Here is a 57,671-nt window from a genome sequence, read left to right on the forward strand (position 1 = left end):
ACCAATGACCAATGACCAATGACCAATGACCAATGACCAATGACCAATGACCAATGACCAATGACCAATGACCAATGACCAATGACCAATGACTACTTAATCAAATACTTCAGCAGTTCTCAAAGATTTACCAGCTTGGTCTTTAGCTGATAAAATCGGTGGCCTACTCAGGGGCCAATCTATCGCTAAATCTGGATCGTTCCATAGAATTGTGCGATCGCTTCGGGGCGCGTAGTAATCTGTAGTTTTGTACAGAACTTCGGCTATTTCTGAAACTGCAAGAAAGCCGTGAGCAAAGCCTGGTGGTATCCACAGTAGGCGTTTGTTTTGAGCACTGAGTTCATAACTTACCCACTTACCAAAGGTAGGCGAACTTTTTCTAATATCTACGGCTACGTCAAAAATTGTGCCAACAATAGCACGAATGAGTTTACCTTGGGGTTGTTGGATTTGATAGTGCAATCCACGTAGGACGTTTTGTTTGGAGCAAGAGTGGTTATCTTGGACGAAGTTCGTAACAATCCCTATCTCTTGACCAAATCTTTGGTAGTTGTAAGCTTCAAAAAAGAAACCGCGATCGTCTCCAAATACTTGGGGTTCGAGTTGGATAACTTCGGGAATTTTGGTATGTACAATGCTCATTAATATTATAAGTAATGTGCCACAGTCTTAATTTTGAGAGTAATTTAATATTTGTATTTTACAGGTATTAGAATTAAGATTTTGCCTGTGGTTTTTTTATTGTGAATAAGTAAATCACGTTAGTTCAATTTGACAGTCATCGCCAATCATAAATCGTAACGCTTTAGGGCGACGAGGTGCAAGACTCAATTGTGCCCTTTGTCCAATTACGCTATCAATAATGCGCTGATGGATTCCGGCAATTTTAGCACCTTCTAAAATAACGCTGTGTTCTAAATCAGTATCAATGAGTGTGACATTGTTAGCGATACTACTATAAGGCCCAATAAAGCAGTTTTCTAAATGACAATTGCTACCAATGACTACTGGCCCCCGAATTGTGCAGTTAATTACTTTAGATTTTACCCCAATTTGGACTCGTCCAATAATCTGACTTTGGGCATCAATTTCGCCCACAACTGATGCTGTCAGATAGGTATCGAGAATCAATCTATTAGCTTCTAATAAATCATCTTTTTTACCAGTATCTAACCACCAGCCTTGGAGATTGTGGGCTAAGACCTGCTTTTGCTGATTAATGAGGTATTGAATGGCATCAGTGATTTCCAACTCGCCTCTGGTGGAAGGTTGGATATTTGCGATCGCATCATAAATGAGGTGAGAAAAGAAATAAACCCCTACTAATGCCAGATTTGAAGGAGGGACTTTGGGTTTTTCAATTAACTGTAATACCCGTCCTGTTTCATCCACCTGAGCCACACCAAAGGCACTAGGGTTAGCAACTGAACGTAAGAGAATCAAAGCATCTGGCTGTTGTTGGCGAAATTGTTGCAGAAAGTAACGTAACTCACCTAGTTGAATCAGGTTATCGCCCAAGTACATGACAAAGGGAGAATCTCCCAAAAAGGGACGAGCGACTTGGACGGCGTGAGCAAGTCCAAGTGGCTGATCTTGTACGATGTAGGTGATGTTCGCTCCAAAGTTTTCTCCATTTCCGGTTTTCCCTTGGACTTCTGCCCCGGTTTCTGGACTGATGATGATGCCAATATCAGTAATACCAGCCGCGGCCATTTCTTCAATGCCATACCATAAAACAGGTTTATTAGCAACTGGTACAAGTTGTTTTGCTCCGCTGTAGGTAAGGGGACGTAAGCGTGTACCTTTACCGCCAGAAAGAATTAGTGCTTTCATAGTGCTTTCATCAGGATTTAGGATTAATTACAAGTCATTAGTCAAGATAATCTGAAAACTTGACAAAATCCTAAATCATTGCATTTAAATTATGGTGTCAGTATGATGTTAGTTTGGATGTACCCTAATTTAGTTGAAAGGATTAACAGAATTTGAGCAGTTTAGACGCCTTGCGTCTGGCAATAATTAGCAATCCCCGATCGGGTAATACTTGGCTACGAAAAATGCTGGCAGCCAGTTATGAAATGGCTGAACTGGCTGTGCACCATCCAAATGACATTTCCTGGCACTTGCTACCAGCAAGATTAGTGCTTCAGATTCATTGGCACAGAAGTGATGATTTAGTTTCATTGCTAGCCGAGCAAGGATTTCGTGTGGTAGTTCTTGCCCGCCATCCCTTGGATGTATTGATTTCTATTCTGCATTTTGCCAACTACGAACCGGATACTGCCAGCTGGCTAAAAGGTGAAGGGGGAACTGAGATTTCCATCCTTGAGAAAACGCCACTTAGCCCAGAGTTTATTAACTATGCCACTGGGAGTAGAGCAGCAGCACTTCTCTCGATTAGCTCGGAATGGTGGAGGCGAGAAGACACGTTGAAAGTTCGTTACGAAAATCTGGTGAATGATGCGGTCAAGGAACTTTCCCAATTTAATGAACAACTGGATCTGACCCCAGTCAAGCCTATATTAGATGTGGTTTCGTTGCATTCCATCGATCGCCTCCGCACCATGAGTACAAACAATCACTTCTGGCAGGGAAAGTATGCTCTCTGGAAGAAACTTCTTACAGCACCCGTTGCTCAAGAGATTGCTCTTGCTCATCAAAGCGTGTTAGCTAAACTTGAGTATGTGTGTAATGCTGACCCGACTCTGACCGAAGAGCAGGCGATCGCTAACTGGAATGCTATTGCAGTAAAGAACTAAGCTTACCCCGCAGTGCTTCTATTTTCTAAAAATCAGCGATTATAGGTACTGCTTGATAACTTCAGCGGTAGCAAGTCCTGTTTTTGCCCAGCTGAACTGACTGGCGCGGTTGAGGCCAAGGGTACGTAGACGCGATCGCAATTCTGAATTAGTTGCGATCGCCTGCATTGCCTCTGTAATTTCTCCGGTGTTGTAGGGATTGACTAGAATCGCCGCATCGCCAGCCACTTCCGGTAAGGAGGAAAGATTGGAGGTAATGACAGGAGTCCCACAAGCCATTGCTTCGAGGACAGGTAAACCAAAACCTTCCCAGAGACTGGGGAAAACCAAAGCGATCGCTTGATTAATTATTTTTGGTAATTCGCTGTAAGGTACATAGTCAAGAAACTTTACCTGATTCGTTACACCCAATTCTGCAACTTGCACTTTTAAAGTCGGGGTGTAACGCGAATCAATTGGCCCTACTAACCATAGTTCATAATCTTTGCAGTTAGGTAACGCCGCAAAAGCACTGATGAGTCGCTGGATGTTTTTGTATGGATCTTGGCGACCAATGTAGAGAAAGTAGTTACTGGTGGGGAGATTGAGAGGAAGGAAGTGAGTGCGATCGTGCGCTAAAGGAATCGGAGTAATTTTACTGGCGGGAATTTGGTAAAAATCAGTGATATCTTTAGCCGTAGTCTGGGAGATGCAAATAATGTGTTGTGCTTGCTTAAGGACTTGGGGAGTATAGTGGCGGTGGTAGGCTGTGAGTGGTGAGAAGCGTTTAGCAAAGCGCAACGGTATCATATCAAAAGATGTGACAACAAAACGACAATTGCTATAAAGGGGTGCTTCTGGTAGCGGGGAGAATAAAAGACTTGATTTGAGGTTTTTATAAATTTGTGGTAGTTGAAATTGTGTCCAGAGGAGGCGGTTAAAATGACCTTTAGTGCCGTGGTTTGGGGTTAAGTTTGACGGTATTGGATAACAGTCAAAATCGGGATATTTTTGCGCTACTAATAGAGCGGGTTCCAAAGATTTTAAATAAGGAAAAATGTTTTGAGCATAGTTGCCTATACCTGTTGGTTGAGACAAGAGAATAGATAAGTTAATAATTAATTGTTTGGCAGAGATATTATCTACTATTTTCATTAACTAATGGTTCTGTAAGCGTTTAATGTTTCTTTTGCCGTTCTTTCCCAAGAAAATAATTTTGCTCTGGCTTTACCTTTATTAATTAATTCTTGTCGCAACTGGGAATCACTGATTACTTTCAGGATAGCTTCGGCTAGTTGAACAGGATCGCTGGGGTCAATTAATATAGCAGCATCTCCTGAAACTTCTGGTATTGACGAAGTATTAGAAGTAACGACTGGAGCGCCTAACGTCATTGCTTCCAATACGGGTAAACCAAACCCTTCGTAGTGAGATGGATAAACAAAGACATCAGCTTTTGAATAAAATAATGCTACTAATTCATCAGATAAGTAGTCAAGATGATGAATTTGGCTTTTCCAAGGTGAACTTTCAATGTCAGCAAATATTGGATCGTAATTCCAACCTTTTTTACCAATTAATATTAATTGATGCTCAATTTTGTATTTTTTCTTTAATAAATTAAAAGCATAGATAATAGCATTAATATTTTTCCTCGGTTCTATTGTACTAACAAAAAGTAGATACGGGTTTGAAAAATCGTAATTAACCTGCTTTTCTAAAGCCGCAATATTTTTTTTATCAGATAAATAATTAGGACTGTAGCGACTAGCTAAAGGAGTAACATATACTTTTTTGGGATCTACTTGTAAATACTCAATAATGTCTTTTCTAGAACTTTCTGAAATTGTCAAAATTAGGTCTGTCCATTGTAAACATCGTTTAACTCTTTCTGCATATCTTTTTACAACTGAATCTATATAATTTGGATATTTAATAAAAGTTAAATCATATATATTCATTACCTTTAGACTATTATTACAAGGATAAATAGAGTAATTTGTTCCATGTAATATATTTGGGTAATCAAAACATTGTTCAAAATATGTTTGAAAATAATATAGAAATAAATTTGAAACTTGAGTTGATGTCAATAATAAATTCGAGACTCTGACAGGTATAGGCAGTAAATAAATATGAGAATATTCATTTAAACAATTAGGTACAGTTACTTTGCCTAGAAGCCAATTTTTGAAGCCTGGTTGATAGGCAATACCCAATTGAAACTCTTCTTGAAACTGTAAAGCATTAAGTGAGCGAATTAGATTAGCAACATAAAAGCCAACTCCACTAGGTTTTGGAAATACTGGAGTGGCATCAACTACAATTTTTAGCATCAGAATATTTAAGCTCCGTTTTTGCTCATTTTTTCAGGTCATAATCAACCATAACCTCAACCAATTGCTCAAATGAGTACTGAGGCTGCCAACCTAACTCCGTCTTAATTTTATTAATGGAACCAACTAACTGGACTGATTCATCAGGACGATAAAAAGCAGGATCAACTAAGACATAATCTTGCCAGTTTAAACCAACGCAGTTAAAAGCACACTCAACGAGTTCTTTGACAGAGTGAGTTTCACCACTGGCGATGATATAGTCATCAGGATGTTCTTGCTGCAACATCAGCCACATAGCGTAAACAGCATCCTTGGCATAGCACCAGTCACGACAGGCATCTAGGTTGCCTAATTTTAGTTCATTTGCCAAACCCAGTTTAATTTGAGCAGCTGCGTGCGTGATTTTGCGAAATACAAATTCTGTTCCACGTCGAGGCGATTCATGAGTATAAGTAATACCACAGCAGTTGTAAAGGTTGTATTTCTGCCGATAGTTGACAGTCATCCAGTGAGCGTATGCTTTGGCAACACCGTAAGGGTTGCGCGGACGAAAAGCAGTACGTTCGGTTTGGGGTGATTCGTCAGGCTGACCAAAGACTTCACTACTGGATGCTTGATAAAATCTGGCATCTGGTTTGCAACGACGAATGGATTCTAAGAGGCGAGAGACGCCGAGGGCCGTATATTCAGCAGTGAGAGCAGGTTGTGTCCAAGACAGAGGAACGTAGCTTTGAGAGGCGAGATTATAAATTTCATCAGGTTGAGCTTCAGTAATCACATCCATTAATGATGACTGATCTAAAAGATCGCCAGGAAGGATTTGGATATCGCCAGAAAGGTGATTGATGCGCTCAAGATTACTGGAACTTGAGCGGCGGACTAAGCCGAAGACTTGATAGCCTTTGGTTAGTAGTAGTTCAGCAAGATAAGAGCCGTCTTGTCCAGTTAGTCCAGTAATGAGGGCTTTTCTAGATGTCATGATTTGAACGCCCAACGAGAATTAAGCATAAAATTACTGATTGGAATAATGATAATTGATACTATTTGACCAAACGTATACCATAAATGCAAAAAATTGACTGTTATGAGCATAATAACTGTATTTAAACGAAGCCAATTAAACAAACTGTAATATAGCGAACTAAGGACTTGAGATGTTGAGTTTTGGCTTGAAAAGTCCAGTGGTAGTTAAGGTAGTAATAAATTATAATTATTAATTACTAAATATCAACTTCTTTATAAGGGATACCAGCATTACATATTATACAGCGTATTGCAGGTTGATGAGGTGTAGTAGCAGCAATTTAATCTTTAAAATCAAACGATTTCCCGGTAATTTCGTGAATAAAATTATTAGCGATCGCCTGCCAATCAAACTTTTCTTCGACATATCGTCTAGCAGACTCAACACGCATCTGCCTAGTTGCTAAATCTTCACATTTTATGTGAGCGATCGCCTCAGAGAATTTTTCTAGCTCCACAACTACACAGTGTTTACCATCCTCAATTCCTAGCCCTCTTGCACCAATTGGTGTAGAAATGACAGGAATTCCAGATGCAAAGTACTCTAACATTTTTAAATTAGTTCCTGAGCCAAAAGTGACTGGGTTAAGTGCTACATCTACTAATTCAAAAGCAGTATCTTTCGTTTCTTCATCTACTGCTCCCATAAAGCCAACATTTGCAGGTCGTTGTTCATCCCGAAACGCCAAACCCACACTACCAATCACCAGGAAATTAACATTGGGAAGTTCCTGAGCCATTTTAAAAATGTGCCGCACCGCCTCTAAATTAGGACTGTGCCAACTGCCTAAAAATATTGCAGTAAAACTTCCAGCTAAACCTGACTTTTGTTTATTTAAATAACGTTTTTCCATCTCGACATAATTAACTTTTTCTAAATCTACGCCGTTAGGAACTTCAATAATTTTGCTTAAATCTACACCATACATTTGATGGAGGGCTTTACCATCATCGATAGAGCAAACCATGATTAGTTGACTTAGAAAACAACATTCATTTTCAACCTTGCGAGTTATCTCTAGTAACTCATACCCCATCGTATTATTTGGCAGGATACCTTTTTTTAGTTCCACTTCTACATCTTGAGCTTCATACCAAATTGGTTTATTAGTTAATGCTTGAATTGCAGGCAAAAGGTAAGGATGGCAAGCAACCACAAAGTCTGAAGATTCTACAGATGCTTTTAAAGCTTCCATATATGCAGGAGTTAAATGGTACAGTTGTGGCATAATTACATCTGTAACTGGTACTCCAACCTTTTGTTCAATTAGCCATTCTTGCTCTTGATGTTTCTGTGACTTGGGAATTCGCGTTTCATATAAGTTAGGAGCAATTTCACCTCTAAATACATCTTGATCGGCATTTGTAAATGTTACTAGCTCAACATCAAACTGACTAGCTAGATGCGCATACAGATGAAATACTCTGCTTTGTCCACCTCCTCTGGGAGGAAAAACAGCAAAGGTCAAAGCCACTGTAATTTTTTTGCGTTTTTTGACAACTGGATTAGATAAAGATGTAGATATAAATGACTTAGTTTCACCCAACAACTGAGCAACTGTATTTTGCCAGTTAATTTCTGCAACTAGCTTTCGACCTGTCAGACCCATCTGCTGTGCTTCATCTCGATGTTCGCACAGATAATCAATCCGTTCAGCCAGTGCTTGTGGGTCAGGTAGGACTGAATATCCTGTCTCACCATTGATGACAAACTCATTAGGTCCACCAGCATCTGTTGTAGTCAGCACTGGTTTACCGCTCATCATCGCTTCTATGGTCACTAGCCCATAATCTTCATCGTAGGGAACGTAAGGAACAGCTAAGGAATCGGCATAAATATTTGTTATTTCTTGGTCATTAACAAACCCCAGAAAAACAATCCTTTCGTCTTCTCTTGCCATTTTTTTCAGATAGTCAGCATCAGGGCCTGTTCCAGCGATCTTCAATTGAATATTTGTTTTCACATACTTCATTGCTTGGATTAACAAGCTGATACGTTTAGCACTGTCTAAACGACCAACTGTGAATAGATAGTCACTACTACCTTTACGAAAAGATTGGATATTTGAGGGTGGATATATAACTTCTACAGCACTTCCTAAAGGAAAATAAGTTTCCCGTTTGACTACATTCTTAGAAATTGCAGCATACTTCTTAATTGCATCAGTTGCTAAACCTATCCCATCAAGAAAATGAACAAGCTCTCGTATTAAAGGCCCAGGAAACTGAAACGCATCTCCTGGGCAATTTGAGCTAAAGCGCAGCCGTTCTAATCTTTCAAAAAATTCTTTTAAGGCATTCCTATTTCCCTGATTGCTTCTTATAAACTGCTGTAAAGTAGTAATTTCTCGATTTTTTGAACTATAAATTTCTGAGTATCTAGTAAAATGATATGTATCATATAAGCCGCGTAATCGGTGCAGCATATAACAGATATGATTGGGATGCTGTACCATCCATCCCGGATACTTACCAGATATCACTAAATCAAAGTGAGTCAAATCTAAGTTGGAAAAACTTCTGTAGCTATCTATGAGTTCCCAGAAATTCATTTCTGGACTTGGCAATTTAATTAAATCTGCCTGATGAGGAGTATTTTGGTTTATAGATTTTAACAGTCCCCACCAAAGATTTTCAGCCCCACCAATGCAAAATGGAACAGGGCTAGGAGCAATAATGGCTATTTGCATGATTTTTACAGATTAGCTTTTTATTTCTTTTGTATCCAAAAACTACAGCCAGGCTTTTCAACATCTTGGAATTTGCTATAGGGCATTTTCTAGAACATTATCCCACGATATGTTTAGCGTTCGGTATCTTTCTAGTCCTGCCATCCCCATTGCAACAGCACTTTGTTGATGAAAGTATAAATCATCAATGGCTTGTGCGATCGCCTCTGGTTCTGGGTTAATAACAAAAGCTGTTTCTTGGTCAATTACAAACTCTACTGCTTCTCCTGAATCATTGCAAGTAATTACTGGTTTAACAGCTAAGATTACCTCTAACGTGACATAACCATAATCTTCCTCATAGGAACCAACAAAAACACCTAGACAATGAGCATAGAAGCCGATCGTTTCTGTGTCTGAAAGCCTTCCTATCAAACTTAATTCTCTATCAAATATTTTCAGCCCCACCAAGATAAAATGAAACAATGCTAGAAGCTATAATGACTATTTGGATATTGATTATAGAAATTATTTCTTTTGACAAGTCACTTCAAATAACCAATGGTCTTTTGTTTCAAACTTAATCTTGTTAAATCCAGCTTCTTCTAAATAATGCTCTAACAGAATCTGCGTGAAACCAGTCAAATGCCAATCGCCATTATAAGCTTGTGTTCCATACAAACATTGAACTAATACTTTTTGCTTTTCGATAGATTGGTTTGATTCCCAGGAAAAAAGCTTAAGTAAACCAATCAAGTCAGGAACCCTAAGTTTCAGAATCCCTCCAGACTTAAGTAATCTTGACCATTCAGCTAATGCAGGCTCAGTGTCTAATCGAGGGAAATGTTCAAGACAATCTTGAGCAATTATTTCTTCATAAAATTCTGACGGGAGCATATCTAGTTTTCTAATATCGGCTACCAAGTCTGGGTTATGAAAATCCTGGAAGTCAACATTTAAGTAAGCTGAACGAATATCAAATCCACACCCGAGATTTAATTTACGTGGATATTGCAAGTAATCAAATTCACTAAGATTTTTATACTCAATCTTGTCTACACTAGTTTTTGGTAAAGTGTTAGACTGATAAACCACCTTATTAATTCCGCTATTACTAGCATATAAGTTGGACAAGTTAGCAATAATCTTGGAAGTAAAAGACTTGAGATTGTTCATACCCTTTCGCTGCCTTAAGTGTTTTTAAACAATTATTTATCTAGAAGCTTGTTTATGACATTCTCCCAGGATATGTTTAGCGCTCGGTATCTTTCCAGTCCTGCCATCCCCATTGCAACAGCACTTTGTTGATGAAAGTATAAATCATCAATGGCTTGTGCGATCGCCTCTGGTTCTGGGTTAACAACAAAACCTGTTTCTTGGTCAATTACAAACTCTACTGCTTCTCCTGAATCATTGCAAGTGATTACTGGTTTAGCAGCCAACATTGCCTCTAACGTGACATAACCATAATCTTCGTCATAGGAACCAAAAAAAACCCCCAGACAATGAGCATAGAAGCCGATCATTTCTGCGTCTGAAAGCCTTCCTATCAGACGCACTCGCTGATTAATATCTAGTTGCTCAATCAGATTTTGAAAAGCCATCTTCTGTCCTCCATCTCCAGCCAGCAAGGCTACAACTGGAGATTTGACATACTTCATGGCTTTAATTAATAAATCTTGTCTTTTCAGTCCTTCTAACCTACTTGGAAAAAAAATGTACGGTTCTGCTGGCGCATTATAAAAATGAGTATCTAGCTTTGGTGGATGATAAAGAGTGATTGAACTAATTTTATTAAAATGCTGAAGACGCTTTGAAACTGTTTTTCCTATAGTAAAGAGTTTATGAAAACTTTTTAAGGCTTGGGTATCACGTTGAATAATATCTTGTCTAAGTGCCTTACCGTCAGATGTAGTTGATAAGCCTTCAGCAAAAGGAGTATCCCAAAGGTCATATACAGCCCGATGTTGATGAATAATCCAAGCAACTTTATTAGGGTGCTGCAAGTAAAAGGTGGGAAACTTGAGACAAATGACCAAATCCATAGTGTAGCCATTCATATACTCAAAGTTCTCACTAGCCCAAATATCCATGCTGCGCTTAACTTCACTTACTGGAGCGAAACGAAAAGGCATGGATATCTCTTCCACTTCATGACCTGCTTCACGAATGGCTTTTACCAAACCATTTGTTAATATTTCTGCACCACCACGTATAAAAGGTATTTGAACTGTAATAACTCCTATTCTCATTCTTAAAAGTTGTAACTCCTAGTTTTTATGCCTTATAAGCTATTAGTACCATGTCGCGGGAAACCTTAACATATTCATTTAAATCATTAAATTTTATTTGTAATGAATTAACAAGATGCATTATTCCATCAGTTTGTTCAAAAAAATATGATTTACTATTAATTAGCCCTCTTGACTCGGCTAAAAAACTAATTGTATCAGGATGAATCGGATTTTTATGTGTGGGATCTCTGTAAAAATCTCCTGAGCCTACTAATATATTTCTAGTATTTGGTGTCTCAAAAACTACTAATCCACCTGGCTTCAGTACCCTGACTGCTTCATCAAATAACTGAACTAGCGTTTCAAATGGGAGATGCTCAATAATATGAAACCCCGTTACAGCACCCAAACTGCTATCAGGTAAAGCTCGTAAATGGGCAATAACATCTGCTTCTATCACCTCAAGTCCTCTAGAGCGACACTGCTCCAGCATTACTCTGTTGATGTCTATACCCCTTGCTATGTATCCCGACTCTCGCAGCAACTCTAACCATTCACCTCGTCCACAACCCACATCTACAATTGGGGATTCAGATGTACCAATTTTAGCTTCCTTAATTAAAGGCAGATATACTTTTAAACTATTGAATATATCCTCACGACTACCTCGAAACTGATCTTCAAAAGCGACATAAAAGGCATCTAAAAAATGTTGGTTTTCATTGACAAAGGTTGCTAGATGGTCTTTACTAAAAGGTTCTGGCAAAGATTTTCGCGCTTCTTCCAGAAACATTGTTATTAAACGCTTCAGCTGGATTAGGTCATTTTTAAGGTAACTATCATTTCTAGTGTAAAGTTCATTTATTGTTTGGATACGAGTATCTGTAGTAATAAGGCGTTCATTCAGTCCTTCCATACGAGCCTCGACAGCACTCAGATGTTCATCTATTTCTTGTACTCCACTATTCATAGTATCCAAACGTTCTTGAATGCTATTTAAAAAGTTACTAATTAAAGCATCAATAGTATTAAAGCTGTCATCTATTTCTCGGACGCTGCTGTCCAAAGTATCTAGACGCTCATCCAAGTTTTGGAAGCGAGTATCTGCAACATCCAGGCGCTCATCCAAGTTTTGGAAGCGAGTATCTGCAATATCCAGGCGCTCATCCAAGTTTTGGAAGCGAGTATCTGCAACATCCAGGCGCTCATCCAAGTTTCGGAAGCGAGTATCTGCAACATCCAGGCGCTCATCCAAGCTTTGGAAGCGAGTATCTGCAACATCCAGGCGCTCATCAACTTGCGTCTTTACAGTTGTAATTTGTTCTATTATCTGACGATTAAGCGCTACGGACTCTTTTAAAGAATTAATTAAATTGAAATTGACTTCTCGCTGATCGTTAAATAAAAAACTGATGGCTTTCAGAAGCAGTTTTTTTAATTTAGGGCTGAAATTAAAAGGAAAGCGATTAAGTTTATCAGGCCATTTTGTACGAATAAATGCTCTAGACTCTGCATTTTTGAGCAAAGCTTCAATATAGCTAAGGTTTGACCTTATTCTTGATGTGTCTATATTAGTTTTTAAATCCACTGACTGTGAGCGAACTTGGCGTTTAGCTACCTCATTGCGAATCTTTTGCATTAATTCATCAACGTTAATTTCAGGATTGTTTGGTTCAATCATCATTTATATTTTTAAAATATATAAAATTTTCACTTTTACGGGATTATTTCTTTGACTATTTTTGCTGGAATCCCTGCTACGACCTGATAACTAGGAACATCGCATTTCACAACTGCGCCTGCCGCTACTACAGAATTCTTACCAATTTTACAAGGGCCAATTATAGTGGCATTGCTTGCTATCCAAGCCCCTTCCTCAACTACAATATCATTTCCTTCAGTTGGAAAATTGTTCATCCTCTCTAGCCCAAAATTTCTATAGTCGTGACTTCCAGTTATTACACTAACATTGTGCCCAAAAAAAACATATTCTCCTATTACTATACTTCCCGAAGATAAGTTAAATAATGCATTATTTACAACGCATGTTTGTGACAATTTTAGTCTTTGAGGTTCGCCAAAAACCAAGTATTGTTTTAAGCTTACATCTTTGATACGCTGATCAAAATAGCCTTGCGTTAGAGATTGCTTGAGGTAAATATCAAAATATAATCTAATCCAGGTTTCAAGCTTAGATTTAAAATAATTTTTAACTATTGTGTACATAGTGATTCCTCGTAGAGTCTGATCTTTCTGCCAGATACTTGAAAGACTCCTTCTACCAAATCATTTACTGCTGCTTGTATAACTATGGCATTCTGAATCCAATCCAGCATTTCTAAATTTTCGTGTGTTCCATCTCCAAATGCGATATCTAAGGCATAATTTCCACCAGCCAAGTGAGGCCAAATAAACTCAAAATCGACTGTTGCTCTTCCTATTTCTGATTTAGATAGCCAGTAGCTAGCAAAATTTTTATCTAAAAGTTCTGTACTCCATCCTGATAAAACAGTTCTCAATCTATCCAGTAGTGCTATGCCAACATTTGGTTTTCTAACTTTATCGTGTCTGAATGTAGTGATTCTAATTTTTAAAATATCTCCAGGATAAACCAACTTAATAGATTGCCCGTCACTATCTAACACAGAGATATGCTCAATTTCTGCACGTCCTGTACCAAATCTCTCAAATCCATAAAAAGCCATATACGGCTTTTTCGTAAACGGATTTAATTCTTTAATGGTGATTTTAGCCAAATCAATTTCTTCTTCATTGGCAGGAATATTCTCATTATTATTTGAATTCAAATTTATACTAGTTCTTTTATTTACTTCTTCATGCACCCATGCTTGATAGTGTTTACATACTTCAGCAGGTTGTCCAGCGTCTACAATAATCCCTTGATTAATCCACATAGCTTTTGAACACAGGCGTGAAATAGATCCTATATCATGAGATACAAATAATATTGTTCCTCCAGCATCTTGAAAATCTCTAATTTTGGCCATACAACGATGGACAAAGATACCATCGCCTACCGCTAAAGATTCATCTACAATTAAAACTTCTGGGTTAACGTTAATTGCTACTGAAAATGCTAAACGAACAAACATACCGCTAGAGTATGTTTTAACTGGCTGTTCCATGAAATCGCCAATTTCAGCGAAGGAAGCAATTTTATCAAACTTTGCTTCTATTTCTGCTCGGCTTAATCCTAAAATTTGCCCATTAAAAAATACATTTTGTCTGCCAGTAAATTCAGGATTAAAGCCGCTACCTAATTCGAGCAAAGCCGAAACCCGCCCTTTGACATATATTTCACCTGTTGTTGGTGTTAACGTACCTGCAATAATTTGCAGTAGAGTACTTTTGCCAGATCCGTTTTGACCAATAATTCCTAAAGTCTCACCTTTAGCAACCTCTAAACTAATATCCTGCAAGGCCCAAAATTCTTGTGAATGAATTTTGCCGGGTAGCAAAATTTCTTTAAGTCGATCTACCGGGCGAGCATACCGCTTGTAGCATTTTGATACATTATTCAGCAAAATTGAAATCTCCTCACCCATACCACTATATACTTACTATCAGGACATTCAAGACTTCACAACTTTATCAACAATACATAAATTATCAACTCAATCTATCAAGTATTCCATCCTTTGTTGAAGCATACATAGTTTATATTTCAAACTGCATCATTTACACTACCATTAGGTTGATTGATGGAGTTATTTACCAGTAGAACTGTGCTATAGTACGTCTGCAAAAGCGGGACGTAAATGCTTATATACTAAGAAACCAAAACAAAATATAATAGTTGCGATCGCAGAAGCAACTCCCCATTCCCCCCAGTGTTTTACCTCTCCAATTAAAACTATGTCACGATAAACTTCTGCGATCGCAGCTATTGGATTTAACCAGAAGACCAAACTCCGCCATTGCTCTGGAATTGCTGATGCTGGATAGACAAGCGGTGTTGCATAAAACCAAATATTTAAAATCACTCCTAAAGTCTGGGGGATATCTCGCAAAAATACCGTTAGTCCTGCTGCTAAATAGCCCAACCCTGCTGTTAGCAATAGCTGCGTTACCCAGACCAAGGGTAATAGCGCCAAAGTACTATGTAAAGTATGAGTATTTACCGCCACGAAAAAAATCAATGCCATTAAACCAAAGGAACTCTCAATAAATGTGGACAAAACTGGCACTAGAGGTAACAAAGCTAAAGGAAACACCACCTTCTTGACTAAATTCGGTTGTCCTAGTACCGAATTAGCAGATTGCGTTAGACCACCCGTAAAAGCGATCCAAGGAAGTAAGCCTGCAAATAGCCACAAACCAAAGGTGAAATCATTTGCTGGTAGACCTTTGAGAGTAGTCAGCTTCACCTTCAGTACGGTAGAAAACACATAAGTATAAATCAGTAATTGTGATAACTGATTTAGCAAAGGCCACAAGTTACCCAAAACAGAACCCTTGTAACGTGCCTCTAAATCCCGGCGTACTAGAGTTCTTAGTAAGTCGAACTTTACCCATAACTGTTCATCTATGGGCAAGATGCGCCTCCATCTCCCTACCTTACGTACAACTCCCTGCATTGTCGGCAACAATTTTTGCTTCCTCGCTTACTACTCACTATCCGCTCACCTAATTGCTCTCACTGAAGCCTATTATATTTATGAAAGTTCCTTTTTCAGGGACTTTCAAATAGAAAAAATATCCAACTACTTCTTGTGAGGTGCGTATCTTACCCGCCTTTGGTTAAACGTGGGTAGGCAGGATACCCACCTCATAAGATTGGATAATTTATTTGTTGGAAATCTCTTCAGTGCTTTTAGAATTTATCATCACTAGAAAATTGTATCCAAATTATCTTGGCGATTATACAATAAATAGGATATTGTCAAGTATATTTTTACTACAAATATAACGTCTGTTTGTTAGGCTTTTTCTTTGTTAAGGACGTGAGTTTTTGCTTAACTCAAGTTATCTGGATCAATTCCTTGCGATCGCTGTCGTTCTTGTTATAACCGTCATTGAATCTCAGAAGTCATAAGTCATTTACTATTCTCCTTCATCTCCCTCACTTCCCGATCTCCACTGAATTTATGAGAGCAGAGTCACGGATTCCGCTACACTGAGACGAAGGTTTATCTGAAATTGTAATCAGGCATGGAAATCGGACAAAAGGTTAAAGTCTTTCGTTTGCGCGATCGCGTTTCTCCCCCAGTGGTAAAAAAACTTGGGCAAGTGGGTATCATCCAAGGCTACAAAGTCACCGATGGTGCTGGGATCGGTGTAGTGGTTATGTTTGACGACAATACTTCCACTTGGTTTTTTGAAGATGAAATCAAACCTGTGTAGTAGTAAAGAACTCAGAACCGGGTTTTTCTTGGCATCTGAAATTTGCAGCACAGGCTGAGATTCTTTATTGAATGTTAAGTTGGAGTTGAAAAGCTCGGCGGTGAAAATAGGAATCAAGTAATGGCTCTAATATTGACATTTTTGGGCAAAGGCGGCACCGCTCGTACCAAAATTGCGATCGCCGCCGCCAAATTATTGGCAAGTCAAGGCAAGCGCGTACTCCTAGCAGGACAAGCAGAACCAACATTGCAAATCCTGCTGGGTACTCCCATTGCTGCCGATCCCCAGGAAATCGCTCCCAATTTACAAGTAGTCCAGTTTCAAGCATCTGTACTCCTAGAACGCAACTGGGATGAAGTGAAGAAACTTGAGGCGCAATATCTCCGCACACCGATCTTCAAAGACGTTTTTGGTCAAGAACTGGTAGTATTGCCGGGGATGGACAACGCCCTGGCACTGAATGCTATCCGCGAATATGATGCCAGTGGCAAATATGATGCGATCGTCTACGATGGCACGGGCGACTCTTTAACGCTGCGAACGTTAGGTTTGCCAGAATCTCTGAGTTGGTATGTCCGGCGATTTCGGCAATTGTTTGTCAACTCCGATTTGGGGAAGACGATTACTGAATCACCCTTGATTCAACCGCTGATTAGCAGTTTTTTCAATATCAACTGGACAGCAGATAACTTTGCAGGGCCCACTAACCAAGTCAATAATTTATTAGAAAAAGGGAGAGCCGCTCTTGCCGATCCCAAGCGTCTCGCTGCTTTCTTAGTGACTACAGCAGATCCGATTGAGGTAGCAAATGCTCGTTATTTATGGGGTAGCGCTCAACAAATCGGTTTAACTGTCGGTGGTGTTCTGCTTGTGTCTACCGAGACAAATGTCAATCTGTCAGAGGAATTTATACCCCTACCTGTGAGCGTCGTTCCCGACTCGTCAACAGGTGATTGGCAACCACTGATAGACGCTCTACCCAACTTTGAAGCACAAGCTTTACAGGCTCCCAAACCTATTGAAATAGACATCCACAATCGTCAAGTACGCTTGTTCTTGCCAGGATTTGACAAAAAGCAGGTCAAGCTTACCCAATATGGGCCAGAAGTCACGGTAGAAGCAGGAGATCAGCGGCGCAATATTCCCTTACCCCCGGCTCTGAGTGGCAGACCTGTTGCTGGAGCAAAGTTTCAGAATAATTATTTGATAATTTCGTTTTAATTTATGGGAGTGGGGAAGGGGGACTGGGGACTGGAGACTGGGTACTGGGGACGGGAAATAGGCAAGAAACTTAATTACCAATGCCCAATGACCCATGCCCAATCTCCAATGCCCAATTCCCAATGCCCAATACCCCATTAATTAGTAAAAATTATGTCAGAATCAACTCCCATTCCCCCAGACCCTAACCCATCTGAAGCACTAGACTTAGTGGTAAATAATGCCAATGAGCAAGCAACATCTGCCGATCGCAGTGCGAAAACTAGGCAGATGCTGGGGATGAAAGGTGCAGCGTCTGGGGAAACTTCAATTTGGAAAATTCGTTTGCAGCTCATGAAGCCGATCACCTGGATTCCCCTAATTTGGGGCGTAGTCTGTGGTGCGGCTTCTTCTGGTAACTATACCTGGACGCTGGAAAATGTGTTTAAGGTAGCAGCCTGTATGTTACTGGCTGGGCCATTGATGACAGGTTACACCCAAATCCTCAATGATTACTACGATCGCGAAATCGATGCCATCAATGAACCTTATCGCCCCATTCCCTCTGGGGCAATTCCCCTACCCCAAGTAATTATTCAGATTTGGGTATTGCTGATTGCTGGTATTGGTTTGGCATTTTTGCTGGATGTGTGGTCTGGTCATGAATTCCTGACAATTACAGCGATCGCGATTATCGGTTCTTTTATTGCCTACATTTATTCTGCACCTCCCCTGAAACTCAAGCAAAACGGCTGGCTAGGTAGCTACGCCTTGGGTGCAAGCTATATCACCCTACCTTGGTCTACAGGACACGCTTTGTTTGGCGAACTCAATTCCACAATTATAATTTTGACAATGTTCTACAGCTTGGCTGGATTAGGTATTGCCATTGTTAATGATTTTAAGAGTGTAGAAGGCGATCGCCAGTTAGGATTAAATTCACTACCCGTAATGTTTGGCATCACCACCGCAGCATGGATTTGTGTAGTAACGATTGATGTATTTCAAGGATTGATTGCAGCTTATCTCGTCAGCATCCATGAGAATTTGTATGCAACAATACTAATACTCTTAATCATTCCGCAAATCACTTTACAGGATATGTATTTCCTGCGCGACCCCGTGAAGAATGATGTTAAGTACCAAGCCAGCGCCCAACCTTTCCTGGTTCTAGGAATGCTCGTCACTGGTTTAGCGCTGGGTCATGCTGGCGTTTAATATACTTCTATAGTGAGAAGTTAGGAGTTAGGAGTTAGGAGTTAATATACTTTTAACTACTAATTTGTATCAGCAAATGCCGTGTTGCAACTAATATCTTTCCTCATTCATGGGATTCAACCTTTGTTAGTCCCAATTTGCTTTCTCATTGCTTGGACTGTAACTATTCTCGTTGTTTTGAGTCTCTGGACGGCGGCGCGAGATAGCGTAGCTACAGCCAAGCAAATGCATCAAATCCCCTGTACTGGTTGCCAATTTTTTACTGACAATTACCGTCTTAAATGCACTGTACGCCCATCTATTGCCAATACAGAAGAAGCGATCGATTGTCTTGACTATCAACCGAAGACGAATCCTTATCTGTATTAGTTAGGGGGTAGGTATTAGGGACTGGGGAGTGGCGAAAGACTGGTGAAAATAAGGCAGATGAGAGAGTAGGTGGCACAGAGGCAGAGGGAAAATGACAAATGACAAATCACAAATGACAAATGACAAATGACAAATCACAAATGACAAATGACAAATGACAAATCACAAATGACAAATGACAATTAACTAATCTCTAACAATATCTTTAAAACACCCCTACTCTGAGCGTGTTCAAAAGCCGCAAGCCCTTCAATAAGAGGGTAGGTGGCATGAATCAGAGGTTGCACGTCAATTTTTCCTGTGGCTAGTAACTGGAGGGCTGGAGCAAAGGGGCCACAACGGGAGCCGATGAGGGTGATTTCATCTACTACTAAAGAAGAAGCATCTAGGCTGAGGTTGCCAGCATAAGTACTTTTCAGTACAAGAGTACCACGGGGACGTAGGGCGCGGCGGGCGATCGCAAATCCTTCTGGGTTCCCAGTGCATTCTACTGAGATATCAAAATATCCATCTGTAACAGCGTCGGCCAAACTCGTTTTTATCCCCCGTGTCTCTAAGTTAGCCAGTTTATCTCGATGACGCCCCACAGCTAAGAGTTCACAGCTAGTTAGGGCTAGTGTCTGGGCTACCAACTGCCCTAGTTTGCCATCTCCAACCACTAGCACCCGATCGTTTGGATGCAATGGCACTTGCTGCTGAATTTCCAAAGCTGCTGCTAAAGGTTCAGTAAATGTTGCTACTTCTGTCGGCACATTATCAGGAACGGGATGCAAGTTCTCCACCGGCAAACAGAGATATTCACTAAAGGCTCCATTGCGGTTGACAATACCCAGAACTGTACGATTTTCGCAGTGAGTTGGTTGTCCACTACGACAAAACCGACAATGCCCACACACAGCATTGATTTCTCCAACTACACGTTGGTTAACTAAGTGTTCTGGCCCTCGTTCAACAATGCCGACAAATTCATGCCCCAAAATACCAGTGTAGGGATAGTAGCCTCTGAGTAGTTCCAGATCAGTATTACAGATACCTGCACGTAAGACGCGTACTAAGGCTTCTCCTAGTGGCGGTTCAGGAACGGGAATATCTGTGCGTAATTGCAACTGGTTGTTTTCGAGCCAAAGTCCTTTCATTTTTCTTCACGTCCTTTTGCCTAGTTATGCTGTCATACCACTTTGAAAAATGTTTACAAATATAGAGGTATACATCTGTACCTCCATACCCACACCTATGTCTCTGTAGAAGGTATTTCTTTAATTTTGGTTACATCAACTTTGCTCAACCAAGTAACTAAGTCGTCTGAGCCAAGTGCAATCTCACTTCCCAAGGTTTTGATATAGAGAAGTCCATCACTGATAATTAAATCTCTAATTGGATACCATGAATCTCGTGTTCTAATCAGAAGTTCTAACGGAATTCCTAGTCTGGAAGTATACTTGCGATATTTCCACCAGGCTCGCCATAGAATGACACATTTAGTACAGTGCATTTGATAGCCTTTGGGAACTTGACAGTATTGATACTGATAGAAACCCCGACTATCTACTTCTCCTTTGAGGATATAACTATATTCTGCTAATGCCTGATTTATCAATTCCCACTGGGTTGATTTTGGAGAAATCGAGAATTCAGATAGGGTGTGAGATATTTGAGCAGTCGCAATTACGCCTTCAGATTTTACTGTCAGTTGGTTGGTTTTATATACTGTTTGCGCTGTCAAAACAGGATTTGACAACAAAACGTCTTTTTTCTGGATAGAGTTTTGCACAAACTCTCGAATTAAATCTAGATTAGACAACATAAAATTTTTTATACTAAATTAACCAGTGTGATGAAAGCCACAACACTACTTAAATTAATAGCTACACTGGTCTGGCGCTTAAATCAGGATTCTTACCAGCTTTATTTATACTCAATTCTTTGTTTGACCAGGGTTTTGTTAAGTTTAATGTCGGGTATGCTATTGTCCACTAGGCTGGTTGAGAAAATCACTATTTACAGGTGGATGAGCTGCAAATTAAATTTTTATGCCTTCGAGAAAAGGTTGAAATACCGAAACTAATTCGGGACGACTAACTACAAGGGTGGGAAAAGAGCGATCGCTATAATCTTCTCCCGGTGACAAGGGAAATGGTTCTGATTTAAGCGATGACCAGACCCCACCAGCAGCCTGGACAATTACCCAAGCCCCGGCTAAATCCCAAACTTTTGGTGTCGCTTCAATACCACCTAATGTTGCTCCAGTAGCAACTGTCAAAAAGTTATAGCTAGCCACACCCAACATCCGAATTTTGCAGGGAAAGCCGTTCTGGATAACTGCGGTGCTGCGGGAACAGAGGTTAAAAAAGTGATTGTTGCTGGGACTATCTATACTAGTGTGGATGGGGTGGTTGTTGAGAAATGCTCCTGTTGGTGTTGCTAAACCAGATGAACCTGCCCAGAAACCATGAAAAGCTTGATTCAAGGTTGGTGCGTAAACATAACCAAAAATGGGTGTGCCTCGATACAGTAAACCCAGAGAAATTGTCCAGATGGGAATCCCGCGTGTGAAGTTGGTTGTACCATCTAAAGGGTCAATTACCCAGCACCACTCCGTACCGGGAAATGACTGATCGCTCTCTTCGCTCAAAATGCCGTAGCCAAGGAAACTAGAAGCGATCGCATCCCGAATTTCCCGATCTGCCCATTTATCTGCTTGCGTCACCAAACTACCATCAGCTTTTTGAGAAGCCTGTACTTGTCCAAAATCTTGCATTAGCTGCTTGCCTACTCTGGTAGTGGTAGTTTGGGCAAAATCAAGAATTGTTGTCCAAAAATCATTCATTGGTTATTAGTCATTTGTCATTTGTCATTTGTCATTTGTCCCATGCCCCATGCCCTATACAGTTTAATCTAAATCGTTTTCTAAAACAGATGCGATCGCAAGCTTTGTACTTGTTTTAAATTCTGTGATGTTCACCCGATTCAGAAACCAAATTGACAGCACCATTCCCACGGCTTCTAGAACGAATACTAGTCCATAAGCTAGTTCTAGGCTTGGTAGCAGCTTGCGTCCAATATCCAAAACTGTACCTCCGATTACCACCGCGATTCCTCTAGAGATGGACTGCGCTAATCCCCATGCCCCAATAAACGTACCTGCGGCTTCTGCTGCGGTGAGATCCAACATCAAGCTAATTGCTGCCGTAGTTAAGAAACCTGTGGCTAAACCGAATAAGACCAAAGCTAGTTTGAGAACTGCTGCATTAGCTGTGAATCCTGATATACCAAGCAAGATTGCACAGAATGCTACCAACATACAGCCAAAACGTGCAGTTCTGCGCTTACCTAAACGCGGGACAATATAAAAGCCCGTAACACCGTAGGCAATAAGTAGACCCGTTCCATAAAAAACATTTAATTTGGTACTTTCCGCTAGGGGCATTTTAAACACTTGACCCGCATAAGGTTCCAAAATCGGGTCTTGCATAAACAAACTGATGGTCATCACCAATAAAAAGGTGAAAAATATACCTGTTTGTGGGCTAGCTGTCAATATTTTCCAAGCATTGCCTAAAGTAATGCTATCTTCCCGGTTCACCAGTGTGGAACGGGTTAAGTATTGGGAATACTTTTTTTCTACGCCGAATGTCGCTGCGATCGCTAAACCAAATACAATTGCTGGGACGATAAAAAATAGCCTGTTGATTGCTGGCTGCAAGGTTGCTATGGAAACGCCTAGTGTTAATGGCTGTAGTAACTTGGAACTAATAATCGCCCCAACAATAATTCCCACCATCAGCATTGACCAAACCACACCTACCACTTTAGAACGGTTATCTTCTTCAGATATATCCACCAACAAAGCAGCAAAAGCAGTACCGCTAGCACAAATTCCTAGACCATATACAGCAAAAACTAAAGCCAGAAGCGCTGTCCAGCCGATTGCTTGGGTTGTCCATACCCAAGTACCTGAACTATTTCCAGCAATATTAAGTTGCCATATCACTTGTATAGCTAAAAATGCTGCGATTGCAAATATTGCCGCACCCACCCAAACATAAGCTGTGCGGTGGTATCCCCATAACGGCTTGGCATCGGAAATCTGGCCAAACCAGACACGCGAAGGAGCAACAAATAAGGGCAGTGCTAGAACTACTGATACCAGCATCGCCGGAATTGCTATTTCTTGAATCATGACTCTGTTGAGTACCCCCAGAGTCAAAATGGACATCATGCTCAACCCCATTTGAAATAAACCCAGCCGGAACATGGTTAGCAGGTTTACCCTTGGCACAGATAAAGATTTTTTTTCGGTATCAAATATTTCACCGCTTGCCATAGCTACTTTTTTGTATAGTTTATGGAATATAGTCTCTTTAATTAAATATAAACTGTTCAATATTCCAAAAAACTACTAATTTCGGGGCATCAATTTTTGGGTTTGGCGGTAGACACCGCAGCATAACGTACATAAAACTTTTTGGTTATTCAGGGCTTGTTGTGCAACCATAACTAGATTAAACGTGATTGAGCATTAATAGAGGCTAACTGAGATAGTTGCTTGCTTACCCCTGTCTTTTATCGCTAATACTAGTGTCATAGTTGGCGATCGCTATTTAGATGTAGCATTCACATCCAACTTTTTTCAACTTTACTAAGGTGATCAGGGATATGGAAGAAATATTAAACCAATACTGTAAACAAGATAATCTTGGGCTGCTTCTCCTGAGTATGGCAACTGGTTCGGGTAAAACATACATTGTTCTAAAGTTTATACATTCTAATTACAAGGAATTTGCCAAGCAAAAGAGAAAAATTCTGTTTATTACTAACCTGAATAAAAACCTACCTATTGACGAACTTAAAAAACGTTTTATCGCCAATGGAAATGAGGAAGATTTTGAAAAATATGTTCTTTTTATTGATTCTAATGTAGAGCCTGTTATCAATAACTTACTAAAGCTTGACCACCAAATCCCTGACAAATTTAAAAATAAAATATATTTACAACTAAAAAAATATATAGAAATGCTCCAAAATGAGCAATTACCTAGCGATTTTAAGGAAAACATTAAAACAGATATTCGTAAAAATATGGCTCTTCCGTACTTGTTATGCTAAACTAATAGTTAAAATGCCAATTTAATAAGCATCTTACTCGGAAGTTATCAAAGTTTCTAAACCCATAAGCCGAGCGCTTAATTAACTTGAGTTTGTTATTAATCCCTTCAACAGAACCACTAGTTGTACCGTTATCAAAATAAGCGATTATCTCATCAAACCAACGGATAAAAGTATTATTGCTGTTTGGGAAATATTTTTTAGCTTTAGATAACCACATACCTAGTTTAAAGACCGCTGTATACCAATGATATGTTTGATTAAAAATTGTTCTAATTTTCTCTTTGAATTCATACATTACTTTTAGAGTAGAAGATACAGCTTTAACTTGAATAAGTTTATTTTTTTGTTCCTGATTCAAATCTTCTTCATTTTTCAGTAAAACATATTTACTTTTTTTCAATCCTTCTAAGACTTTTTGATGCTCGGCTTTTTTTGATGATGTATTTGCTTTTTTGATTAACTCTTCTACGTTCCGTTTCTCTCGTTTTCTAGCTGTATCTAATTCTTTATTTATCTGAACCATAACGTGAAATCTATCTGCAACTACTTGAGCTTTAGGCATTAATTCCATAACTAAATTTTTATAACCAATACAAAAATCTATACTGACTTCCTCTATTCGCTCTAAAGCTTCAGTGCCCCATCCTACAAGAGTTTCTTTAATTGTTTTTTGTGTGCGACCGCCTAAAATTGCAATCAGTTTGGATGTATCCAAATCTACGAGTACTGCACAGTAATTACCCTTTCCTTTAATCAGAGCTATCTCATCAATTCCAAGTCTTTTTAAATTTAAAAATTTTAACTCAGATAATTTTTCAGATGCGTCTTTTAACATACGTTCTATCTCTTCTGTCGTCACTATTCCTTTTGAGGCTGTGCTGTGAATATCATTTTCTAAAACTTCTTGTATTATTTTGTGTGCAAGCCGCTTTGTATAATTCCTTTTCTTCTTTACAAAATCTAGGTCTTCGCTGAACGGTTTTTTACATTTTTCACACTTAAATTGTCGCCGATTAATTTCTAAAAATACTGGCTTTTCTCCGAAAGGTAAATCTTTAATGATATGTCGATGATTTTGATGCAATTTATGACTTTTTGTGCCGCAGTTAGGACAAATACTATATAATTTTTTCGATTCAGTTTGTAAAATTATTCCAATCCCAGTATGAAGACGATGTGATATGACTTTTACATTTTCCAAATCAAGAAGTTCTGTTAGAATTTTAATCCCTTTTTTATTAGCCACGACTGTGAATACATCCAAAAATATGATTTTTATATTTATAGTAAATAATAAAAATGCTTCAGATGTCAATTTTATTAGGAGTTTCAGCTAGAATGTTGACATATTTTACGACATAATATTGGATTGTATCGCTAATAATTTTGCATAACAAGTACTGAAGAACCTTATTAATTAACTCTCTAGGTTCATCACGATCTAAATTTAAACATTTGCATTTCTCAAATCTGACTGGAGCATTGCTTAAAGTCCCTTCATTGGCAAATAAGCTTTATGATGCGATTAGCGTTGCTGAAATAACTCTTAGTCGTGATGAGAGTCAAAACAATGAATTCTTATTGAACGTTAATGTAGCCTCTTATCGAAAAAAGGTTTCCATATTAAAAGAATATAAAGGCACGGGAGAATTAAAAAAAATTCTTAAAAGACCTGAATATGTGTTCCATAGTGGCACAGGAACGCTGAGAAGGTGGCTTCCATCTGACGGTAAAGATACAGATCCTACAAAGTCTTACATACAATGCGGTAAACCAGGTAAAAAGCTTCATACTAATTTCCTTGAGTTTGAAAGTATAGAGAAATTTGAGAAAAGCCGAGCAGGTATTTTGTTTCAAGTTTTCAATAGTATTTAAGAATATCTATCTGAATACATGAGTATTAATTTTTCAACTATTGAAATTGATCGCAGCATTAAACTCAAAAATACTTTGCTTAAAAGTCCAAAACAACTTCACTCAAAACTAGATGGTCAGGCAATACATATAGTTAATAGAGTTATTAATGATGAAGATTCTACTAATTTAGTAATTACACTGAAAGAATTTCTTCTTCCTTATATCACTGATGAAAAGCTAATCACCGTCGGTAAACGTGATAAAGAAAACACTCTAAATTTTAGAATTATACATGATGCCGAATTTTATGAAAAAAGCGGGCTAGTTCTCGAACATTGAACTTGTTTGATTGGGCTAAACTTCAACTCAAAGGGATTTGGACTTTTGCTGCTTGGGATGAAGATACAGACCACGTAATTTTTATGGAAATTCAACCAAATGGTAATTTTGAATTCTACGAAATGGATGGTCAAGATATATTATTTAACTGGCAAAAATTTGAGAAATATAGAAAATTCATGACAGAGGATAGCTCTGGAGATAAAATAAACACATTAGAAGGTCTTGTTATTTCTGATGCTGGTGATATAAATCAGATATTTATAACCGATGAAATTACTATTCCTGACCTTTCTAAAATTGAAAATATTCTCAAGGAAGTCGAAACTGAACTTCCTGAAAACAAGCGAAGTGGAGATGAGTTAGCTGATATAGTTGAAGAATTTTTACAAGAAGCATCTGACCTTGATATTGAAAAATTTGAATCATTCTCATCGGAATTTAGAAAAATTGGTAACCAACCTATATCGAAAGGAGATTTTAAGTCTTTAATCGCACAGTATTTGGGAACAACAAAGAAGGTAGGAGACAAGGATATTGATGTCAGTAGTACAAGTGGGGCTACTCGTTTTAGAGATTACCTTCTCGACCAATATCAAATTCGATTGAAGTTCCCCCAGGATAACCAGAGCAAAGAAGATTTATTCGACGCTTCTCTTAACATAAAATATTTTGGTGAAACCGAAAAAGAAGCTCATTACTTTGTTGGAGACCGAAAAGAAAAGGTGCAATTCTCTTTCAAAGATGCCTGTCATCTTCGTAAAATCGTGGCGGTGGATGACTCAAAACTGATATTCAGACAACTCCTTGAAACTATGGATGTTGATTTTGTCCGCACAGGGCAAAGTACCGTAATCCCTTTTCCATTTAAGTATATTAGGGAGTATAAAAATTTTGGTGTTGCTAAATGACTGTATTAATCAGTATTGATCAACGGCAAGAACTCTTAGTTTGACGTTAGTTTGACGGATTTTACTTATTTTTCTAACCCCAACATACGGAGAAATATTTTCAAATATATCCAATATTAAAATTTACTAAAGTTCTCGCATTGCCCTGTAACTTTATCGGACGCAATCAAACCACATAACAATATCAATATTAAAATGTGGTTTTAACTACGCTATTCCATTGAATTAGTAAGATAAACTTTCCCTATGTATGTCATCAAACTACTTACCTTCATCTAGTAACCAAAAAGGCATAAGCAATGAGTAAAGAACCAGTCAAAGTAATATTATGGGAAGAAAATCAAAAAGATTTTCTAAAAAAGTTCTATGATCTCCAATTTACTCCCAGAGTAGGAGAAGAAGTTTATTTAAAGAAGGAGAAATGGAAAGTAACCCGGGTTGAGCATGATGTAGAAATTAGTGAGATTAATGTCTATATGGAATTAATCAAAAAAGCCAAGCAGGATAAATCATCTAATTCTTAAATACAAGTAAATACACTCAACTATTATAAAAGGGAGGTTATTAGCCTCCCTTAATTCTGAGAATAGTAAATTGTCAGGTGTAATTTGTAAATCTTTATGCAAGCCGCGATGTCTACAACGGGCTACGCCTACGCACAACAAGAATTGCAGCCAAGTGGTAACGATCGCACCGTATTTTGTCTATAACGATACACTATAAAAGTAAAGAAATGTAAATAAACTAAATTTTGTAACCGTGGAAAACATCACATTGGGGCAAAATGGCCCAGTTGTTACACCTTTGTGCATAGGCACTTGGGCTTGGGGTGATAAATTATTTTGGAATTATGGCGATCGCTACGGCCCAGAACAGTTACAAGAAGCCTTTACAGCAGCCTTAGAGGCTGGTATTACCTTCTTTGATACTGCCGAAGTCTACGGAATGGGAAAGAGCGAGAAATTTTTAGGACAATTTCTGCAACAGACACAACAGCCTGTACAAATCGCTACAAAATTTGGCCCCCTACCGTGGCGATTTACAGCCCAATCCGTCTCGGATGCTTTAACAGCCAGCCTCAAACGGCTACAACTTGAGCGAATCGCCCTGTATCAAGTGCATTGGCCTTTTGCCTTCTTTTTATTTTTAAGCCAAGAAACTTTGATGAATGCCCTAGCAGATGAAGTGAAGCGGGGTAGGATTGCCGCAGTGGGTGTGAGTAATTACTCAGCAGAACAAATGCGAGACGCGCATCAAATATTGGCGGCGCGTGGAGTGCCTTTGGCTGTGAACCAAGTACGCTATTCTTTACTCAGTCGCCAAATTGAAAGCAAAGGTATTATCGCAACTGCACGTGAGTTGGGTGTGACTATTTTGGCTTATAGTCCTTTAGCTCAGGGATTACTCACAGGGAAGTACAGTATTGATAGTGCTGAAACGCCTACTGGTGCGAGGAAAATAGACCCACGATTCAAGAAAGAAGGTTTGCAAAAAATTGCCCCAGTCATATCTTTGCTACGCAGCTTCGGGGAAAAATACGATCGCACTCCTGCTCAAGTTGCTCTTAACTGGTTAATTGCTCAGGGGAACGTTATTCCTATTGCTGGGGTGAAGACAGCCGAACAGGTACGACAGAATGCTGGTGCTTTGGGCTGGAGATTGAGCGACGATGAAATTGGAGAGTTAGAACTAGTTAGTCGTCCTTGGCTGTAGTATTTTTGAACTACTCGAATACAGGAGGCCAAATTTCTGACACTACTAGCTCCCAACCTGGTAATAAGTCTGGTAGTGTCAGTTTGTTATTATCCTGCAAAACTATTGGTTCTTGGTTGAGTCGATAAACTGTGAGCGTCAATTTGTCAGGATCAATCAGGATACCAACTGTACATCCAAGTTGTAGGAATAACTGAATTTTTTCTACCAGTGGTTTGATGCTGTCTGACTTAGATTTTATCTCTACCATCAAATCAGGCACCAGTTCCACAAAGTCGCGCTTGCTTGTTTTTAATCGATCAGCACGAACAAAAGATACATCAGGAGCGCGGAGATTTCGTTTTTCGTTATCAGCTTCTTTCGCGTTTTCAGTGTCTAATGTAGGCAAAATAAAACCAGCGCTAGAACCAGTCACCCGTCCTAGCCTCTGTGGGCGTACCCAGTTGCCAAGTAATCTAGCTAACTCAGCACCTATTTCCTCTGACTCATAATCTAATGGCCCCATAACAACTATATTTCCATCTACTAGCTCCATCTGCCATTCTGGATGCTCTGCTTGTAGTTGCTCTAAGTCTGGAATAGTGAACATAAGACCACGAAGAATGCATCTTTTATTAATCTTCCTACAAACTGATAGAATAAATTACCCAAAAAGCCAAAAAGTCAAGAGCCAAAGTCAAAATCTTGACTCGTAACTCTCAACTCTGCCAATTTTGGATTTTGGGTCGCACTTTTGGTGCGCTTCCAGCGTAACTTGGATTTTGGTGAAGCAGCGCGGTCCTCTCCCAAGGGGAGACGCCAAGGGCGATGGGGGTTTCCTCCATGAGCGACTGCTGTTAGCGCAGCGTTAGCGATGCAGGAGCGTCACCCAAAGGGATTGAAGAAAAAATCTAAAATCCAAAATTGATCAACTTCTAACTCTTGACTAAGAAGCTGATTCTCTGGCTGTAGGTGAACCTAGCTTTTTACTAGGAGATGCAGAAGACTCACGACTTGTCCGCAGTTTGGGCTTGGGAGAAGAATGTCTTTCTTCTTCACCATTGCTGTTATCTGATTTCCACGCAGAACGGGGACGATCGCTGGAAGATTCACGACGTTTGCCGAGTCGGGGTTTGGGAGTGGAGGATTCTTCTTGGGGAATTTCCACGTCTGAACTCAACCAAGCGGGACGAGTTTGATCGTAAGCAATTTGCAGTGCAGCTGCGGCGATCGCTTGAGCATCGTATTCTTCAATTAGTTCGCTGACAATCGGTAAGAATGAAGCCAAACGCTCACCTGTCAAAGCTTCCCGCACCTGTTCTTGCAATTTCAGGATGTGTCGCGCTTCAATCTGGGCGCGTGTAGGAATCGACAGCAATTGCCAACTTTGGCGGTTATGACGTTCAAATGTTTGCTGCTTGCGCCGCTCAAATGGTTGTACTAAAGAAATTGCTGTTCCTTCTTTACCAGCACGACCAGTACGACCAATGCGATGGACGTAAGTTTCTACGCTATCGGGTAAGTCGTAGTTGATCACATGGGAGAGTTGATCGACATCTAACCCTCGTGCTGCAATATCAGTTGCTACCACCCAGCGAACTTGACGGTTACGGAATCTGCTTAATAACCGTTCCCGCGCTTGTTGCGACAAGTCACCGTGGTATTCATCAACACTGTGACCAGCCCCTTGTAACTGACTGGTGAGTTCTGCGGCTGTGCGTCTGGTGCGGACGAAGATTAAAGCTGTTTCTGGATCTTCCATTTCCAGAATCGGCTGTAAAGCTTTGGCTTTTGTCCAGTGGCGAGGGATCAGGTAAGCTACCTGATTAATCTTGTTGGGAGCGGCTTTTGGTTGCTCAACGGTGACAGTCGCCGGCGATCGCAAGAACTTATTCACCAACATCCGAATCGATGGTGGCATTGTTGCCGAGAATAAAGCTGTTTGGCGTTCTACGGGCGCTTGAGAGAGGATTTTTATCACATCGTCGATAAAGCCCATGCTCAACATTTCATCAGCTTCATCCAATACAAACCACTTGACTTGATCGAGCTTTAAACAGCCGCGATCAAGCAAATCGATCACCCGTCCTGGAGTACCCACGACCATGTGAACGCCACGTTTGAGTTGTAACATTTGACGGTCAATTGATTGACCACCGTAAATTGCTAACACCCGCAATCCTTCATTACCGATGAATTGGGCGATCGCATCGTGAACTTGCATCGCTAATTCACGAGTTGGTGTTAAAACTATGGCTTGAACGGCTTTTTGATTAATATCTAGCCGTTCTAAAATTGGCAGAGAAAATGCTGCCGTTTTGCCTGTTCCAGTTTGAGATTGACCTACCACATCACGACCTGCAAGCAATTGAGGAATTGCTTGCACTTGAATGTTAGTTGGTTCAGTAAAACCAATTTTTTCTAGTTGTTCGACACGTTCTTGGGAAATGCCTAATTCTTGAAATGAAAGAGTCATTAATTCGTCCTAAATTTTTTGTAAGGATTTTTGGATTAGTCATTTAGTCATTAGTTATTAGTCATTAGTCATTAGTCATTAGTCATTAGTTATTGGCTAGTTAGTCAGCCAAGGGCGATAGCAAAGCCTCAATTCTTGGAGAAGCTATGCCTACGAGTGAGTCCCCGAATTTCAGGTAAACCCTCATGAAAACTGCCATTAATGCAGCGTTGATCTTGGGATAAGGGTGAATCTGTAAGGGTCATTTAACAAAAGACAAAGGACAAAAGACAAAGGACAATTTAGTTATTGACTACTTGACCATAGAGGTCGTATGTATCAGCGTGGTGAATCGCTATTGGCACGATGGTTCCTAATTTTGCCTGGCCTTTGACATACACCAGACCATCAACCTCTGGGGAAAATCTACCTGAACGACCGATTAATTCACCACTTTCAGGATTTTCTTGCTCAATCAGGACATCAACGATTTTGCCTACTTCCTGTTGATTTTTCTTTTGAGAAATCGGTTGCTGGATTTCCATAATTTGGTATCGGCGCTCGTCCATCACCAATTGGGGCAACTGATTTGGCAACTTGTAAGCTGGGGTTCCTTCCTCAGAGGAAAAGGTGAAGACACCAACATGGTCAAATTCATGCCGTTGAACAAACTCTAGTAGATGCTCAAAATGCTCTTCAGTTTCTCCTGGGAAACCAACAATAAATGTTGTCCGCAGTACGGCTGTTGGTAGCGCCGTTTTGATGCGATCTATAATCCCATCATTTACGCGTCCTTGCCAAGGACGGTTCATGGCGCGGAGAACATCTGGATGAGAATGCTGCAATGGCAAATCCAGATAAGGCAAAACGTTAGGCGTTTCTTGGATGGCCGCGATCGCATCTGGGGTCAGTCCCGTGGGATAAGCGTAATGCATTCTGATCCACGGTATATCTACTTTCCCCAAAGCGCGAAGTAATTCGGCTAATTTTGGCTTACCGTAAATATCTAGACCGTAGTTAGTGGTGATTTGGGAAATTAGAATAATTTCCTTGACCCCTTGACTAACTAACTGCTCCGCTTCGGCGACGATAGATTCAATAGTACGCGATCGCTGGTTTCCTCGAAGATGAGGAATTATACAAAATGCACAACGATAATCACATCCTTCCGCAACCCGGAGGTAAGCAACACCCTCCGTTGTAGTGCGATAGCGCGGTGTAGTTTCGTCGGCAATGTAGGTTGGCTCTATACTAACCTGTTTGACCCGTTCGCCAAGTTCAACACGCTCAATTACATTTACAATTTTGTGATAATCGCCTGTACCCACAACGGCTACTGCTTCAGGCAACTCCTCCAAAAGTTGTTCTTGGAAATGTTGCGCCATACAGCCAGTGATTACGATCTTTTTATTTGCCTCTGCCAGTTCTACTAAAGTTCTGACAGATTCTTGCCGGGCCGCTTCAATAAAACTACAAGTATTAACAATAACGTAATCTGCTAACTCTTCATTTGTATCTACACCGTAGCCTGCTTCTACGAGCATTCCCAGCATGTGTTCTGTATCAATTCGATTTTTCTCGCAGCCCAGGTGAGAAATGGCAATTGTTGGCTTGTCACCCATATTTTGAAAATATCTTCATTTTTTTCTTGTAGTCAACATTCTGGCGCTAATTTCGCTTTTTTCCGATCTCTATCCTTCTAATAACAGTACAGTGGCAAATTCCCACTGTCAGCAACTGTCCGTGGACTTATGACCCTATCACTAATAAAAATAGAGGTCATGTTATGATATTTTTATCAATCTGTTCCCCAGGGTAAATTGAAGTGTCTTTGGGTACATTTGACACTTGTAATCTTTTTTAACAATTCGCCTATTGGTATTTTACATTACCACAGCGTGTGCGTTGTTAACCTACCCATCGGGAAGCCGCCCAAAGGGCTTGTTGTGAGAAGCCGCTACCCTCAGGGAAATCGACGAAAGCGACTACGCCTATAAAGCAGTAATGCTACCCTGGCGATTGGCAAGTCCTACGACAGTGCGCGGACAAGACGCCTAAACCACGGAAAGCTGCCTTGCGTCTAGTGAGTGGCAAACTCCTCTTGTAGCCAGGTTTTATCTTAACATATCTTATGGGAGGTTTCACGCCAATTTCCATCTGGGGAAAGAGGCAATAAACCGACTATCATAAAACACATTTGACTAGTTAATGAAAAGTCAAGAGTCAAGGGTCAAAAGGAGCCATTCACGTGCGGGGTTTTCCCCGTTGAAGAGCCACCCTTATATAGAGGTTCCCGACCTTCAGGGGAGTGGTGTTGAACTGGCGTTCAATAGTCAAAAAATTCTGGACTCTGGACTCCGCGAGGCGGATTAAAGACGTGGACTTATATCAGATATTTAAAACTCGCTCACCAATTATTGGCGTGGTTCACTTGCTACCACTGCCTACCTCACCCCGTTGGGGAGGTAGCCTAAAAGCGGTGATTGACCGTGCCGAACAAGAGGCCGCAGCCTTAGCAAGTGGAGGGGTTGACGGTCTGATTGTCGAAAATTTTTTCGACGCGCCGTTTACCAAAAACCAAGTCGATCCAGTGGTTGTGAGTGCCATGACCATTGTGGTGCAGCGGATACAGAATTTGGTGACTTTGCCCATAGGCTTAAATGTATTGCGAAACGATGCCAAAAGTGCAATAGCGATCGCTAGCTGTGTACAGGCGCAATTTATCCGCGTCAACGTCCTCACAGGCGTGATGGCAACCGACCAGGGATTAATTGAGGGAGAAGCCCATCAATTACTCCGCTATCGACGGGAGTTAGGTTCTAATGTTAAAATCCTGGCCGATGTGTTGGTGAAACACGCCCGTCCTTTGAGTTCTCCAAATCTCACAGTCGCCGTGAAAGACACCATTGAAAGGGGTTTAGCAGACGGAGTGATTTTATCGGGCTGGGCTACTGGTAGTCCTCCTAACTTAGAAGATTTGGAACTAGCTTGTGGCGCAGCAAACGGTACGCCAGTGTTCATCGGTAGTGGGGCCAATTGGGAAAATATTGATACATTGATGCAGGCAGCAGATGGTGTAATAGTTTCCAGTTCCCTGAAACGTCATGGACGCATAGAGCAACCAATTGACCCAATTCGCGTCAGCCAATTTGTGGAAGCCGCACGTCGCAATTGGAACTCCAAAAGTGAAAGCAAATCAGCAGAACAAGTGAAATTACATTCTTAGAAAGTGGGGAGTAGCGAGTAGGGCGTAGGGAGTAGCGGGAGCAAGCGAACAATTATTATTCCCGATTCCCGATTCCCGATTCCCGATTCCCGATTCCCGATTCCCGATTCCCGATTTCCTAATATTTATGATTCGCCGCCGTTCTACTCCTTGGATTCATAAATGGTCACGTCCATTGATTGCCGCGATCGCTGGATGTGGTGCTCTGATAACAGGTTATCTCACCATAGAAAAGTTAACTGGAGGCAGTGCCGCTTGTGTGGCACAGGCTGGTGCTAAAGGCTGTAATGATGTGCTTTCCAGTGCTTGGGCAACGGTTTTTGGTCAGCCATTAGCTTTGTTTGGGTTTTTGGCATACACCAGTATGGTGATATTCGCTTTGGCTCCCTTGATATTCAACTCAGGGGAAAACAATAACCGCAAACAATTGGAAAATTTGACGTGGTGGCTGCTACTGGTAGGTGCGATCGCTATGTCTGTCTTTAGCGGCTACTTAATGTATGTGCTGACATCTCAAATCAAAGCTATTTGTCCTTACTGTATCGGTTCAGCTTTGTTTTCCCTGAGTCTTTTGGTACTAACGATTATCGGTCGGACTTGGGAGGATATTGGACAAATCTTCTTTACCGCCCTGATTGTCGGGATGGTAACGCTGATTGGTACTTTAGGCATCTATGCTGGCGTGAACCAATCAGATGTTACACCTGGAACTCCTGGACAACCGACAAAAATTACCTTTACTCCCAAGGAAAACCCCAACCCAGCGTTCGGTTGGGAAGTTACCACTACTTCTAGTGAAGCAGAAATAGCCTTAGCACGCCATCTGGCGAAGGTAGGCGCAAAGGAATATACTGCTTATTGGTGTCCTCACTGTCATGAACAAAAGCTGCTTTTTGGTAAAGAGGCCGAAGAAGTAATCAACAATGATGTTAAGGTAGAGTGCGCCTCCGATGGACTCAAAGCTCAACCAGAATTGTGTAAAGCCGCAAAAATTGAAGGTTTCCCCACTTGGATCGTTAATGGTAAAAGCTATAGCGGAGTCCAAAACTTAGAGGAACTAGCGAAAGTTTCTGGTTACACAGGGTCTGGCAACTTCAAGTATTTTAAGTAAAGTACCTACACTGACCTTCAGTAGTTCACACATCATAGTCAACTGGATGAATAAAGTAAAATCTGTTTCCAGTTGGCTTTTTTGTTTTTGGTAATAGATAATAGGTCTTATCCAATGCCCAATTACCAATTTTCCTGCGGCTTTTATCTGTAAATACTTAAGCTCAAGGAAATTAGCTAAGTATATTTACTTTAATACAATGTATATTTTAATTTATTTTTAGAACACTTGAGAGCCACCTTGGGATGTAATCATGTCAGGCTCGAACCGGAGGTGTGTCTGTTAGAAGTTAACGTAATTCTCAGCAAAATACCTAATCTATCGCAAATGTGAGCTTAATTGAGTAAGCTCTACTAGAGAAGGCTTTGAGAGTTAAATTTACTGAACTCACTTCCAACAATATTTATTAATCTGTGCTGATAGCTACAAGAGTCCCAGTTGCCCTTTGGTCAGATAATTGGTCTCAATATATGGTAATACATCACAAATACCACGATGTCTTGATGAACCTTGCTGAGTTGAAAAAATTTTTAGAAACTCTATTTAGCTCCTACTTGAGCTATGTTAGTCCGATAGTTAATAGCTATAGGAAATAGAGAATATTTCTGCCTATTAGGTGATGGGAATGAATCAGCAGCTAGGCAAGCGTTTTGTTAAGTTAATCTTTAGACTGAAACAATCGCTTAGTCGAGGACACAGAGAATTGATTACTGCGGCCGCCAGCGTTGTAGTCTGCGTCCTGCTTTTGCACTCCATTGGATTATTGCAATCTTTGGAGTTGGCGGCTTTGGATCAATTTTTTCGCTTACGTCCAAATGAACCACCAGAAGAGCGGATTACGATCGTAGTGATTGATGAGACTTATATAAACGAAGTACGTTCGTGGCCAATTCCAGATGCGAATATTGCCCAGTTGTTGCAAAAATTAAATGTCTACAAACCCCGTGCTATTGGCTTAGATATTTACAGAGATTTACCAGTAAAACCTGGTAATCAAGAATTGCGTAATGCTTATAATTCAATGCCCAACTTAATTGGTATTGAACTACTAGCAAATGACAAAAACTTTAGTGTTCCGCCTCCATTGGGACTGAATCAGGATCAAGTGGGCTTTAATAACGTGCTGTACGATCTTGATGGTAAAGTGCGTCGCAGTTTGTTGTATTGGCACGTTGATAATCAGGTACATGAAAGTTTTGCCCTGAAGTTGGCTTTATTGTATTTAAAGTCAAAGGGAATTACTCCCAAGAAAGCAAAAAGTAACCCTGAGTATTTGCAATTGGGTAAGGCAGTATTTACTCGTTTTGAGGCTAATGATGGTGCATACGTGGGAGCTGATAATAGAGGCTACCAAATTTTAAGCAATTTTCCCAAACCTAAATGTCATTCATCTAAGGAACTTTGTAGCTTTCGCCAGGTATCGATGAGAGATGTACTGGCAGATAAAGTCAAAGCAAACTTAATTAAAGATCGGATTATACTTATTGGCTCCACTACACCCAGTCTCCCAGATGTTGTATTTATTCCCTACTCCAGCAGTCTAATGGGTATAGGAAAGCCTGTACCTGGTATTGAATTGCAGGCTTATTTTATTAGTCAGTTAATCTCTGCTGCTGTTGATGGAAGACCATTACTCAAAGTTTGGCCTGACTTGGTGGAATACTTGTGGATTTTTGTTTGGTCTTATCTGGGAGCCGTAACGATATGGTGGATACGAAACGCAACTAGGAGTCTCTTCTGTATCCTAGTTTCTTGCTTTGTATTAACCCTGAGTGCATACCTTGCTTTCTTGTACGGTTGGTGGATACCACTTATTCCCTCACTGGTTTGCTTTGGCATTTCAGCTATTTGGATGACTAGTCGTATTGCTCATATGCAGCAAGAGTTGAAACGTTCCAAAGAATTTTTGCATCACGTCATCAACACGATTCCCGATCCAATTTTTGTGAAAAATGAACAACACCAGTGGATTGTTTTAAATGAGGCGTATTGTCGATTTATCGGTTATCCAAATAAGTTATTACTTGAAAAGTCAGACTATGACTTTTTCCCAAAACATGAAGCTGATGTGTTTCGACAAGAGGACGATCTTGTTTTTCGGACTCAGCAACCCCAGGAAAATGAAGAAGAATTTACAAATGCTGATGGACAGACTCATCAGATTGCCACTAAGCGATCGCTTCACAAAGACTCGGCTGGCAATTTCTTTTTAGTTGGTGTCATCCGAGATATTACTCAGCGCAAGATCATGGAAGAACAGCTTAAGCGTACTGCTGCTGAACTATTCCACTCTAATAATGAATTAAAACTCAAAGAAGACCACTTACGTTATTTAGCGTATCACGACCCCCTTACCGGTTTATTCAATCGCAAATTTTTTGCCGAACAACTTCACGAGTCTTTACATTGGGCACAACACAATAACTTGTTGCTGGGACTGCTGTTTATCGATCTAGATGGCTTTAAGCAAGTCAATGATACTTTGGGACACAAGACGGGCGATCGCTTGCTAATGACTATTGCTGAAAGACTCAGCAACTCTTTACGCGCTAGTGATACAGTTTCTCGTTTGGGTGGTGATGAATTTACTGTGATTTTACGGGCAATTCCTGATGTCCAAATAGCTGGTCAAGTCGCCGAAAAAATTTTAAGCAGTATTACCAAACCAATTGTTTTGGACGGATATACAATCCAAGTCTCTGCCAGTATTGGCATTAGTGTTTATCCATACAACAGTCAAGATAGTGAAACTTTGATCAAACAAGCTGATACAGCAATGTACCGTGCCAAGCGCTTGGGTAAAAATCGCTACGAGTTTGCTTAATTAGTCAAGATTCAAGTCTCCAGTTTTTCTCACTTTAGTTACAATTTTTACCTCTAAATTCGGAATTTAGACTGGAGATACGTCTAAGGCACTGTCTTGAAAAAATATAGCGGATCTCCTGCAAGGTAAATTTTTAACCAAAATATAGACCTAGTAAGGCTTTTTGCCTTGAAGCACTAAACCTCATATCTTATGTCAGAAAGCAATTAATCACCAAAGATAATTAGGAAAATAATTTTAATGTAAAATCTATTGCATATAAAATTATACTTATATTTATTCGGTTATTACGCCATTTTATAAATTTAAAAATCCTTTTAATACCATAAATACGTTGTTTTATCTTTATAGATATTTACTCATCAAACCTAAAATATACAATTAAATAAGTATTATTTCATATTTTTATAAACTCCTGATTTAGTAAACATAGTGTTTATACTTAAAAAAATTAAGATATTATTAATAAATAATGAAGTAAGCAAAATGCTTGCAGTAAGTAATTAACATATCTAACCTGAGACTGATGTAAAAAGCGCTCATTCAGGATACCACTTAAGTATAAAGACTATTTCATATCGGCAAACTAAGGTTAATCGACAAGCGAATACACAATGATTTGTACACTACCAGCAAGAATTTCATAAATTTAAAATATTTTTTTCAAGAATCACAGTAAATATACGGCAGCAACTAAAAAACACACTTTAAAATAAAAAATTAGTAAATTTACTGAAAGACATGAAGACTAACTTCCGAATCACAAAGTTTATAATATTCTGCATAGGTACTTACATACTGATACCAAAAATTGCTGCTTGCGCAGGTATATTCACTACTGCAAGTGCTAATTCTTTTGGCCCTACTAGCAGTAACACCATAATCGCCCGCAAGGTCAATTCTCAAAATTTAAAAGACATATACATTCCACCAAATTATGGTGGTCCCGACAGTCATAATGGTAGCGGCACCCGCTGATGGCAATTTTAAATTTTAGATTTTAGATTGTGGTAGAGCAGCGCAATTAGTTAGGTATCGTCTTGTCTTGGACACCACATCTTTGTATTTAGTGGCTTATTGCAAGATGTTATGCTTAGGATTGCGAAAACCGTCAGGCTCTTTAAAATAGTTTATTTAAGACAATAATCGAGATTTCCACCAATGATTTGTTTGTATAAGTGTGTGGACTTGCCAATTTGAGTCTGGTTGAGGATAATCTAAACGGAAGTGTCCGCCTCGGCTTTCGGTTCTAAAAGCAGCACTTTTGAGAATTAAATCAGCTACATCTAATAAATTGCGGGTTTCTGCCCAAAGTCCCAATTGCCGTTCAACATCTGGTAGGTCAAAACTAGCGGGTTCTACTGGACGTAAAGCAAGCAAGAATTGACTTAAAGGCAAGGCAGCGAAATCTTGCTGCCAAGATTCAATAGTAGCGATCGCAGTTTCCAGCTTTGATTGCTCTCGACAAATACCAGCACTTTCCCACACTAGACGCGGTAACTTCTCCCTAAGTGTTTCTAGCTGTGCTTGTTGGATGTGCCACTCACTAGCATCAGGATTAAATTTCCGTAATGGCAGCACTGGTATTTCTGAGGACAGCCCAATATTTTCTAACTTAATATTAGCCATCTGGGCCCCAAACACAATACATTCCAATAGGGAATTACTAGCAAGGCGATTTGCCCCATGCACACCGGTACTCGCGGTTTCACCCACTGCGTACAAACCGGGGATATTGGTGCGATTCATCAGATCCGCAACAATTCCACCCATCCAGTAATGGGCAGCTGGCGCTACAGGAATTGGTTCGTGGAAGACATCAACGCCCCAATGCTGACAAACTTTGATGATATTGGGAAAGCGGTGACGAATCTTGTCAGCAGGGATGGGGCGCATATCCAACCATACATGGGCAGTAGCCAAATCAAGGGCGGTACGTTGCAAATGACTGAAAATTGCTCTACTGACCACATCTCTCGGTGCAAGTTCGCCCGCAGGGTGGTAATCAAAGGCAAAACGCCGCCCTTCATTATCGATGAGATGTGCTCCCTCGCCGCGTACAGCTTCGCTGATCAAGAAGCGATCGGCACCAGGTTTAGTGAGGGCAGTGGGATGAAATTGGACAAATTCTAAATCGCGGAGGATAGCCCCAGCTCGAGCTGCGATCGCTACCCCATCACCTGTACTCACAGCCGGGTTAGTGGTTTGGGCAAATACCTGACCACCGCCACCGGTTGCTAGTACTACAGCACCAGCTCTTATCCAGGTGATTTTACCTTGATAAAACAGGCTAATTCCCTGACAGCAACCAGTTTCGGGTTCAATCCACAAACTCAAAGCCAAAGCTTGCTGAATAACTTGAATATTTTGGCGACGTAATACTTGGGCGGTAAGGGTAGTAGTAACTTCCCTCCCTGTAGTGTCCGCAGCGTGGAGAACACGGCGGCAAGAATGGGCGGCTTCCAAAGTTAAAGCTAAGGCTTGACCATGACGGTCAAAAGCAACCCCCAAGTTAACTAGGGATTGAATACAACTAGGGGCATGTTGGGCGAGAAATTCGACAGCAGTGCGATCGCATAAACCTGCACCCGCCTGGATTGTATCTTCAATGTGCAGTTTTGGAGAATCTTCTGGGGCGATCGCTGCGGCAATGCCACCTTGCGCCCAATCGCTGGCAGACAAAGCAACGGTTTCTTTGGTAATCAAACCGACTCGTAAGGATTCTGGCAGACACAGCGCTGTGTATAGTCCGGCGGCACCAGCGCCGACTACTAAGACATCAAATTGGCTAGGAATATCTATCTGAGACAAGGTAATGGGGGAGAAAGGGGAGCAGGGGAGCAGAGGGGCAAGGGAGCAGGGGAGTAGGGGAGAAGGGGAGCAGGAGGAGATTTTATTTTGTCCCCCTTGTCCCCCTTGTCCCCCTTGTCTCCTTCATCCCCCTCATCTCTAATAAAATACTCCCACTCCCTAGAATCAGGAGTGGGCTGCTATTTGCTACATTAACTGCAATTCAGTTATCTGTAGATACCGTTGTTAAAGCGATCGTCTCCTTCATTAAAGGCAGGCTCTAGTTCTGTAACGGTAAATTTTTCGAGGTTGGCTTGCAGGGTTTGTTTTTGGCGATCGCTCAATCCTGGAAGATCCAATATGTCCTCTACATTTTTGTAAGGAGCATTTGTGATAATTTTCTTAGCCAGGGTAGGATAAAGCCCTGGAAACTGTTGAAAAGCTCGAACGTTGGTATTATTCAAATCAATTTTTTTCCCAAATTCCGTTCCTAGCTTCTTATCTGCCCGATTCTGCCGCTCAATTGCCAGAACTGGGACTTGTGGAAAAGCAAAACTATTGAAACTAGCAGCTTGGGCTATCTGAGTTGTTCCCAACCATCCCCAGCAACTAAGTAACAAACTAAACACTGTTAATAAACGCGCCAATCCTTTCACGATTTTTCTACCTCTTTCCATCAAACAGAAATAAAAGTTTTAAGCTAACAGCAGTCATTAGTCATTAGTCATTAGTCATTAGTCATTCCCTGCGGGAAGCCGCTAATGCCTCTACGTGAGAGCACCAAGGACGAAGGACAAAGGACAAAGGACAAAAGCTGATAGCTTAGTCAACACAGCAGTCATCAGAAACTAATATACAGCGTATTAATATCCACAATATTTACGGTTACTGGGTTTGACTATACTTTTGCCAAAAATCTTTGTCGTGGAAAGAGTGCCTGCATAGCTGCAATAGCGTTGCATCCAGGATTCCGGTAGCATTCCTTGCTAGACGAAATCTTTTCAGGGTAGCTGATTCTACCTCTCACGCAGACACCAAACTGCACGATTTCTAAGATCGAAAACCTTACCAAAAAAGACTTGATGCTGATGGATTTTATGTAATATTTCTTAACTAATTGATTGTCTACAGCATCATTTTTGATGTGTCGTAGATTGGGCTGGGAAAAGTTTTGGTAAGAGAAGTTTACACGCTGATTGCAAGTTCCTATCTCTTGCCTCCTTCACGCTGCGATCGCAGCTAACAAAAATAGGCTGTCTACCAAAATTGTGCTTAAAACTGCGCCACCAAAGGCATACCAGTGTCTTTGATTTCGACCTAAAGCTGAAATTCCTACTGTTAATAGCACTACGGCGAGAATTATCGCCCAAGTTTGTCCCCAAGGTGCTTGTACTTGCATGAGAGCATCTTGTAAGATTTGCGGTACGACATCTGCATCTACTCTCATGATTTGCCGCCAGTAGGGCATCAAATCTACTATATAAAAATATACATCTGTTAAAACTGTACCAAGTAAAGAACCTAAATAAAACCAGCTGCCTACCTTGCCCCAATTCTTCGCCAGACACCAGCAAGCAAAAGGTAAACCGATAGACTCCACCGGCAGATGCCATACAGGTTCCCAACGTAGCCAGCCCCAGTAAATCGCTCCTGCTAACCAACTCCAGCTAAATCCCAAAAGCAAATCCCCCCAAACGTAAGTTGCAGGGCGCGACATCAAAGCAAAACTTAGCCACACCCAAAATGCTGTCAGCGCTAAACTCAGACTTGGTAGCGATCGCACTATTGGCGCTTCTACAAATACTGGCACTGATACCAAAAACACCGCCGCGGCAAACACTAACCAACTTTGTCGGGCAGAAATAGATAAGGGAAGAGAGGGAGAAAAAGAGAGTGTAGATTCCAATTGCCTGATACCCTTCAGCCCAGCATCAGCTAAATCCAACTCGGTATCAATAGAAGCGGTAGAAACGCTGTAAGAGGACAGTGTATTATTAATCAAAGTTTTTAATATTTGTTACTAAACTTTATCTTATTTAATATATCATATCACACTTTAAAATCCCCCCCTGGGGCATTGTAATTATACTGAAATTTTTAGGAGCCTTGGCGCAAACCAAACAAAACATTCTCTGCCAAAGGAATCCATTAAAGATTGCATTATGTACACAACTGCTATGTAGTTCCTTGTAAATAGGGGACTACAGACAAGTGAGAGGTAAAATTTAACAGTTAAAAGTGAACTGACATCAGTCCGCTAAATATTAAAGTTTGATGAATTGACAAAATTCCGTTGACTTATTGAGATGGGTGTAAGAACATAGTCAGCGTCTTCGATGATGTTATCGATCGGTAAAACTGAGTTTTCTACAAGATTGGGTGCAATAGAGAGTATATAAAACAACATCATCATCCTACAAATAATGTCTAAAACACGAAAAAGGTATTAACTGCAAATGGAGTTTATTCAAGCTTTTATTTTGGGTATTGTTCAAGGTATTACAGAGTTTTTGCCAATCAGCAGTACTGCACATCTTCTGATTTTTACCAAGCTATTTGGTTGGAAAGAACTAGGTTCTAAAGATTTTGTTGATGCAATTCAATTTGGCAGCGTTATTGCAATTTTGGGGTATTTTTGGTCGCTGATTTATAGTATTGCCAAAGGTGGAATCGAAGCATTAAAAGCCAAAGACTGGCAACGCGAAGAATGGAAGATTCTTGTCGGTATTGTCGTAGGAACAATGCCTGCTTTAATCTTCGGCTTTCTTTTGAAAGATATTTTACCTGAGAGTGCACTAATTATTGGCATTATGTCAATTATCATGGCACTTATACTAGCTTTGGCAGAAAAAATTGGCACTCGTAAGCGAGGTTTTGAGTCATTGCAGATTCGGGATGGTATTTTGGTTGGATTGGGACAAACACTTGCTTTGATTCCGGGCGTTTCTCGTTCTGGCTCGACGTTGACAACCGCCTTATTTTTAGGATTAGAACGCGCTACAGCAGCAAAATTCTCATTTTTGTTAGGGTTTCCAACTCTTACCATTGCGACGCTGTATAAAAGCTTGAAAATATTCAAGTTGTTTCAAGCTCACCAGTTGCCAGATAACATTGTTGCACTATTAATTGTAGGAATTATTTCAACCTTGATTTTTTCCTACCTATCAATTGCATTTTTGATCAAATACTTAGCAACCAAAAACACTTTGATTTTTGTATGGTATAGATTAGCATTTGGTAGTGCGATTTTACTAGCGATCGCAGCAGGTTGGAAAGGATAATAGTTATTAGTCATTTGTTATTAGTCATTTGTCCTTTGTCCAAAGCAAATGACTATAGCGATCGCTCGTTTGTATGCAATACAATCTAACCTCACTCCAAACCTCTCTCCTAAAAGGAGAGAGGCTTTGAATTTTACTCCCCAACGCGAGTAGGGAAGGGGCTGGGGTTAAGTCTGTATTAGACTCAACTAAGAAACGCTATAATGCCCAATGCCTCATTCCCCATGACTACTATTCATCCTGCCCGAATTACCAAGGTTCTTCCAGACTCAATAGCCGCAGAGATTGGTTTTGAAGCTGGGGATGCGATCGTTGCAATCAATGGTACACGCCCCCGCGACTTAATTGATTATCAGTTTTTGTGTGCTGATGAAGTCTTGGAATTAGAAGTTTTAGACGCAGCTGGTAAAACTCATAGTCTGGAAATCGAAAAAGATTACGACCAAGACTTGGGACTAGAATTTGAAACTGCCCTATTTGATGGCTTAATTCAGTGCAATAACCGCTGTCCATTTTGCTTTATCGACCAACAGCCACCAGGTAAGCGCACTAGCTTGTACTTTAAAGACGACGATTACCGTTTAAGCTTTTTGTATGGCTCTTATCTTACCTTGACCAATTTGCCAGAAAGAGAATGGCGGCGGATTGAACAAATGCGCTTATCTCCGTTGTATGTTTCTGTTCATGCCACGGAGCCGGAAGTTAGAATTAGACTGCTGAAAAATCCCCGTGCGGGACAAATCTTGCAACAACTCAAGTGGTTTCAAGAAAGACGGCTACAAATTCATGCTCAAGTGGTTGTTTGTCCTGGTATAAATGATGGCGAACACCTAGAGCAAACCCTAAAAGATTTAGCATCTTTTCATACTGGTGAAGTGCCTGCGGTGGCATCAGTGGCAGTTGTGCCAGTCGGATTGACAAGGTTTCGGCCTCCAGAAGACGAACTCACACCCGTAACTAGAGAAAAAGCGAAAGAAGTGATTTCTCAAGTACAAACACTTTCGCAACAATTTCGGCAAAAGTTTGACTCTAGTGTCGCTTGGTTAGCTGATGAGTGGTTTTTGATAGCAGGTGAGGAATTACCGAGCGAATCTGAATATGAAGAGTATCCCCAAATTGATAATGGTGTTGGTTCAATTCAGTTGTTTATCAAGCAATTTGCAACTGCTGCAACACAATTACTACCGCCAAAAGTTTATCCTCAGAGAAAATTAACTTGGGTAGTAGGTAACGCAGTAGAAAACGCCTTTCAACCTATCTTGAAACGGTTAAATTCTACTGAAGGTTTAAAAGTAAATATGCGTGCTTTATGCAGCGATTATTGGGGACAGAATATTACTGTCACAGGATTACTAACTGGTCATGATTTGCTGTTGAACTTACAAGGACAAGATTTGGGAGATGGAGTTTTACTACCAAATGTAATGCTAAAACATGGGGAATTGGTATTTTTAGATGATATGAGTATTGAAGAATTAGCCTGCAAATTGGAGACAAAAATCTTACCAGTAGGAGGAGTTGAAGATTTAATCAATACCTGTATTCTTTAAGCTTTTTTTGTTAGCTCTTTAGTTTATAGCAGTTGCCAAGTAAATGAAGTATATATCAAAATCTCTCCTCCAACGCCTATTCTTACCAAGGAGAGGGGTTGCGGGAGAGATTAAGCTGTAGATCGTTTTTATTAGAAAACACTAGAGATAATTTAACTGCGTTATGCAAGGTCTTTTTGCTTACTACTTTAACTTTACTTACTCCAAGTCTTTAAATCTAAACTCATTTTTTTCATCCAAGCATTTGGATATTAAATACAAAATTAATAAATTTTAATTTGTAAATTTATTACTTATTTTTCCGTTTAATTATGAATACTATAATTGCGAATGTTGAAATTCTTGTCTTTTACCTAGATAGAAAATGCTGGATAAACTTTGGAGAAATTATTGTTAGCTTAATTCTGGCGATCGCAGTTATTTGTTAGCTTCACATCTATCTATAAATGCTAATCTAAAAACTAGAATATCCCTGTCCAAAAAGGTGATTATCAAGAGTACTAATTAGACCTGTTGCACAAATAGAAAATTTGCCCTCATCCCCAATCACTTTTCCCAAAATTGGGAGAAGGGGAGTCCTCACCCTAAATCCCTCTCCCAAGCTTGAGAGAGGGACTTAGGGTGAGGGCTTTTAATTCATGCAATCCATTCTCTATTTAGTACAGTTCCAAGCAGCACTAGTATTACTTTTTTAACTCACAAAAACCATGAAAAACAGATAATTAAAAGAAAAGTGGCATTTTTTCTTTTAAGTTTAAGTGAAAACTTTCTGCAATTATGCAAACATCTATGCAAAATTTTCTCCAAAACTAGTCACCAATGAAATTAAATTTACAATGTAATAGCAAACAATTGATCTAGAATCGATTCTGGCAATTTGAGTATCCATCTTGGCATTTTTTACTGGTTTTGATAGGCTAGATTAATGAAGGTCATTCACTAAGTACTTTTACGAAAAGCTTATAGGAATCCTATTTGATTTTTGAAAAGCCAAATATTAGCTTTACTAATCCGGGTGAGAGTCTCAGTAAACTTACCAGGAATCAAACTAGAGTCCTATATTGTGTACTAACGAATTCTGACTAATAACTAAATTAATTAATAATAAAGTGAGGAGTCACTAGTGAAGCATCAGGAAAACCGAAAAGATATAAATTTAAAAATTAAAAAAGCTAGAAGATTATTTATTTTAAGTTGTGAAATTGTAGTTTTCAATTTTTTGAGTATTTTGCCAGTAACAGCGGCGACTGAAGAACCCGTATTGAGTGTAGTGTATGGCCAAGAAAATGCAAATCAATGGAGAGGGATAAGCGATCGCTTACAGACAATAGGGATGAAATATTGTGTAATTTCCCTAAGTGATGTCAAGAGTGGGGCAGATTGGGGCGATCGCCGCGTATTATTTTTACCAAACGTCGAGACATTAACACCAACTCAAGCGATCGCCCTAGAAGATTGGATGAGTAGGGGAGGGCGTTTGATTGCTAGTGGGCCTGTAGGTAGTTTGTCATCGCCAGGAGTACGGCAGTTATTGCGATCGCTCTTAGGAGGTTATTGGGGATTCAGCCTTAGTGACACAGAACAGATTCAAGCTGCAAAAACCAAGATCCCAGAATGGACAAATCAAACTGGACTCTTTGGTAAAGTGCGCGGGGGTGTTGTGATTCCTAACGATATGGGCACTGAATCTCCTGCTGTTTGGAATTCCAAAGATAATCCGGCCGCAGTAGTGACAACTGAGCGTTCTACCTTTTTAGGCTGGCGCTGGGGAACAGATACAGCCTCAGCAGCCGAGTTGGATAATGCCTGGTTAAAAACTACTATCAATCACTATTTGACAGCACTAGCGCCATCAAATCGCACCAAAAAAATAGCAGGAGGTTCCCAAAGCTGCTCTACGACTGTGGCGGCTGCACCCTTAGTGCAGGTGAGCAGAGAGTCAGGGGGGCAGAGGGGTAGTTCATCTCCCTTATCTCCCTCATTCACTCCTCCTAAAACTGCCACTGCTCCTATACCTAGACCGCTGCCTATAGTCAAACCCCCAAATTCTCAGGAGGCTATTGACCAATTAGAACAAGCAGTGCGTTTGGATGTTGCACCCAACTCCAATGAGCCGATTGATAAAAATCAAGCGATCGCTCTCCAGCAAGAGCTAGAAAATCTGATTGGTCGAGTGGAAAGCGCTCATTTAGCGGTGTTAGCTAATGCGGCTAATGTTGGTGACGCCATATCTGAGGAAAAGCAGTCTTCTAGGCATTTGAATACTTATACCCCTCAATCTCTCAAAGAGCAGCCAACACAATTGGCGTCAACCAAACTGGGGGCGCTAGCCATGAGTAACGAGCAAGCTTTGGCACAGGTAAGGGTAATTGCCAAAAACTTACCGCAATTGATTGCCCAAAAAAACTATGCTCTAGCTCGTCAGCAATGGCTGGTCGCTAAAACGACTTTATGGCAGCAGTTTCCTATCGATCGCAGACTGGCTCAACCAGAAATTCGGGCAGTTTGGTTAGATCGGGGGACAATTGTTCGTGCTGGTAGTAAAGCGGGACTAGCCCAGATTTTCGATCGCCTCGCCCAAGCCGGGATTAATACCGTCTTTTTTGAAACTGTTAACGCTGGCTATACAATTTATCCGAGCCAAGTCGCAAAAGAGCAAAACCCATTAATTCGTGGGTGGAACCCACTGGAAGAAGCGGTGAAACTAGCCCATGAGCGAGACATGGAATTACACGCTTGGGTTTGGACTTTTGCTGCTGGCAATCAACGTCATAATGAAATTCTCAACCTTAATCCTAATTATCCAGGACCAGTACTAGCGGCTCATCCCGATTGGGCAAACTACGATAACCTTGGCAACATGATTCCCGTTGGTCAGACTAAGCCATTCTTCGATCCAGCCAACCCCGAAGTGCGGCAGTACTTGCTCAAGCTGTATGAGGAAATTGTCACTAAATATAACGTGGATGGTCTACAGCTAGACTACATTCGCTACCCTTTCCAAGACCCATCAGCAGGTCGAACTTACGGCTATGGGAAAGCTGCAAGAGCGCAATTTCAGAAACTTACTGGTGTAGATCCAGTGAATATTTCTCCTAGCCAAGCAGACTTGTGGCAAAAATGGACAACATTTCGCACCGAGCAAGTTGATAGCTTTGTCGCCCAAGTATCACAGCAGTTGCGACAAAAGCAACCGAATTTGATTTTGTCGGTTGCAGTATTTCCTTTGCCAGAAATAGAGCGGATTCAGAAAATTCAACAAAATTGGGAAACTTGGGCAAGACGGGGAGATGTAGATTTAATTGTTCCCATGACTTATGCTCTGGATACTTCTCGGTTTCAACGACTGGCCCAACCCTGGATTGCCTCTAAACAATTAGGAGCTACCTTGTTGGTGCCGGGAATTCGCTTACTTTCTTTGCCAACAATCGGAGCATTCGATCAACTCCAGTTGGTAAGGGACTTGCCAGTTAGTGGTTATGCACTATTTGCCGCAGAGAATTTTAGCAACGATCTCCAAAAACTCTTTAGTAGCACCCAAGGTAGAATTCAATCTACAGCAAGTGAACCAATTCCTCACCGCCAGCCTTTTCAAACTGCCGCCATCCGTTACACCGCCCTACAACGGGAATGGAAATTTGTTTTCCAAAATGACCAACTACAGAGGTCTGCTGAGAAAATTTCAGATTTTAACAATCAGGCAGAAGTTTTACGCAGTGCTTTAAATCAGCTTGCGGCTTCCCCTTCTGCTAATAAGTTACTTGTGGCAAGAGCCTCTCTAACTCGGTTCCAGTCTCAATTTCGAGTATTGATGAGCCAAGAACTTAAGTCGAATTCCTATCAAGTCAAAGTTTGGGAAAATCGCCTCGTAACTATAGAAAGGCTATTACGTTATGGCGAACGGCGGGTGCAGTTGCATCCTTTGTGAAGAGGTAGAGGGGCGAGAAGCAGGGGGACAAAGGAAAATTAATTATTAAAGAATTTTCTTCCTTGTCCCCCTTGTTTCTTTCCAATACACAACTAGCTGGATATAAGCTAGTTTGTAATTCTTAACACACTTTTTGTAGTGTTTGTATCCCAAATATTACTACTTGTTTAGCGTCAAAATATTGGAAAATACTCGATAACCAGCTTTAGATAACTATTATTTGATGATAGCTATCGTTAAAACCTATGCAAGCCTTACCTCAGCTAATCTGGCTACAAAGCTTAGAGTTAAGAATTGACTGTTTGTCGCTAATGGTTGTGTTAAAAACATCACTATTAGATTAGATGCTATGTCTATAACTAGCTACGCTTACGCACTAATGTAGCATGGGGTAAAAGTATCTTGTTTTTTCATCTTCACAGGTAGTAAGGTACTTCACTAAGCATGATATGGTAATGCTTGTAGCTTCTGGAACTAGCTGTGAAAACAATACAGTTCGGTTAAGATCCCCCCGCCTACGGCGACCCCCTTAAAAAGGGGGTAAAAGAGGGTTGTAAGCCCCCCTTTTTAAGGGGGGTTGGGGGGATCTTCGAGGAATAAACACGTTAACCGAACCGTATTGGCTGTGAAAACAGCCAATATTTTTGAAGTTATGTATACCTTAGTCATGACATTCAACGTGTCAAAATTTTTGGAGACAGGCTCAGTGCTATCACGGCTGCGCCAGCAGCAATTAAAACTACTGTTAGTTGTAGATAATCAAGGTAATATTGTCGGTAATATTACTCCTGAAAATATCAAATATCAGTCAAGCACTAGCACGAGAAACAGAGAAAACTAGAGTTAATGCTAGTATTGGTTCCTTTGAGGTACAACATCAGATTCTCGCTGAGAGACAATTACTCAAGTCCCAATGGTTACTAGCACGCGCTATAGTACGTAAAGCTACGACAGGCAAATACACTCACTTCATTGAAATTTATGAGGAAGATTTGGACTTCTACCGTAAGTCTAATAGGGTCATGCAGACAAATACGCCCAAATATCACATAATCATGACTAAAATGTTCAATGATGTGTTGATTATCGGCCAATTAGAAGTAGAAAAATTAGAGTATGGATTAACATCTTTCAATTTGGTCGAATACAGCCGACAATCGCCAGAACAAATACAGATGAATCTGGGCTATCGACGTTTGATTTTTTTTACCAGTCAATATAAATTTGTAACCTGCTGTATCGATGAAAAACTTCTGGCACACATTTTGACTAAATTTTTCTCAGATGATAGCATTTTCAAGTTTAATTTACTTAGTCAAGATAGACAATCCCTATTTGAAATTCAAGATGGGCAAGTTTTTATTTGTCAAGAATATCTTTTATATATTTTTGAATCATTTTATCGCACTATAAATGGTGTTAGGATACTAGATACTGGATTAAAAATGGCAGTTTTACAAAAGTCTGTAGATATCTAAAAAGCTAAAATATTTATTATAAGTATCGTTATTTATGTAATAGATATTGCTGGATGATGCCGTTAAATAATACAATATAAATATGAGGTAATTTATGCAAAAAATATTAATAATAGAAGATGAGGAAGGAGTCAGGGAAAATATTTTAGATTTACTAGAAGCTGAGGATTTTCAAACTATTGCTGCGGCTAATGGCAGAATCGGAGTAAATTTGGCTATCTCCGAAGTTCCTGATTTAATTCTTTGTGATATGATGATGCCAGAAATTGACGGTTATGGCGTGCTAACAGCATTACGTCAAGATCCATCAACGGCAACAATTCCCTTCATCTTTCTCACTGCCAAATCTGCCAAATCTGACTTTCGTCAAGGTATGGATATGGGTGCAGATGACTATATAACTAAGCCATTCACTCGCGCTGAGTTATTAAGTGCCATCATGAACAGGTTGGAAAAATACGCGACTTTAAAAAGGTATTTATCTCCTCAGACTGTAATTAATAACTTGTCTCCAAAAATGCAGTTGTTAGAAATTAGCTTACACCGAGCTATAAAACAACATAAATTTCAAGAATTTGAAATTTATTATCAACCGATAGTTGATATCGCATCTGGACAAATAGTAGGTGCTGAAAGTCTACTGCGCTGGCAAAGTCCAGAGTTGGGGATGATTTACCCAACAGAATTTATTCCGTTGGCAGAGTCTACAGGTTTAATTGTTCCGATTGGTAAATGGGTATTAAAAAGGGTATGTCAACAAATTAAAAGCTGGCGTGATGCCGGAATTCGTTCCTTGATTGTTGCTGTAAATCTGTCAGTAATTGAATTTAATCAACCAGATTTTATTCATAATATAGTCAATTTTTTAGCTGTCAATGAGTTGGAACCAGATGATCTAGAACTAGAACTCACTGAAAGTATGATTATGCAAGATGTAAATAGTGCGATCGCTACTATGAGCAAATTGCAATCCTTGGGTATAAAAATTGCGATCGATGATTTTGGTACGGGTTATTCTTCCTTGATTTATCTGAAAAAGTTACCAATTAATACATTAAAAATAGACCGTTATTTTATCCATAATGTTGCTAACGATTCGCAAAAGTCAGCCATCGCTAAGGCATTAATTCAGATGGCTCATAATCTCAATCTAGATGTAGTGGCTGAAGGTGTAGAGACAGAAGCAGAACTAAGTTTTTTACGCCAACACAACTGTAATTCTATGCAAGGTTATCTATTTAGTCGTCCCTTATCAGCAGCAGAATTTGAAGACTTTTTGTTCACTAACTAAATGTTTGTATGTGTAAATATTAGTCATTTGTCATTTGTCATTTGTTATTGGTTATTAATTCTTTTCCCTCATTCCCTCATGTACCTCATCCCCAGTCCCCAGTACATTAGTAGATTGACTAATTAATAAAAATCAAACTTTTGACTGGCGACAATTATTAAGCCTCAAATCTAAAGTAGGAACATTGTGTATAGTGCCTATAACCATGAAACTCCCTGCGCGTTTCTTGCTGCCAGTTTTTTTGATGACTTTGGCAGCAGCCTGTAACCAGACTCGCGCTAACTCAGATAATCCTACACCTCAAAAATCTGTACCTTCTGCCCAACTGACACAGAATCCTACAGAGCCAAAAAATATTGTCCGTACTGAAGCAATTTCACCTACACCCATCCGAATCAATCTGAAGAATTTACCAGCACCCTTTGCAACAGAAAGCGCCTCCAAACAGCCTGAAGTTGTGCCTGTTCCCCAAAATCCGGTGCTGCGTGTACCACAAGGCTTCAAAGTGAACGTCTTTGCTGAAGGTTTAGATGCTCCACGTTGGCTAGCTTTAACCCCCAGTGGTGATGTCTTAGTGACTGAAACTGGGCAAAATCGCATTCGTCTGTTGCGTGACAGCAATGCTGATGGTGTAGCCGACGTTCGAGAAACCTTTGCTAGTAGGGACAATGGACTCAATCGACCCTTTGGGATGGCTTTTGCAGGTAATTCTTTTTTTCTGGGGAATACAGATGCTGTGCTGCGTTTTCCCTATACTCAAGGTCAAAATAAAATTACAGGTAAGGGAGAAAAAATCGCCGACTTGCCCGCTCAAGGTTATAACAATCATTGGACGCGCAATGTCGTTGTCTCACCCGATCGCAATAAATTATATATTTCAGTTGGATCGGGAACCAATGTAGATGAAGAACCCCTACCACGGGCTTCGATACAAGTGATGAATTTAGATGGTTCCCAACAACAAACTTTCGCTTCCGGCTTGCGTAATCCTGTTGGTTTAGACTTTCATCCTGTCACTAAGGAACTTTACGCCACTGTCAACGAACGGGATGGAATTGGTGATGATTTGGTGCCAGACTATCTGACACGCGTTAAACAGGGGGCATTTTATGGCTGGCCCTATGCTTATCTAACACCAAACAACCTCGATCCGCGCCAAAAGACAGATGACAAAAGTAAACGTCCCGACTTAGCAGCCCGGACTCAAACGCCTGATGTGCTGTTCCAGGCACACTCAGCAGCATTGGGCTTGCAGTTTTATGATGGTAAAACGTTTCCAAAAAAATACCGGAATGGTGCTTTTGCTGCTTTTCGTGGTTCTTGGAATCGCGATCGCGGCACTGGTTATAAAATTGTATTTGTTCCCTTCGATGCTAAAGGGCGATCGCTTGGCTACTACGAAGACTTTCTCACCGGATTTTTGCTAAATCCTTCTGTACCAACCACTTGGGGACGACCTGTAGGTTTACTGATGTTGCCAGATGGCAGTCTACTACTGACAGAAGAAGCCAATAATCGGATTTATCGGATTCAATATACGGGGGAGTGAACAATTCAAAATTAATAAATTCGGGGATAGAATCTGTTAGCTGCGGTCAAATTAGAGCAGTTGTCATTATTTATAGAAAGTTAAGATGTCATGACTGCATCTTTGTACTCAGGTTTATCTCGTTTAGGGTAAATTACTGTTAAATACTAATACTTATCTGGTTGAGAAATTGATTATGACTCCCAATGAAAATAATACTCAGTCAAATATCAACGAATTGTCTGCACATTCAGGTACACGATATTGGGGTGAGGTGGAGGTAATCGAAGAGGGAGAAACCTATAGAATTAGTCGTGTTGAAATCAAGCCCAGGCACGGCATTAAACCACAAATTCATTATCACCGCAATGAACATTGGGTTGTAGTTTCCGGTGTAGCAAAGGTGACTTGTGGCGATACAGAAATATTACTCAATCGAAACGAATCAACTTATGTCCCCTCAGCAACCTTACATAAAGTAGAAAATCCTGGACATATACCGCTAATTATTCTGGAAATTCAAAATGGTGAATATTTGGGTGAGGATGATACCGAGCGCCCTTATGAGTTAAATTTAGTCAAACTTGTAGCTGAAGGACAGTAAGGGCTGGGGGACAAGGGGACAAGGAAAATAACTATGCCCAATGCCCAATGTTTAATCAAAACCATCCTTCTTGTTCTAGGGTTTCAATTAGTTGCAAACCACGGGGATCGCCCACTCCTAATAGTGAGGCTTTGGCGTCTTCCCGGACTCCCAAATCTTGGTCTTCGGCAAAGGCTTGAATTAGGGCATCGATCGCTGTGGCATAAACTACATTAGAAGGCAGTTCGCGGCACAGTTGACCGATTGCCCAAGCACTGTTACTTCGCACTGCTGCCACGGGATCTTGGACTAAGGCTTCGATTAATGGTGGTATTGCCCCTATAACTGCTTCATAACCCACCTCTGCCATCTGTGCTAAGGCGCTAGCAGCCCATAAACGCACTGCGGAAATGTCGGTTCTTAAAGCGTCTGCTAAAGGTGCTAAAGAACGGCGATCGCGACAGTTTCCTAAAGCCCAAACTACACCTTTACGCACATAGCCATTCCAATCACTGTTTAGTTGAGCAATTAACGGACTCACTGCTTCTAAACTGGGATTGCGTCCGATGCCATAAGCTGCACTTACCCGCACTAAGGGACAGGTATCAGTTAACAGGCGAATCAGATGGGGGGTAGCACGGGCATCTTCTATATCACAAAAAGCACGTGCCGCTAACATTCTTTGCTGGGGCTGGGGATTTTCCAGCAAGGCTAGCATCACTTCTGGATCGGGCTTTGCCACAACTGATTCGGCAGTTAGCGGCTCTATTTTATCTAAGGGGCTTTCTAGCTCCTCCTCAGTATCGAGTAGGCTTAGATCGTCTTCGTCATACATAATTTGATTTCAATCCCGAAAAGGGATTAACACATAATCCCCCGCGCTAATAAGTTAAAGCTTTATATATATTAGTTGGGTTCTTATACATTTTCCTTTCTTCCTCGTTGAGTTTTATCCCAACGAGAACCTCTATAATTCAGACGCTACAGTATGTTCTCGCTATCATCGAGTTTATTTTTCTGCACTCAGGAATTTTACCATCCAGATGGATTGGGTTTGATAACCTAACTGATTGTAAAGATTCAATGCGGGTTTGTTGGATTGAAACACTTGCAGTCCAATCTGGCGATCGCCTCTTTGAATAGCCCAATTTTCCACGTATCGCATCAAGGCTGTACCAATACCCCGCCGCCGATGTTCTGGTACAACGTAGAGTATAAAGATGTGAGCATGACGGTTCCCATGTACTTGATCTATGGCATTGCCTACCCAGAGGCAAGCGATGGGGGGCAGAGGGGCAGAGGAGAAAGATTCTTTATTACTCCCTTGCTCCCCCTCCTCTTCTACCCACCACAAAGGCGTATCGCTAGAAAAGTATTGCTTAACTGTTTGCTCTAAATGGGAAAAATCTTCATTAGGAAATACATCCCCGTAAGTTCGCTGCATGAATTTAAGCAGCAGCGATCGCTCCAAAAGGGAGCCACGGCGAATAATATATCCAGGTAGTAGTTGTTCAGACACTTCTAACTTTTATTGATTTAGCTAGCTTGCGTTATGTGTTGCTGGTAAATCAGTTGAAGTAGGATGAGCAGTCACCTCCACCTCTTCAATTGGTGCGGGTGCTGCCATATCGGACGGTAAAAAGATCCGAGCACTGACTGCCACTAGGGCAAAGACAAATACTAATACTGCAAGCAGGGGGGCGATATATTGACGAAAAATAGCCATATTTTAATTACAAGAAGCTAGGAACTTTTATGAGAACCTAGCTGAAGATTTGTGAAGTATTCTTAATTTATTTTAGCAATTTTCTGTGCATGGGAATTGAGAATTGGGAATGGAGCCTTGGGTATGGGGAATTGGGCATTGTTATTCTCCTTGTCCCCCTACTCCCCTACTCCCGCTGGCGATCGCTCTCCAAGTCATCAAGTACTCTTTCACAATACCAATTCTCCGGCATCCCAGGATAAGTCTCTTTTGCCTGTGCAATTAACCGTTCAGCAGCAGCAGTGTCACCAGATAATTTAGCAATTAACCTGTTTTTGAGATAGCTATCAGATAAACCCTCCTCAACCTGGGTTGGTATCCCTTGATTGATGGTTGATGGAGTTGATGTCCGGGACTGCTCTCTTCGCAATTGCCAAAATAAAACGTAATAAAGCGTACCAAAAATTAAAATTAGGCTGAGTGTTCCGAAAAAAGTTAGGAGGTTAAATGCTAGAAATCCCAAAACTAACTGCGAGAGAACATACCCAAGTAATAAACCAGTGAGTAAGAGAATAAATGTGCCGACAGCAATAACTACTTGATTCCCCATATATCCTCGTCTTCATTCTCTAATCCTGGTCTGGATAATACTACCACTGGCTTTGGATTCCAAGGGGCAAAGAATGGCAATAATAGTAATCCCGGCAAAGCAGCTATTGCTGTCAGTAGAAAGAATGTAGACCAGCCGGTGGTTTGTGCCCACGTACCTGCTGGAGCCGTGAGAATATCTCTACTAAAAGCCTGCAAACTGGAAAGTAAGGCGTACTGTGTAGCTGAAAAGCTTTGGTTACAAAGACTC

Annotated in this window: 52 protein-coding genes (1 of these 52 running past the window's edge); 22 read left to right on the forward strand and 30 right to left on the reverse strand. The window is 40.5% G+C overall.

The features are described 5' to 3' along the window. Window positions 1-96: 96 nt before the first annotated feature. Together rfbC and V7K41_RS16555 are read right to left on the reverse strand one after the other, a co-directional pair. Window positions 97-642 (reverse strand): dTDP-4-dehydrorhamnose 3,5-epimerase, encoded by a 546-nt coding sequence (gene rfbC / locus V7K41_RS16550; protein WP_334849789.1) that lies wholly within the window; start codon window positions 640-642, stop codon window positions 97-99. Window positions 643-756: 114 nt separating this feature from the next. After that, a complete protein-coding gene (locus tag V7K41_RS16555; protein ID WP_334849791.1) occupies window positions 757-1,833 on the reverse strand; it encodes a glucose-1-phosphate thymidylyltransferase in 1,077 nt (358 codons plus the stop codon). A gap of 152 nt (window positions 1,834-1,985) precedes the next feature. On the opposite strand from V7K41_RS16555, the gene V7K41_RS16560 reads away from it, so the two are divergent. Continuing rightward, the gene (locus V7K41_RS16560; RefSeq protein ID WP_334849792.1) at window positions 1,986-2,759 is read left to right on the forward strand and encodes a sulfotransferase domain-containing protein; all 774 of its coding nucleotides are present in this window, start codon (window positions 1,986-1,988) and stop codon (window positions 2,757-2,759) included. 39 nt (window positions 2,760-2,798) lie between these two features. Here the strand turns inward: V7K41_RS16560 and V7K41_RS16565 are convergent, their stop codons facing one another. From V7K41_RS16565 to V7K41_RS16615, 12 genes are all read right to left on the reverse strand, one after another. After that, entirely contained in the window at window positions 2,799-3,893 is a 1,095-nt protein-coding gene (locus V7K41_RS16565) for a glycosyltransferase family 4 protein (RefSeq protein WP_334849794.1), read from the reverse strand. Next, a complete protein-coding gene (locus V7K41_RS16570) occupies window positions 3,893-5,074 on the reverse strand; it encodes a glycosyltransferase family 4 protein (RefSeq protein ID WP_334849796.1) in 1,182 nt (393 codons plus the stop codon). Before V7K41_RS16570 ends, V7K41_RS16565 begins: the two co-directional genes overlap by 1 nt. A 25-nt stretch (window positions 5,075-5,099) precedes the next feature. Next, window positions 5,100-6,056: a GDP-mannose 4,6-dehydratase gene (locus V7K41_RS16575; protein ID WP_334849798.1), complete on the reverse strand. Its 957-nt coding sequence runs from the start codon at window positions 6,054-6,056 to the stop codon at window positions 5,100-5,102. 124 nt (window positions 6,057-6,180) lie between these two features. Further along, a complete protein-coding gene (locus V7K41_RS32915) occupies window positions 6,181-6,291 on the reverse strand; it encodes a GtrA family protein (RefSeq protein WP_442943210.1) in 111 nt (36 codons plus the stop codon). A 90-nt stretch (window positions 6,292-6,381) separates the two neighbouring features. Beyond that, window positions 6,382-8,790, reverse strand: a complete 2,409-nt coding sequence (locus V7K41_RS16580; protein ID WP_334849800.1) for a glycosyltransferase family 4 protein — start codon at window positions 8,788-8,790, stop codon at window positions 6,382-6,384. Between the two features lie 75 nt (window positions 8,791-8,865). Continuing rightward, window positions 8,866-9,255, reverse strand: a complete 390-nt coding sequence (locus tag V7K41_RS16585) for a glycosyltransferase (protein WP_334849802.1) — start codon at window positions 9,253-9,255, stop codon at window positions 8,866-8,868. A 42-nt stretch (window positions 9,256-9,297) separates the two neighbouring features. After that, window positions 9,298-9,945, reverse strand: a complete 648-nt coding sequence (locus V7K41_RS16590) for a class I SAM-dependent methyltransferase (RefSeq protein WP_334849804.1) — start codon at window positions 9,943-9,945, stop codon at window positions 9,298-9,300. A gap of 32 nt (window positions 9,946-9,977) precedes the next feature. Next, window positions 9,978-11,021, reverse strand: a complete 1,044-nt coding sequence (locus V7K41_RS16595; RefSeq protein WP_334849806.1) for a glycosyltransferase family 4 protein — start codon at window positions 11,019-11,021, stop codon at window positions 9,978-9,980. 25 nt (window positions 11,022-11,046) lie between these two features. Beyond that, window positions 11,047-12,687: a class I SAM-dependent methyltransferase gene (locus V7K41_RS16600; protein WP_334849808.1), complete on the reverse strand. Its 1,641-nt coding sequence runs from the start codon at window positions 12,685-12,687 to the stop codon at window positions 11,047-11,049. Window positions 12,688-12,719: 32 nt separating this feature from the next. Further along, complete coding sequence (locus V7K41_RS16605; protein WP_334849810.1) at window positions 12,720-13,229, reverse strand: acyltransferase; 510 nt, start codon at window positions 13,227-13,229, stop codon at window positions 12,720-12,722. Beyond that, window positions 13,217-14,569: an ABC transporter ATP-binding protein gene (locus V7K41_RS16610; protein ID WP_442943206.1), complete on the reverse strand. Its 1,353-nt coding sequence runs from the start codon at window positions 14,567-14,569 to the stop codon at window positions 13,217-13,219. The genes V7K41_RS16605 and V7K41_RS16610 overlap by 13 nt, the downstream gene beginning before the upstream one ends. Window positions 14,570-14,752: 183 nt before the next feature. Continuing rightward, window positions 14,753-15,601 (reverse strand): ABC transporter permease, encoded by an 849-nt coding sequence (locus V7K41_RS16615; protein ID WP_334849979.1) that lies wholly within the window; start codon window positions 15,599-15,601, stop codon window positions 14,753-14,755. 574 nt (window positions 15,602-16,175) lie between these two features. Between V7K41_RS16615 and petP the strand changes: the two genes are divergently transcribed. The 4 genes from petP (at window position 16,176) to V7K41_RS16635 (ending at window position 19,154) form a co-directional block, all read left to right on the forward strand. Further along, a complete protein-coding gene (petP, locus tag V7K41_RS16620; RefSeq protein ID WP_334849813.1) occupies window positions 16,176-16,367 on the forward strand; it encodes a cytochrome b6f subunit PetP in 192 nt (63 codons plus the stop codon). A 120-nt stretch (window positions 16,368-16,487) separates the two neighbouring features. Next, window positions 16,488-17,588 carry a Get3/ArsA fold putative tail anchor-mediating ATPase NosAFP gene (locus tag V7K41_RS16625; RefSeq protein WP_334849815.1) on the forward strand — a complete coding sequence of 367 codons (1,101 nt, stop codon included), beginning with the start codon at window positions 16,488-16,490 and terminating at the stop codon, window positions 17,586-17,588. A gap of 153 nt (window positions 17,589-17,741) precedes the next feature. Beyond that, window positions 17,742-18,785: a chlorophyll synthase ChlG gene (gene chlG / locus V7K41_RS16630; RefSeq protein ID WP_334849817.1), complete on the forward strand. Its 1,044-nt coding sequence runs from the start codon at window positions 17,742-17,744 to the stop codon at window positions 18,783-18,785. A gap of 81 nt (window positions 18,786-18,866) precedes the next feature. Continuing rightward, a complete protein-coding gene (locus V7K41_RS16635; RefSeq protein WP_334849819.1) occupies window positions 18,867-19,154 on the forward strand; it encodes a hypothetical protein in 288 nt (95 codons plus the stop codon). A 182-nt stretch (window positions 19,155-19,336) separates the two neighbouring features. Here the strand turns inward: V7K41_RS16635 and V7K41_RS16640 are convergent, their stop codons facing one another. From V7K41_RS16640 to V7K41_RS16655, 4 genes are all read right to left on the reverse strand, one after another. Beyond that, window positions 19,337-20,290, reverse strand: coding sequence for an MDR/zinc-dependent alcohol dehydrogenase-like family protein (locus tag V7K41_RS16640; RefSeq protein ID WP_334849820.1), 954 nt, complete (start codon window positions 20,288-20,290; stop codon window positions 19,337-19,339). Window positions 20,291-20,385: 95 nt separating this feature from the next. Further along, window positions 20,386-20,958 (reverse strand): hypothetical protein, encoded by a 573-nt coding sequence (locus V7K41_RS16645; RefSeq protein ID WP_334849822.1) that lies wholly within the window; start codon window positions 20,956-20,958, stop codon window positions 20,386-20,388. 216 nt (window positions 20,959-21,174) lie between these two features. After that, window positions 21,175-21,981: an inositol monophosphatase family protein gene (locus tag V7K41_RS16650; protein WP_334849824.1), complete on the reverse strand. Its 807-nt coding sequence runs from the start codon at window positions 21,979-21,981 to the stop codon at window positions 21,175-21,177. Between the two features lie 63 nt (window positions 21,982-22,044). Next, entirely contained in the window at window positions 22,045-23,478 is a 1,434-nt protein-coding gene (locus tag V7K41_RS16655) for a BCD family MFS transporter (protein WP_334849826.1), read from the reverse strand. Between the two features lie 332 nt (window positions 23,479-23,810). Here V7K41_RS16655 and V7K41_RS16660 point away from each other — a divergent pair, with 332 nt between their 5' ends. Then, complete coding sequence (locus tag V7K41_RS16660; protein WP_334849828.1) at window positions 23,811-24,260, forward strand: DEAD/DEAH box helicase family protein; 450 nt, start codon at window positions 23,811-23,813, stop codon at window positions 24,258-24,260. A gap of 1 nt (window position 24,261) precedes the next feature. Here the strand turns inward: V7K41_RS16660 and V7K41_RS16665 are convergent, their stop codons facing one another. After that, complete coding sequence (locus V7K41_RS16665) at window positions 24,262-25,509, reverse strand: ISL3 family transposase (protein WP_442943211.1); 1,248 nt, start codon at window positions 25,507-25,509, stop codon at window positions 24,262-24,264. Window positions 25,510-25,763: 254 nt separating this feature from the next. On the opposite strand from V7K41_RS16665, the gene V7K41_RS16670 reads away from it, so the two are divergent. From V7K41_RS16670 to V7K41_RS16690, 5 genes are all read left to right on the forward strand, one after another. After that, window positions 25,764-26,138, forward strand: coding sequence for a hypothetical protein (locus V7K41_RS16670; protein WP_334849829.1), 375 nt, complete (start codon window positions 25,764-25,766; stop codon window positions 26,136-26,138). Window positions 26,139-26,156: 18 nt separating this feature from the next. Then, on the forward strand, window positions 26,157-26,459 hold the full coding sequence (locus tag V7K41_RS16675; protein ID WP_334849831.1) for a hypothetical protein: 303 nt from the start codon (window positions 26,157-26,159) through the stop codon (window positions 26,457-26,459). Between the two features lie 2 nt (window positions 26,460-26,461). Then, the gene (locus V7K41_RS16680; RefSeq protein WP_334849833.1) at window positions 26,462-27,370 is read left to right on the forward strand and encodes a hypothetical protein; all 909 of its coding nucleotides are present in this window, start codon (window positions 26,462-26,464) and stop codon (window positions 27,368-27,370) included. Window positions 27,371-27,669: 299 nt separating this feature from the next. Next, window positions 27,670-27,894 (forward strand): hypothetical protein, encoded by a 225-nt coding sequence (locus tag V7K41_RS16685; protein ID WP_322720852.1) that lies wholly within the window; start codon window positions 27,670-27,672, stop codon window positions 27,892-27,894. 235 nt (window positions 27,895-28,129) lie between these two features. After that, window positions 28,130-29,083, forward strand: coding sequence for an aldo/keto reductase (locus V7K41_RS16690; RefSeq protein WP_334849835.1), 954 nt, complete (start codon window positions 28,130-28,132; stop codon window positions 29,081-29,083). 10 nt (window positions 29,084-29,093) lie between these two features. Here V7K41_RS16690 and V7K41_RS16695 read toward each other — a convergent pair whose 3' ends face one another. The 3 genes from V7K41_RS16695 to rimO form a co-directional block, all read right to left on the reverse strand. Beyond that, a complete protein-coding gene (locus tag V7K41_RS16695) occupies window positions 29,094-29,672 on the reverse strand; it encodes a Uma2 family endonuclease (protein WP_334849837.1) in 579 nt (192 codons plus the stop codon). Between the two features lie 336 nt (window positions 29,673-30,008). Continuing rightward, the gene (locus V7K41_RS16700) at window positions 30,009-31,538 is read right to left on the reverse strand and encodes a DEAD/DEAH box helicase (RefSeq protein ID WP_334849839.1); all 1,530 of its coding nucleotides are present in this window, start codon (window positions 31,536-31,538) and stop codon (window positions 30,009-30,011) included. Window positions 31,539-31,819: 281 nt separating this feature from the next. Beyond that, window positions 31,820-33,139: a 30S ribosomal protein S12 methylthiotransferase RimO gene (gene rimO / locus V7K41_RS16705; RefSeq protein WP_334849841.1), complete on the reverse strand. Its 1,320-nt coding sequence runs from the start codon at window positions 33,137-33,139 to the stop codon at window positions 31,820-31,822. 755 nt (window positions 33,140-33,894) lie between these two features. On the opposite strand from rimO, the gene btpA reads away from it, so the two are divergent. The 3 genes from btpA (at window position 33,895) to V7K41_RS16720 (ending at window position 38,678) form a co-directional block, all read left to right on the forward strand. Continuing rightward, window positions 33,895-34,743 carry a photosystem I biogenesis protein BtpA gene (gene btpA, locus V7K41_RS16710; protein WP_334849844.1) on the forward strand — a complete coding sequence of 283 codons (849 nt, stop codon included), beginning with the start codon at window positions 33,895-33,897 and terminating at the stop codon, window positions 34,741-34,743. 127 nt (window positions 34,744-34,870) lie between these two features. After that, on the forward strand, window positions 34,871-35,854 hold the full coding sequence (locus V7K41_RS16715; RefSeq protein ID WP_334849846.1) for a vitamin K epoxide reductase family protein: 984 nt from the start codon (window positions 34,871-34,873) through the stop codon (window positions 35,852-35,854). Window positions 35,855-36,479: 625 nt separating this feature from the next. Next, window positions 36,480-38,678, forward strand: coding sequence for a CHASE2 domain-containing protein (locus tag V7K41_RS16720; protein WP_334849848.1), 2,199 nt, complete (start codon window positions 36,480-36,482; stop codon window positions 38,676-38,678). 1,134 nt (window positions 38,679-39,812) lie between these two features. On the opposite strand, the gene nadB is transcribed toward V7K41_RS16720, so the two are convergent. The 3 genes from nadB to V7K41_RS16735 all read right to left on the reverse strand — a co-directional run bounded on the left by nadB (window position 39,813) and on the right by V7K41_RS16735 (window position 43,470). Beyond that, a complete protein-coding gene (nadB, locus tag V7K41_RS16725; protein ID WP_334849850.1) occupies window positions 39,813-41,489 on the reverse strand; it encodes an L-aspartate oxidase in 1,677 nt (558 codons plus the stop codon). A 206-nt stretch (window positions 41,490-41,695) separates the two neighbouring features. Then, complete coding sequence (gene psbU / locus V7K41_RS16730; protein WP_334849853.1) at window positions 41,696-42,124, reverse strand: photosystem II complex extrinsic protein PsbU; 429 nt, start codon at window positions 42,122-42,124, stop codon at window positions 41,696-41,698. A gap of 566 nt (window positions 42,125-42,690) precedes the next feature. After that, window positions 42,691-43,470 (reverse strand): DUF3120 domain-containing protein, encoded by a 780-nt coding sequence (locus V7K41_RS16735; protein WP_334849855.1) that lies wholly within the window; start codon window positions 43,468-43,470, stop codon window positions 42,691-42,693. Window positions 43,471-43,924: 454 nt separating this feature from the next. On the opposite strand from V7K41_RS16735, the gene V7K41_RS16740 reads away from it, so the two are divergent. The 8 genes from V7K41_RS16740 to V7K41_RS16775 all read left to right on the forward strand — a co-directional run bounded on the left by V7K41_RS16740 (window position 43,925) and on the right by V7K41_RS16775 (window position 55,128). Next, on the forward strand, window positions 43,925-44,749 hold the full coding sequence (locus V7K41_RS16740; protein ID WP_334849857.1) for an undecaprenyl-diphosphate phosphatase: 825 nt from the start codon (window positions 43,925-43,927) through the stop codon (window positions 44,747-44,749). Between the two features lie 224 nt (window positions 44,750-44,973). After that, window positions 44,974-46,299, forward strand: a complete 1,326-nt coding sequence (locus tag V7K41_RS16745) for a TIGR03279 family radical SAM protein (protein ID WP_334849858.1) — start codon at window positions 44,974-44,976, stop codon at window positions 46,297-46,299. Window positions 46,300-47,422: 1,123 nt separating this feature from the next. Continuing rightward, a complete protein-coding gene (locus V7K41_RS16750) occupies window positions 47,423-50,227 on the forward strand; it encodes a family 10 glycosylhydrolase (RefSeq protein WP_334849860.1) in 2,805 nt (934 codons plus the stop codon). Window positions 50,228-50,852: 625 nt separating this feature from the next. After that, window positions 50,853-51,068, forward strand: a complete 216-nt coding sequence (locus tag V7K41_RS16755) for a hypothetical protein (protein ID WP_334849862.1) — start codon at window positions 50,853-50,855, stop codon at window positions 51,066-51,068. Beyond that, window positions 50,998-51,705: a hypothetical protein gene (locus tag V7K41_RS16760; protein WP_334849864.1), complete on the forward strand. Its 708-nt coding sequence runs from the start codon at window positions 50,998-51,000 to the stop codon at window positions 51,703-51,705. The genes V7K41_RS16755 and V7K41_RS16760 overlap by 71 nt, the downstream gene beginning before the upstream one ends. Window positions 51,706-51,799: 94 nt before the next feature. Beyond that, window positions 51,800-52,996 carry an EAL domain-containing response regulator gene (locus tag V7K41_RS16765; RefSeq protein ID WP_334849866.1) on the forward strand — a complete coding sequence of 399 codons (1,197 nt, stop codon included), beginning with the start codon at window positions 51,800-51,802 and terminating at the stop codon, window positions 52,994-52,996. 205 nt (window positions 52,997-53,201) lie between these two features. Continuing rightward, complete coding sequence (locus V7K41_RS16770) at window positions 53,202-54,545, forward strand: PQQ-dependent sugar dehydrogenase (RefSeq protein ID WP_334849867.1); 1,344 nt, start codon at window positions 53,202-53,204, stop codon at window positions 54,543-54,545. Between the two features lie 175 nt (window positions 54,546-54,720). Next, the gene (locus tag V7K41_RS16775) at window positions 54,721-55,128 is read left to right on the forward strand and encodes a phosphomannose isomerase type II C-terminal cupin domain (RefSeq protein WP_334849869.1); all 408 of its coding nucleotides are present in this window, start codon (window positions 54,721-54,723) and stop codon (window positions 55,126-55,128) included. Window positions 55,129-55,183: 55 nt separating this feature from the next. On the opposite strand, the gene V7K41_RS16780 is transcribed toward V7K41_RS16775, so the two are convergent. The 5 genes from V7K41_RS16780 to V7K41_RS16800 all read right to left on the reverse strand — a co-directional run. Then, window positions 55,184-55,942, reverse strand: a complete 759-nt coding sequence (locus tag V7K41_RS16780) for a HEAT repeat domain-containing protein (RefSeq protein WP_334849871.1) — start codon at window positions 55,940-55,942, stop codon at window positions 55,184-55,186. A gap of 174 nt (window positions 55,943-56,116) precedes the next feature. After that, window positions 56,117-56,626: a GNAT family N-acetyltransferase gene (locus tag V7K41_RS16785; protein WP_334849873.1), complete on the reverse strand. Its 510-nt coding sequence runs from the start codon at window positions 56,624-56,626 to the stop codon at window positions 56,117-56,119. A 21-nt stretch (window positions 56,627-56,647) separates the two neighbouring features. Beyond that, the gene (locus tag V7K41_RS16790) at window positions 56,648-56,833 is read right to left on the reverse strand and encodes a hypothetical protein (protein ID WP_334849874.1); all 186 of its coding nucleotides are present in this window, start codon (window positions 56,831-56,833) and stop codon (window positions 56,648-56,650) included. 166 nt (window positions 56,834-56,999) lie between these two features. Next, window positions 57,000-57,422, reverse strand: coding sequence for an ABC transporter permease (locus tag V7K41_RS16795; RefSeq protein WP_334849876.1), 423 nt, complete (start codon window positions 57,420-57,422; stop codon window positions 57,000-57,002). Next, window positions 57,407-57,671, reverse strand: the 3' portion of a protein-coding gene (locus tag V7K41_RS16800) for an AmpG family muropeptide MFS transporter (RefSeq protein ID WP_334849878.1). The gene runs 1,037 nt beyond the window's last position; the window shows 265 of its 1,302 coding nt (coding positions 1,038-1,302); the start codon falls outside the window, past its right edge; the stop codon is at window positions 57,407-57,409. Before V7K41_RS16800 ends, V7K41_RS16795 begins: the two co-directional genes overlap by 16 nt.

It is taken from the genome of Nostoc sp. (assembly GCF_036917415.1).
In the GTDB taxonomy this organism is placed as follows: domain Bacteria; phylum Cyanobacteriota; class Cyanobacteriia; order Cyanobacteriales; family Nostocaceae; genus Nostoc.

Bases quoted from the DNA above. Each gene is read 5' to 3' on its own strand.
- rfbC (WP_334849789.1), bottom strand. From the start codon at position 642: ATGAGCATTGTACATACCAAAATTCCCGAAGTTATCCAACTCGAACCC.
- V7K41_RS16555 (WP_334849791.1), bottom strand. From the start codon at position 1,833: ATGAAAGCACTAATTCTTTCTGGCGGTAAAGGTACACGCTTACGTCCC.
- V7K41_RS16565 (WP_334849794.1), bottom strand. From the start codon at position 3,893: ATGAAAATAGTAGATAATATCTCTGCCAAACAATTAATTATTAACTTA.
- V7K41_RS16570 (WP_334849796.1), bottom strand. From the start codon at position 5,074: ATGCTAAAAATTGTAGTTGATGCCACTCCAGTATTTCCAAAACCTAGT.
- V7K41_RS16575 (WP_334849798.1), bottom strand. From the start codon at position 6,056: ATGACATCTAGAAAAGCCCTCATTACTGGACTAACTGGACAAGACGGC.
- V7K41_RS16580 (WP_334849800.1), bottom strand. From the start codon at position 8,790: ATGCAAATAGCCATTATTGCTCCTAGCCCTGTTCCATTTTGCATTGGT.
- V7K41_RS16590 (WP_334849804.1), bottom strand. From the start codon at position 9,945: ATGAACAATCTCAAGTCTTTTACTTCCAAGATTATTGCTAACTTGTCC.
- V7K41_RS16595 (WP_334849806.1), bottom strand. From the start codon at position 11,021: ATGAGAATAGGAGTTATTACAGTTCAAATACCTTTTATACGTGGTGGT.
- V7K41_RS16600 (WP_334849808.1), bottom strand. From the start codon at position 12,687: ATGATGATTGAACCAAACAATCCTGAAATTAACGTTGATGAATTAATG.
- V7K41_RS16605 (WP_334849810.1), bottom strand. From the start codon at position 13,229: ATGTACACAATAGTTAAAAATTATTTTAAATCTAAGCTTGAAACCTGG.
- V7K41_RS16610 (WP_442943206.1), bottom strand. From the start codon at position 14,569: ATGGGTGAGGAGATTTCAATTTTGCTGAATAATGTATCAAAATGCTAC.
- V7K41_RS16615 (WP_334849979.1), bottom strand. From the start codon at position 15,601: ATGCAGGGAGTTGTACGTAAGGTAGGGAGATGGAGGCGCATCTTGCCC.
- petP (WP_334849813.1), top strand. From the start codon at position 16,176: ATGGAAATCGGACAAAAGGTTAAAGTCTTTCGTTTGCGCGATCGCGTT.
- V7K41_RS16625 (WP_334849815.1), top strand. From the start codon at position 16,488: ATGGCTCTAATATTGACATTTTTGGGCAAAGGCGGCACCGCTCGTACC.
- chlG (WP_334849817.1), top strand. From the start codon at position 17,742: ATGTCAGAATCAACTCCCATTCCCCCAGACCCTAACCCATCTGAAGCA.
- V7K41_RS16640 (WP_334849820.1), bottom strand. From the start codon at position 20,290: ATGAAAGGACTTTGGCTCGAAAACAACCAGTTGCAATTACGCACAGAT.
- V7K41_RS16645 (WP_334849822.1), bottom strand. From the start codon at position 20,958: ATGTTGTCTAATCTAGATTTAATTCGAGAGTTTGTGCAAAACTCTATC.
- V7K41_RS16650 (WP_334849824.1), bottom strand. From the start codon at position 21,981: ATGAATGATTTTTGGACAACAATTCTTGATTTTGCCCAAACTACCACT.
- V7K41_RS16655 (WP_334849826.1), bottom strand. From the start codon at position 23,478: ATGGCAAGCGGTGAAATATTTGATACCGAAAAAAAATCTTTATCTGTG.
- V7K41_RS16660 (WP_334849828.1), top strand. From the start codon at position 23,811: ATGGAAGAAATATTAAACCAATACTGTAAACAAGATAATCTTGGGCTG.
- V7K41_RS16675 (WP_334849831.1), top strand. From the start codon at position 26,157: ATGAGTATTAATTTTTCAACTATTGAAATTGATCGCAGCATTAAACTC.
- V7K41_RS16685 (WP_322720852.1), top strand. From the start codon at position 27,670: ATGAGTAAAGAACCAGTCAAAGTAATATTATGGGAAGAAAATCAAAAA.
- V7K41_RS16695 (WP_334849837.1), bottom strand. From the start codon at position 29,672: ATGTTCACTATTCCAGACTTAGAGCAACTACAAGCAGAGCATCCAGAA.
- V7K41_RS16700 (WP_334849839.1), bottom strand. From the start codon at position 31,538: ATGACTCTTTCATTTCAAGAATTAGGCATTTCCCAAGAACGTGTCGAA.
- rimO (WP_334849841.1), bottom strand. From the start codon at position 33,139: ATGGGTGACAAGCCAACAATTGCCATTTCTCACCTGGGCTGCGAGAAA.
- V7K41_RS16715 (WP_334849846.1), top strand. From the start codon at position 34,871: ATGATTCGCCGCCGTTCTACTCCTTGGATTCATAAATGGTCACGTCCA.
- V7K41_RS16720 (WP_334849848.1), top strand. From the start codon at position 36,480: ATGAATCAGCAGCTAGGCAAGCGTTTTGTTAAGTTAATCTTTAGACTG.
- V7K41_RS16740 (WP_334849857.1), top strand. From the start codon at position 43,925: ATGGAGTTTATTCAAGCTTTTATTTTGGGTATTGTTCAAGGTATTACA.
- V7K41_RS16745 (WP_334849858.1), top strand. From the start codon at position 44,974: ATGACTACTATTCATCCTGCCCGAATTACCAAGGTTCTTCCAGACTCA.
- V7K41_RS16765 (WP_334849866.1), top strand. From the start codon at position 51,800: ATGCAAAAAATATTAATAATAGAAGATGAGGAAGGAGTCAGGGAAAAT.
- V7K41_RS16770 (WP_334849867.1), top strand. From the start codon at position 53,202: ATGAAACTCCCTGCGCGTTTCTTGCTGCCAGTTTTTTTGATGACTTTG.
- V7K41_RS16775 (WP_334849869.1), top strand. From the start codon at position 54,721: ATGACTCCCAATGAAAATAATACTCAGTCAAATATCAACGAATTGTCT.
- V7K41_RS16780 (WP_334849871.1), bottom strand. From the start codon at position 55,942: ATGTATGACGAAGACGATCTAAGCCTACTCGATACTGAGGAGGAGCTA.
- V7K41_RS16790 (WP_334849874.1), bottom strand. From the start codon at position 56,833: ATGGCTATTTTTCGTCAATATATCGCCCCCCTGCTTGCAGTATTAGTA.
- V7K41_RS16795 (WP_334849876.1), bottom strand. From the start codon at position 57,422: ATGGGGAATCAAGTAGTTATTGCTGTCGGCACATTTATTCTCTTACTC.